This window comes from Pantoea sp. PNA 14-12 (assembly GCF_004364735.1).
GTDB classification, from domain to species: domain Bacteria; phylum Pseudomonadota; class Gammaproteobacteria; order Enterobacterales; family Enterobacteriaceae; genus Pantoea; species Pantoea stewartii.
In genome coordinates this window covers 518,514-576,184 of sequence record NZ_SOAJ01000002.1, presented here as the reverse complement: position 1 = coordinate 576,184, position 57,671 = coordinate 518,514, and the positions used below count along the sequence as shown (strand labels likewise).

The window sequence follows — 57,671 nt, the reverse complement described above, 5'->3', positions numbered from 1 at the left end:
GTGGTGGTCGGATTTTTAGTGGTGATGCTGGCGGGACGGCAGGGCGTGCTGGCGCAGATCAGTATGCAACTGGTTCATGAACGCTGGACGCTGGCCTACTCGCTTACGGGGCTGTTTATTGGCTATCTCTACTTTTCACTGCCCCGTGCCATTGTCACGCTGGTCGCCGCCAGTGAAAAACTGGATCGTTCGCTGGAGGAGGCCGCCCGCTCATTGGGCGCCAGCCAGTGGCGCATTATTTGTGACGTGATTGTGCCGGGTCTGAAACCGGCACTGCTCTCCAGCGGTGCGCTGTGTTTTGCCACCAGTATGGGCGCATTCGGCACCGCCTTTACGCTGGGCACCGACCTGAGCGTACTGCCACTCACGATTTACGGCGAGTTTACTAACTATGCCAACTTCGCCACGGCGGCGGCGCTGTCGGTGGTCATGGGCGCGGTGGCCTGGCTGGGATTGATGCTGGCACGTGTACTGACCCAATCCCGGGAGGAGAAGACCTCATGAAACGGCGTGGACTGTTCTGGCTGCAAATCGCGATCACGACGCTGACCGCCCTGTTCATGATTGTGCCGGTGGTGTTATCCATGCTGGCGGGCGTCACGCAAAACGACTTTGTCGGCCTGCGTAGCGGGCTGACGTTGAAGTGGGTTGAACAGGTGTGGGACATGTACAGCGACACGTTTTGGCTGTCGCTGATGATCGCGGTGAGCTGTTTGCTTGTCACGATGGTTGTCGGCGTGCCCGCCGCCTGGGGATTACTCAAGTCGCCGTCGCGCTGGTCGTCACGTATTGAAGAGTGCCTGATGCTGCCCGTGGCGCTACCGGGCCTGGCGACGGCGCTGGGGATTATCCTGCTGTACGGCCAGTTTTCCGGCCTGCGCGACAGTTGGGTCTTTATCCTGATTGGCCATGTGCTGTTTACGCTGCCGTTTATGATTCGCCCGGTTCTGGCCGTGATGCAGGCTATCCAGTTGCCCCGACTGGAAGAGGCAGCCGCCAGCCTGGGGGCAGGCTTCTGGCAGCGTTTTTTCACCGTGGTGGTTCCCAACTGCCGTAACGGCATTCTTGCCGGGGCTTTTATGGTGACGACGCTGTCGGTCGGCGAATTCAATATTACCTGGATGTTACATACACCGCTGACCAAAACGCTGCCTGTGGGCCTGGCCGACAGCTATGCCTCCATGCGGCTGGAAGTCGGCTCGGCGTACACCTTGATCTTCATTTTAATGATTTTACCCCTGCTGCTGATGCTTAACGCCTGTAATCACTGGCTTGAACGTCAGTCACGTCAGTCACGTCAGCCACTCAGCGAGGAAAAGGCATGAATAACGATGCTGTTAACGTTACGTTGCGCGGCTGCGCGCGCCGTTTTGCGCATCACCAGGCGCTGCATCCTCTGGATCTCAGCGTGCACGCTGGCGAAACCCTGGTGCTGCTGGGGCCATCGGGCTGTGGCAAAACCACGACGTTGCGCATTATCAGTGGCCTGGAGCGTACCGATGCGCCGGGTGAAGTCTGGTTTGACGATCGCAACGTGACCGATTTGCCGATTGAAAAACGTAACGTCGGGATGGTGTTCCAAAACTATGCGCTGTTTCCCAATCTCAACGTGGCGCAGAACGTGGCCTACGGCCTGAAAGTGCAGGGCATCCCGCGTGCCGAACGCGAGGCACGAGTCCAGGAGATGCTGGAACTGGTCGATCTGACTGCACTGGCCCAGCGCCATATCGATAAACTCTCTGGTGGTCAGAAGCAGCGCGTTGCGCTGGCAAGAGCCCTGGCGGCCCGGCCTAAAGTGTTGCTCTTTGATGAGCCGCTGGCGGCGCTGGACGCCAAACTGCGCGAACGCCTGCGCGCAGACATCGGCGATCTGCTGAAAAAGCTGGCGATTACCGCCGTCTATGTGACGCACGATCAGCAGGAAGCCATGGCACTGGGCGACCGTATTGCGGTCATGGAGCAGGGCCGCCTGGTCCAGATTGCGACGCCGCAGGCCATTTATCAGCGTCCGGCTTCGCGCTTTGTGGCGGACTTCGTGGGCGCGATTAACTGCATTGAAACCGATGAGCAGGGGCAGCCGGTGAGATTCTGTCGTCCAGAGGATGTCCTGCTGGCAGAAGCGGGGCGCTATGCCCGACACGGCTGTATCGTCGCCAGCACCTTTCTCGGTGCCTCTCAACGCCTGCAGATCGATATTGGCCTGGATAAGCCCATCCAGGTCGAGCGTCACGCGCGCGAAAACTGGCATGCCGGGCAGCGTATCAGCTGGTCACTGGTCGGGCAGGCCGCGCTGGAATTTACCGCTTAAGGAGTGAAAGAGTGTCCGCTAATCCTACGCTGATCGCACAGATCAGTGACTTACATATTAAAGCGCAGGGGCGTTTGTCTTATAAGAAAGTCGATACGCACACGGCGTTACTGCGGGCCATCGCCACGCTGAATGCACTGCAACCGCGTCCTGACGTGGTCGTGATTACCGGTGACCTGGTGGATTTCGGCACCGCCGCAGAGTACCAGACGCTGCGCCAGGCGCTGGAGGGGCTGGAACGGCCCTTTTACCTGATGGCAGGTAATCATGACGACCGCCAGGCCCTGCGGGCCGCGTTTCCCGATCACACTTATCTGCAACAGGGCCCGACGCTCAACTGGCGGCTTATCGTCAGGGGCGTCCAGCTACTGGCGCTGGATTCCAGCGTGCCGCACCAGCCATGGGGCGAACTTGATGATCGGCAGCTTCGCTGGCTGGATGACGCACTCACTGCGTCACCAGACATGCCCACATTGGTGATGCTGCACCATCCGCCGTTTGTCTGCGGTATTGATCATATGGACCGTCAGCGATTACGTCAGCCCGAAGCACTGGCGGCGATTATTGCCCGCCATCCCCAGGTTGAACGGGTACTGTGTGGGCATGTACATCGGGCTGTTCAGACGCGGTTTGCCGGCACGCTGGCCTGTATTGCGCCCGGCGTTTCTCACCAGGTTGCGCTGGATCTGCAACCGGATGGCCCGGCCAATTTTGTGCTGGAACCGGCGGGGTTTTTGCTGCATCGCTGGCAACGGGAGCAGGGCATGACCACCCACCAGTGCGCAATCGGCGACTACGACGGCCCCTGGCCCTTCTATGACGAAAACGGTTTAATCGATTAAATGCGCGTCAGGGCGATTTTTTGAACTGTACTGTGCTTAAGCCTGCTCAAAATGTCCTACAGCGTGTAGACTTACAGGCTGTAGAACCGCGATATGATAAAAACAACAGAGCCAGGCACAGCACAATGAATTTTCGCACTGTGGCGTCAACGCCATGTTAATGAATTTCCGTCCAAGAGCTGACTTACGCACGCTTATTGCGCTGCTGGTCATCATCAGCATCGTCATCACACTGGCCAATAATTTATATGCCACATGGCGCGTGCAGCGCATGGTGCTGATCGACAGTACGCTGGAAGCCAACCGCGCCTACGCGGCTAAGCTGGCCTCGACCAGTGAGGTTTTTTTTCGTCTGGCGCAGTCACAGTTGCACTTTAGTGCCAATGTACTGGGAAAGGATTTCGATAACGAAGAACTGTTAAAAACGGAAGTGAATCGCCTGCGCGAGCAGACGGACAGTTTTAACTCGGTGGCCGTCGTGGATGAAAACGGTACGGTGCGGGCCATCTCGCCGGAGTCGCTGACCCTGACCGGCATGCATCTGACCAGTGATGCGTCACGTGAAGCGCTGCAAACCCGGCAGCCCATGATCAGCAAGCCCACGGTTTCCGCCGCCAATAACCTGCTTATCTTTGTCTCATGGCCCATCTGGAACAGTCAGGGACACTATCTCGGTTATGTCGGCGGCACCATTTACCTGAAAAAGAAAAGCATTCTGAATGCCCTGCTGGGTGAACAGTTTTACCGGGACGGCACCAGCGTCTTTGTGCTCGACAGCAATAATCAGGTGCTCTATCACCAGAACCGGCAACTGGTTGGCAAAACCATACCGCCGCTGTTGAGCGACCGCGAACGGCAGGAAAAAGACAACGGTTCACTGGTGTTAACGGAAACCGACAAACCCACCCGGCTGGCGGGCTATGCCATCGTTCCGACCACGGGCTGGATGGTCGTGGCGCTAAAACCGGTAGACGCGACGTTGCAACCGCTGTCGGGTCTGATACTTAAAGTCCTGAAACACTCGGTTCCCTTCGCGCTTCTGACCTTGCTGGTGGCGGTGATTCTGGCCCGGATGATCGCTATGCCGCTCTGGCAACTGGCCCGCAAAGCCAGCAAGATTGATGGTCAGAGCGCCACCAACGATATCGGCGGCATTCATGCCTGGTATTTTGAGGCGGCGCAGGTGAAACGTGCCCTGCTGACCGGTATCGGGCTGGTGCAGGATAAGATTGGCCGTCTGAGTTCTGAGGCACAAACCGATCCGCTGACTCAGCTCCTCAACCGACGTGGCCTGAATGCCGTGCTCGATTATTTCCAGACGCTGCAACAGCCTTTTGCCGTGCTGGCACTGGATATCGATCATTTCAAAAACGTTAACGATAACTGGGGCCATGACGTCGGCGACCGGGTGATCCAGCAGGTGGCCAGAACGCTCCAGCAAAGCGCCAGAAAGCAGGATATTGTCAGCCGTAACGGCGGGGAAGAGTTCCTGATGCTGTTACCGGATACCAGTCTGGCCGACGCCGAGGCCATCGCTGAGCGCATACGTCTGAGCATCGCAGGCGAGGCGGTGGAAAATGTCGGCAATATCACGCTCTCAATTGGCGTGGCCGAATGGAGTGCACGCCGCGTGCCGCTGGAAACCAGTCTGAAGCGTGCCGACGATGCGCTCTATCAGGCCAAAAACGCAGGACGTAACTGCACTGTCGTCGCGAAATAGCGCGAAAGCGGCGCACCCCTTTCATCCTCTGAAGGCAGAAACGGTGCCCGATGCAGCAGGGCTGCGTTCAGGAATTGATATGTTCCCGGCAGTAGCGTCGCTTCCAGCTGGCGGGCGTTAAGCCCGTTAGCTTGCGAAAAATCTGGCGAAAGTATCCGACATCATTAAAGCCACACTGACGCGCCACATCGGTTAACGAGAGGGAATCCCCGGTCAGCAATTTTTCTGCCATGACGATACGCTGGCGGTGAATGGCTTCCGTCAGCGTTAAGCGGAAAACGCGCCGGTAAACCCGCCCAAGGTAATCAGCATTACAGTGCAGCGTTTTCGCCAGACCCGAGGTGGACAGGGGCAAATGATACTGCGTGCGAATCAGCTGATTCGCCTTCCAGGCCAGATCGGCACCGGGGCTGTCAACGGTGTTCTCTTGCATGGCCGGGACGGTAAGCTGCTGCAGGATAAGCAGTAAAATACACTCCAGCGCCACGCTACGGTGAATATTCTGCTGTTCACTGAGAAACTGCCGGAACAGGGCAATGACATAAGCCGGATCGCCTACGCGCGTATGTTGAGGAAGGTGCAGCAGGCTCTGGTGTAACGTTGTCTGCGGTACAGGATGTTTCAACCAGTCGAAATGCAGCCAGTAAAATTTCAGATCAGGCGGAAATACGCCTTCTCCCACATGCCAGTGCCCGGGCCTGAGCAGTAAACTTTCTCCCGCCGTCACGCGAAACAGCACGTCGTCCTCACGGATAGTGAGTTGCCCACGCTCAACGAAAATAATTTCCCAGGAGGTCAGTCTGCGCGCCGGATGTGACCCTGTCCCGCGCGAAATAAACAGACCGCCGTTTTGCACCCGAACCGGAAACGCGATGGTTAAGTCGAACATCATGATGCCTTTTCCCGCTGCTGATAGCGTTTTTTAGACTCTTCTCCCTGATTATTAACTAAAAATAGCCGCCATGTCTGATCCAGCTCACAGTTTAACGCTCAGGTCGGAATCCTCCCTTTTTTATACTTTTTCGTTCTCTTGTGGGTTAGCCGATTCCTGACAGAATACATCGGGTAAGGCGCCAAAACACCGATAAGCCCGTTATAAAGCGGGCAACCCTCTCTGTCCTGCATGAGGAAGACTTTATGACGTCTACGACACTTGAACAGAACACACTGGCGCAGTCGAACACACAGCAGATACTGTCCCTGCGTGAAAAAATCGGCTACGGACTGGGTGACGCCGGTGGCACCGTCATTACCTGCCTGATAACGAATTTTCTAACCTTTTTCTATACCGATGTGTTTGGCTTAACGCCAGCGCTGGTCGGTACGCTGTTTATGGTGCTGCGCATTTTTGATGCGATATCGGATCCGGTGATGGGCGTGATAGCGGACCGCACGCACAGCCGGTGGGGCCGCTTTCGTCCCTGGCAACTGTGGATAGCCCTGCCTGTCGGGATTATTGGCACGCTGACTTTCACCGCGCCCGCGCTTAGCATGGACATGAAACTGGTCTGGGCCTTTGCGACCTATCTGCTGCTCTCACTCAGCTATACCGCCATCAATGTGCCCTATTGCGCGCTGATTAACACCATGACGACGCGCCACTCGGAAGTGTTGTCCTGTCAGTCCTGGCGCTTTGTATTGTGTGGTGTGGCTGGCTTTCTGGTCTCAGTAGGGCTGCCGTGGCTGGTCGCTGAACTGGGAAAAGGAAACGCGGTGCTCGGCTATCGCGCAGGGGTCGGGATCCTGTGCGGACTGGCGGTGGTGATGTTTCTGTGCTGTTTCTTCTGGGTGCGTGAGCGCGTACCGCTGGATACGTTGGGCAAGTTCACCCTGCGGGAACATCTGGCCGGGTTACGCAAAAACGATCAGTTGTTACTGATGCTGCTGATTTCTTTTTTGCTGATTAACGTCTTCAACATCCGCGGCGGCGGCTACATGTACTTCATTACCTATGTCCTTCAGGGAAGCACGGCCTATACCTCCCTGTTTTTTACCATGGTGACCTTAGCCTCCATTTTGGGCTCGTTCATCGTGAATCCGCTTTCCAGACGCATTGATACCGTCCGGCTTTACTTCTGGACCAATATCGTGCTGGCGGCGGTGGCGCTGTGCATGTGGTTTCTGCCGGTTGGGCCGGCGTGGCAGAGTCTCTGGCTGGTGGTCATTCTGAGTAATGGTGTCATTCTTGGGTTTACCCTGCCGCTGCACTTCGCCCTGATGGCCTTTGCCGATGACTATGGCGAGTGGAAAAACGGCGTCCGGTCATCGGGCATGAATTTCGCCTTTAACCTGTTCTTTATCAAGCTGGCATGGGCATCCAGTGCCGTCATCATCAGCCTGCTGTTTATTGCGGTGGCCTATAAACCGGGCACAGGCAATCAAACCCCGGCTTCGCTGCATGCGATTACCGCCATGGAAACGCTGTTACCGGCCCTCTTTCACCTGCTGCTGGCCTTTGCCGTCCGTGCCTGCAAGCTGACTAACCCGATGATGACGCAGATTTCGCATGACCTGCGTATTCGCCATGTCCAGTCTTAAGGAGAGCATGATGTCTGTAAATGAAGTCGATCTGCATAAGCTCCAGATTCACGATCCGTTTCTTGGTCAGTATCAGCATCTGGTGCGGGACGTGGTGATCCCTTATCAATGGGCCGCGCTTAACAATCGTATTGACGACGCCGAACCGAGCCATGCCATAGCTAATTTCCGCATTGCGGCGGGCCAGCAGACGGGCGAATTCTATGGGATGGTGTTCCAGGACAGCGACGTGGCAAAGTGGCTGGAAGCCGTGGCCTGGTCACTGTGCCAGAAGCCGGATGCTGAGCTGGAGAAGACCGCCGATGAGGTCATAGAGCTGGTCGCGGCGGCGCAATGTGAGGATGGCTATCTCAACACCTACTTTACGGTAAAAGCCCCGCAGGATCGCTGGACGAATCTGGCCGAGTGTCATGAGCTCTACTGCGCCGGACATATGATTGAGGCGGGCGTAGCGTTTTTTCAGGCCACCGGCAAACGACGACTGCTGGCGGTGGTGTGCAAACTCGCCGATCACATCGACAGCGTGTTTGGCCCCGGCGAGCAGCAGCTGCACGGTTATCCTGGTCACCCGGAGATCGAACTGGCGCTGATGCGGCTGTATGACGTAACCCAGGAGCCGCGCTACATGGCGCTGGCCGACTATTTTGTCACGCAGCGGGGAACGCAGCCGCACTTCTATGATGATGAGTACCAGAAGCGTGGTCAGACGTCGTACTGGCACACCTATGGGCCCGCGTGGATGATCAAGGACAAGGCTTACAGCCAGGCGCACCAACCTCTTGCGGAACAGCAGCAGGCGGTGGGGCACGCCGTGCGCTTTGTCTATCTGATGACCGGTGTCGCGCACCTCGCACGGCTGAGCCAGGATGAATCGAAACGACAGGACTGTCTGCGTCTGTGGCACAACATGGCGCAGCGACAGCTCTATATTACCGGCGGCATCGGTTCGCAGAGCAGCGGTGAAGCGTTCAGTAGCGATTACGACTTACCGAACGATACGGTTTATGCCGAAAGCTGTGCCTCGATTGGGCTGATGATGTTTGCCCGTCGCATGCTGGAAATGGAAGCGGACAGCCAGTACGCCGATGTCATGGAGCGCGCCCTGTATAACACAGTACTGGGTGGTATGGCGCTGGACGGAAAACATTTCTTTTACGTCAATCCGCTGGAAGTCCATCCGAAAAGCCTGCCTTTTAATCATATTTACGATCATGTGAAACCGGTTCGTCAGCGCTGGTTCGGCTGTGCCTGCTGCCCACCCAATATCGCCCGTTTGCTGACCTCTCTCGGCCACTATATTTATACGCCGCGCGAGGATGCGCTGTTTATCAATCTCTATATTGGTAACCGGGTCGAGATCCCGGTTGGCAATCAAACGTTGGGCCTGCGGATCAGCGGTAATCTTCCCTGGCAGGAAACCGTCACAATCACCATCGATTCCACCCAGCCTGTGAACCATACGCTGGCCTTGCGCCTGCCCGACTGGTGTGCGTCGCCGCAGATTACCTGTAACGGGACGGACGTGAATGAGGCGGCGCGCAAAGGTTACCTGTATCTGACCCGTCACTGGCAGGAAGGCGATACGGTAACGTTAACCCTGCCCATGCCGGTGCGCCGGGTTTACGGCAATCCGCTGGTGCGCCATGTGGCGGGCAAAGTGGCCGTTCAGCGCGGGCCCTTGATCTATTGCCTGGAACAGGCGGATAACGGCGAGCAGTTACATAATCTGTGGCTGCCTGCGTCGGCGACATTCCGCACCTTTGAAGGTAAGGGGGTTTTTGCGCACAAGGTGCTGATTCAGGCGGAAGGGATCAGAAAAGCGGCGGGTGAACCTGAGCAACAGCTGCTGTGGCATTACGATCAGGCACCTGCGCTGGCGCAACCCCAGACCTTAACCTTTATTCCCTGGTTCTGTTGGGCCAATCGCGGAGAAGGGGAGATGCGTATCTGGGTGAATGAGGCCTAACGGCGTCATCTCTGCCAGCAGCCGGGCCCGGTGCCCGGTCTGAATTGCCGCAGGCGCGATCTGATTCGTAGCGTCTGCGGTGTTCAACGATCTGCCGCCAGCGGCGAGGATTTTTCGTCAGCGCGGTTTTCGCGCCTTTTCAGCCCCCAAATATCCGGTACAATCGTGGCCCCTTATGACGTCATGGACCCAACGGCATGCTGGCTTTATTGATTCAATGGTACAAACGCCGTTTTAGCGACCCACAGGCGATTGGCCTGCTGGTGATTCTGCTGGCGGGATTTTGCATTCTGTTCTTCCTGAGTGGCCTGCTGGCACCGTTGCTGGTGGCCGTGGTTCTTGCTTATCTGCTTGAGTGGCCAACCGTGCGCCTGCAACGTATTGGCTGCACGCGCAGCTGGGCCACCAGCATTGTGTTGGTGCTGTTTGCCGGCATCCTGCTGGTGTTAGTGCTGATCGTCGCGCCTGTAGCGTGGCAGCAGGGCATTAACCTGACGCGGGATCTGCCTAACATGCTCAACAAGCTCTATCTCTACGCGGCCGGTTTGCCCCGACGTTTCCCGGCGCTGGTCGATGCCGGCATTATTGATGTGATTGTCGAGAACCTGCGTGGTCGTCTGAGCGGCGTGGGTGACTCACTGGTGAAATACTCACTGGCCTCGCTGGTCGGGTTGATGACGCTGATGATTTATCTGGTGCTGGTGCCCCTGATGGTGTTCTTTCTGCTGAAAGACAAAGACCAGATGCTGAACGCCGTGCGACGTGTTCTGCCGCGAAACCGTGGTCTGGCCGCCGAGGTGTGGCAGGAAATGAATCAGCAAATCACCAACTATATTCGTGGCAAGGTGCTGGAGATGATCGTCGTCGGCATCGCCAGCTGGCTGGCGTTTCTGTATCTCGGTCTCAATTACTCTCTTCTGCTGGCGGTGCTGGTGGGCATATCGGTCCTGATTCCCTATATTGGCGCCATGCTGGTAACGATACCGGTCATTGGCGTCGCCCTGTTTCAGTGGGGGCTGGGCACGGAATTCTGGACATTGCTGACCGTCTACCTGGTCATCCAGGCGCTGGACGGCAATGTGTTAGTTCCGGTGTTGTTCTCCGAAGCGGTTAATTTGCATCCGCTGGTGATTATATTATCCGTGGTGATCTTTGGTGGGTTATGGGGCTTCTGGGGCGTATTTTTTGCGATTCCGCTCGCCACGCTGGTGAAGGCGGTGGTGCATGCCTGGCCGGATGCCACGCTTGACGAAACGCTGAGTCGGTAAACAATCAGGGCGCGGTTTTCACCGCGCCCTGAGAGGCTCATGCAGACTTAAGATAGTCCATCACGATGTCGTGGTGATTGGACGTTTTGAAATCGTCGAACACTTTTTCAATCTTGCCGTTGGCATCGACCAGGAAACTGATGCGGTGGATGCCGTCGTAGGTTTTACCCATAAAGGTTTTTTCACCCCAGACGCCAAACTGCTGGCATACCTGGTGATCTTCGTCCGACAGCAGCGTGAAGTTAAGCAGCTCTTTTTCTGCAAAACGTGACAGCTTTTCCGGTTTATCCGTACTGATTCCCAGGACTTCAACGCCCGCCTTTTTTAGCTCATCCATGTTGTCACGCAGACCACATGCCTGAACGGTACAGCCTGGCGTCATGGCTTTAGGGTAAAAGTAGACCAGAACGCGCTGACCCTGGAAATCGGCTAAATTCACTTGTTCGCCATCCTGATCGGGCAAGCTAAATTTCGGTGCGGTATCACCGGCTTTCAGTGGATTCATCACATCTCTCCATTTTTTCGGTTCATGCTGTGGTTAATACACCATGAGGCGAGAAACAGCCAAATGGAAAATTATCAATTTCAGACGGTTTCCTCACCTGACCGTACTTTTAACGTAGCAGAACAGTCTGCGAGGCGCTCGTCTTTACCTGCCGGGTACAACCAGTTCGTGGGTGTCCGCATCGCTCAGACTGTAAAGCCGTAACGAACCCTGTGCATTCAGTTCCTGACATAACGCATTAAACGCCAGTTCAAATGCCGGGCCGTCGCTGCGCGTCGGGCTGTGTGCCGTCATCTGAATATAGAGTGTGGCGGGCTTGCCGTGTTGAGCAGGCTGAATACGTGAAACCAGTTCCGCAATGTTCATCTGGTGCTTATCGGTGAGATCCGTAAAGCGCTCAATGATATGCGGTGAGTCAGCTACCTCGACCTGGATAAAGGCCGTGTCGGGCATCGGAGGGCGTGCGGTAGCGTGCGTACGCTTCATCACGATCAGCAGTTCCAGCTCTGCGCCTTTGAGCGGGAGCGTGGACTCAATCAGCGTGATCGCGTTCCAGCTGCCGGACAGCAGCATAATGAACGTGAATTCATCCCCAAGCATGGCAAGGCGACTGTCTTCGATGTTGCAACCGCAACTGCTGACGTGGCGAGTAATCGTATTAACGATACCCGGACGGTCAACACCCAGAGCGGTGATCACCAAGTGATGGGGTTGAGATTGCGACAAAATAGGATTCCCTGTGCATTTGCTAATAACCATAAGGTAAACATAAAAAAAACTGCTGACAAGCGCGGGAATAGCGGAGCTTGCTTGCTTTTCCCTAAGTGTAAACCGTACCATGAAGCACTTGTTTGTCGAGGGGATCGCCAATGTTTACGGGAAGTATTGTTGCACTCGTTACGCCGATGGATGACAAAGGTAATGTCTGCCGTGCGAGTTTGAAAAAACTGATTGATTACCATGTCGCCAGCGGTACTGCGGCGATCGTTTCCGTCGGCACCACCGGCGAATCAGCCACCCTGAGCCATGAAGAACATGGTGATGTGGTGCTGCAAACCCTGGATCTGGCGGATGGGCGTATTCCCGTGATTGCCGGCACCGGCGCCAATGCGACAGCGGAAGGCATCTCGCTGACCAAACGATTTGAAAATTCAGGCGTTGTTGGCTGCCTGACGGTCACACCTTACTATAATCGTCCTACCCAGGAAGGCTTATACCAGCACTTTAAAGCGATTGCCGAGAGCACCAGCCTGCCGCAGATGCTGTATAACGTCCCTTCCCGTACCGGTTGTGATATGTTGCCGGAAACCGTTGCCCGCCTCGCTGAAATCAAAAATATTATCGGAATCAAAGAGGCAACCGGGAACTTATCGCGTGTCAGCCAGATCCAAGAGCTGGTTGATGATGCGTTCATCCTGGTGAGTGGCGACGACGCCAGCGCACTGGACTTTATGCAACTGGGCGGTAACGGCGTCATTTCGGTGACGGCAAACGTAGCAGCACGCGAAATGGCCGAACTGTGCAAACTGGCACAGCAGGGCAATTTCGTTGAAGCTCGCCGTCTGAATCAGCGTCTGATGCACCTGCACCAGACGCTTTTCTGTGAACCTAATCCAATCCCGGTTAAATGGGCGGCAAAACAGCTAGGATTAATCGCTAATGACACGCTGCGTCTGCCAATGACGCCACTGACGGCGGTTGCACAGCCAAAAGTGGAGCAGGCGCTGGTGAAAGCGGGTTTGCGATAATTTAGGGAGTGTGAATGAATTACTCAGTAAAGCGGTCAACGATTGCAACGGTGGTGGGGCTTTCCACCCTGATGCTGTTGTCGGCCTGTTCGAACGATCAGCGTTATAAGCGCCAGGTCAGCGGTGATGAATCTTACCTGCAGGCCAGCGGGCTGCGTGAGTTAAAAGCGCCGCCGGGCATGATTCTGCCTGTTCAGAACGGCGAATACGATATCCCACCGTCAACCAGTCAGGCACCGGTTGGCAAGCAGTTGGATATCCGTCCACCGGCGCAGCCGCTGGCCTTGATGAACGGCTCACGCGCGCAGTTCAGCAATAACACCGGCGCACTGATTTTCGACAACAACCGTGGATCAATTTGGTCGCAGGTTGTGGGCGTTGTGCAGGCGAAAAACTTCCCGATTGCGTCGCGCAATGACGCCGGACAGCAGCTGACCACCGACTGGGTGCAGTGGAACCGCGCAGATGAAGACAAGCAATATCGCGGGCGTTACCAGATCAGTGTGAAATCACAGAGCTATCAGCAGGTGCTGACCGTGCGTCTGCTGGAACTGCAGCAGGAAGGCACTAACATCACCTCGCCAGAGCAGATCCAACGCTATACCGCGCAGATGCTGAATGAGATTGCGGCGGGCATGGACAAGGTTGCCACGGCGAATGAAAACGCCGCAGCGGGCCGCGTGAACGGTGCGATTGATGTGCAGAGTGCAGCGGATGATACCGGCCTGCCTATGCTGGTATTACGTACGCCGTTCAACGTCGCCTGGCAGCGCCTGCCTGCGGCAATGAAACGCGTCGGCATGGACGTCACGGACACGACCCGTTCAACCGGCAGCATGAAAGTGACCTACAAAGCGCCGGGCAGCAGCGCCTGGGACAGCCTTGGCGCCAAAGATCCTGAACTGCCAAACGGCGATTACAAGGTTCAGGTTGGCGATCTCGATAACCGAACCAGTCTGCAATTCATTGATCCTAAAGGCCATGTGCTGACGCAGGCGCAAAATGATGCGCTGGTGTCGGTGTTCCAGGCCGCAATGAACAAATAAAATTACCCCAGGCCGGAGATTCTCCGGCCTTTTTATTTTGTTTTTTGGCATAATAGCGCACGTCGAGGTAATCGATTGCGTCACGGCAATCGACCTGAATATGTTGCCTCAGAACCGGATCTTTCATGTTTGGAGTTAATAAGATGCAAAAGCGAGCTGAGTTGTATCGCGGTAAAGCGAAAACCGTATACAGCACCGATAACCCGGATCTGCTGATACTTGAGTTCCGCAACGATACATCAGCAGGCGATGGTGCCCGCATCGAGCAGTTTGATCGCAAAGGCATGGTCAACAATAAGTTCAACCATTTCATCATGACGAAGCTGCAGGAAGCGGGCATTCCGACGCAGATGGAAGCCCTGCTGTCGGATAACGAAGCGCTGGTGAAAAAGCTTGAGATGGTACCGGTAGAATGCGTCGTTCGTAACCGCGCAGCGGGTTCGCTGGTTAAGCGCCTGGGCGTTGAAGAGGGCATGGTACTGAATCCCCCGCTGTTCGACCTGTTCCTGAAGGATGACGAGAAGCATGACCCGATGGTCAACGAATCCTACTGCGAAACCTTTGGCTGGGTCAGTAAAGAAAACCTGGCGCGGATGCGAGAGCTGACGTACAAGGCGAACGACGTACTGAGCAAACTGTTTGATGATGCCGGGCTGATCCTGGTGGACTTCAAGCTGGAGTTTGGCCTGTTTAAAGGCGAGGTCGTGCTGGGTGATGAATTCTCCCCGGACGGTGCGCGCCTGTGGGACAAAGAAACGCTGGATAAAATGGACAAAGACCGCTTCCGTCAGAGCCTGGGTGGCCTGATTGAAGCTTACGAAGCGGTGGCCCGTCGCCTGGGCGTGAAGCTGGACTGAGTCTGCCCTTCGTCTGTCGACAAAAGGAGAGCGCGGGCTCTCCTTTTTCATTTTGGTGGAAAGCTGGTGATTGCGGCCTCACACAACTAAAATCATGCCATCTGCATAACAGGCCACAGGGAGCAAAACATGCGCTGGCAAGGACGTCGCGAAAGCGACAATGTTGAAGACCGCCGTAATCAGTCATCGGGCATGGGAGGAGGACGCATTCCTCTGCCACGCGGTAAAGCGGGCATTATCATGCTGATTCTGGTCGCCGTCGCGGGTTATTACGGTTATGACCTGACGCCGTTGCTGACGGGCGGCAAGGCGACGCCGGGTAGCCAACAGCAACAGCGCAGCGCCGATCCCCATCAGGATGAAGCGGCCAAATTTACCTCGGTCATTCTGGCGACGACCGAAGATACCTGGGACAAGCTGTTCAGACAAATGCATAAGCAGTACACGCCACCCAAACTGGTAATGTATCGCGGTGCCACGCGCACCGGCTGCGGAACCGGGCAGTCGGTTATGGGACCGTTTTATTGCCCGGCAGACCAGACCGTCTACATCGATCTTTCGTTCTATGACGAAATGAAACACAAACTGGGCGCAGGCGGTGATTTTGCGCAGGGTTATGTGATTGCACACGAAGTCGGCCACCATGTGCAGAAGCTGCTGGGCATTGAGCCCCGTGTACGCCAGATGCAGCAGGGCGCCAGTCAAAGCCAGATCAATCAGCTGTCCGTTAAAATGGAACTTCAGGCCGACTGCTTTGCCGGCGTCTGGGGCCACTATATGGAACAGGAGAAGATCCTTGAGGTGGGCGATTTGCAGGAAGCCCTGAATGCCGCCGAAGCTATTGGCGACGATCGCCTGCAGCAGAAAAGTCAGGGGCGCGTGGTGCCCGACAGCTTTACCCATGGTACATCGCAACAGCGCTATACCTGGTTTAAGCGTGGCTTTGACACCGGCAATCCTGGCCAGTGCGATACCTTCGCCGGTAAAGGATGACGCTGGCGGCCGCCAGCCGCGCGATGGCGTCGGCGGGCATACGGCGCGTAGCCGTTATCAGTGGTGATGCTGACTACAGCCTGACGATGGCTGCGCGCTGGTTCAACGCACTGGCGGGCGACTGGCTGTGCCTGAGTGACGTCCCTCTCGGCCCCGGCCCGCATTGTGTGCCAGCGGCGTTCCGTACCTTACTGGGGCGTGAGTTTCATCATGCCGTTTTCGATGCCCGATCGGGCTTTCATGCCGAGGCATTCGCCGCGCTGGCGGGCACGCTGACGGCTGGCAGCTGGCTGCTGCTGTTAGTGCCGCCGTGGCGACAGTGGCCACAGCAACCCGACGCGGACAGCCTGCGTTGGGCCGACGTCAGCGAACCCATTGCCACCCCCCATTTTATCCGCCATCTGCAACGCCTGATCGAACAGGATGCGCAGGGACTCTTACTGCGGCAGCCATCGCCACTTAACGTGCCTGACTGGCCAGCCTTACCGGAATGGCACAGCCAGGCAACCGTCCAGCAGCAGACAATCTTATGTCAGCTGAACGGCCTTTCTGCAGGCGTGGCGGTCCTGACGGCTGCACGCGGCAGAGGGAAATCGGCTCTGGCCGGGATGCTCGCCCGCCAGAACACACGTTGCCTTATTACCGCCCCGGCAAAAGTGGCTACGGGCGTCCTGTCTGCCTTCGCGGGTGAGCACTACCGCTTTATGGCGCCCGATGCCATTCTGGCTCTGGAAACCGTGCCAGACGTTGACTGGCTTATTGTCGATGAGGCGGCGGCGATTCCCGCACCGCTGCTGCATGCGCTGGTAGCGCGTTTTCGTCGCGTGTTGCTGGTAACGACCATTCAGGGTTATGAAGGCAGCGGACGTGGTTTTATGCTGAAGTTTTGTGCGGCGCTGGAGCAGGTGCGCCATTTTACGCTGGATGAACCGCTGCGCTGGGCGCGCAACGATCCGCTGGAAAACTGGCTGAATCAGGCGCTACTGTTTGAAGAAACGCCCGATATGCCCCCTGCGAGAGTGGGCGGTCCGCGTCGGGCGGAACGCACGGATATGCCCGCCTTACGGGCGGCTTATCAGCTGCTTACCAGCGCTCATTATCGCACCTCGCCGCTGGATTTACGCCGCCTGCTGGATGCGCCAGGTATGCACCTGTGGCTGGCGGGCACTGTCCCGGCATTGCAGGGCGCGCTCTGGCTGGTGGAAGAGGGCGGACTGAGCGAGGCGTTAGCTCAGGCAGTATGGGCGGGCCACAGACGGCCGCGCGGCAATCTGGTGGCACAGTCACTGGCGGCCCATGCCGGTTTCACCGACGCCGCCACGCTGCGGGCTTTACGTATCAGCCGGATTGCCGTGGCACCCCGCGGACGCCGTCAGGGAACCGGCAGGCAACTGGTCACGGCGGCCTGCGCGGCGGCGACCGGATACGACTATATCTCGGTGAGTTTCGGCTACACTGAAGCGTTGTGGGCGTTTTGGCGCGCCTGTGGCTTTACGTTAGCGCGCATTGGCAGCCAGCGCGAAGCCAGCAGTGGTTGCTATGCCGCGATGGCGCTGCTGGGACTGACGTCGTCCGGCAGGCAGTTGCAGCAGAAAGCGGCGCAGCAGCTGGCGCGGGACTGGTCATTTCTCAGCGCACATATACCACTGGCATTGCCCTTGTCCGCAGCCGATGACTACGCGTTTACCCCGTTTGATGCCCGGCTCGCAGCGGGGTTCGCCTGGGCACAACGCCCGTTTGAAGCAAGCCTGGCGGTGCTCCAGCGTCTGGTCATTGTCAGCCAGGCTCCGTTACGCCTTCTCAGGCAGGCCGTCAGGGCCGACACCAATCTGTCCCGGCTGGCGCAGACCGCGCAGCTAAACGGACGCAAGGCGTTAATCACCGCACTGCGCGCGGAAGCCGCAGAAGCACTTCTGGCGTTGCAAAGCATTGATGGCGAAGGGTTTCGTCAGCAATTGCAATAAATCCACCAACTCGTTCAAATATTCCCAATATGATCCTGCGCCAGGGCGCGTAGAGTAGTAGCAGGAGGTCGATATGACACTGAGATATGTAATTGTTCAGCAACCCCCAAAAGTTGCCCAGCTGTTTTTGCTTTACCATGCCGTGGGTGATAACCCTGACGCCATGGGGGAAATTGGCAGCTGGTTTGCGAAAACCTTCCCTGCGGCGCTGGTCGTGTCGGTGGGATCGCCAGGGCCTGGCGGTCAATGGTTTAGTGAGGCCGGACTTCATGATAAAAGCGAGCAGCAGTGCGTTAACGCCAGTATGCCGCAGTTTGTTGAGTCCGTTCGTCACTGGCAGCAGCAGAGCGGCATAAGTCCGGAAGCCACGGCGCTGGTCGGGTTTTCACAGGGCGGAAGCATGGTGCTGGAGGGCATCAAAGCGCACAACGATCTGGCGGGACGCGCAGTGGTGTTCAGCGGACGTTTTATTACCCTGCCGGAGAGCGCCAGCACCCGCACGACGGTGCATCTGATTCATGGCGATTATGATGACCGCGTGCCACTGGCACATGCTCATCAGGCCGAACAGCGTTTAACCGCACTCGGCGGTGACGTCACGCTGAATGTTGTGGACGATCTGGCCCACGCCATCGACCACCGCAGCATGAATTTTGCCCTGCATCATCTGCAGTACACGGTGCCGAAACGCTACTTTGACGAGGCGTTGGGCGGGGCTAAACCCGGCGATGATGATGTGATTATGACAATGTAACCGGGCACGCCCTCGCGACCGCGAGGGCGCAAACGCGTTATTTCTTCTTCGGCCAGTCTTCGTCGTCATCCCATTTGTCGTTGAAATCACGATGAGGCGGGAGATCGGGCTTGTTATCCATAAACTTTTTGTGATCGATGCGTTTCAAATCCTTATACACATTCATCAGCACACCGACCATCAGCAGGACCACCAGGATCCACCAGTAATCTTTAATAAACTCCACAGGCCCGCTCCTTTCCTCGCTGTCAGGCGATCAATTGTTCCATGATGCGTTGATACATCCGGCTCAGCATCTGCAAATCGGATGCTTTCACGCACTCGTTGATTTTGTGAATCGTGGCATTCACAGGCCCCAGTTCGACCACCTGCGACCCCATGCGGGCAATAAAACGCCCATCAGAGGTGCCACCAGACGTCTGCAACTGCGGCTTAATTTCATTATAGTGCGTAACGGCGTTGACTACGGCATCCACCAGTTTACCGCGTGACGTCAGGAAGGGCTGACCGGACAGCTTCCATTCAATGGTGTAGCGCAACTGATGGCGATCCAGCAGTTCTGCCACACGTTGCTGGATCAGGCTGTCGGTGAGTTCGGTACTGAAGCGGAAATTGAACTGCACGAACAGTTCACCGGGGATCACGTTATTGCTGCCGGTGCCTGCCTGGATATTGGCGATCTGCATACTGGTGGCCGGGAAGAACGCGTTGCCCTGATCCCATTCGGTCGCCACCAGTTCATTCAGCGCGGGCATCGCGCGGTGTACCGGATTATCGGCCAGCTGTGGGTAGGCCACATGGCCCTGTACCCCATGTACCGTCAGGTTAGCCGTAATCGAGCCACGGCGGCCGTTTTTCACGACGTCGCCCACGATTTCGCTGCTGGAGGGTTCGCCGACCAGGCAATAATCGAGACGTTCGTTACGCGCCATCAGCCGCTCGACCACTTTGACCGTGCCGTTGGTGCCGCTGGCTTCTTCGTCAGAAGTAATCAGAAACGCCAGTCGCCCTTTGTGGTGAGGATTGACTGCGACAAAACGTTCTGCGGCAACCACCATGGCGGCCAGCGAGCCTTTCATGTCGGCAGCACCACGACCAAACAACATGCCGTCGCGAATGGTCGGCTCAAATGGCGGATTGATCCAGCGGCTGGCGTCACCCGGTGGCACCACATCGGTATGACCAGCAAAGGCCAGGGTTTCCCCTTCACCGCGCGTAGCCCAGAAGTTCAGCGTGTCGTCGATGTTCATGGTTTCGGTGTGGAAGCCGATTGCCTGCAGGCGGGCAATCAGCAGCGCCTGGCATCCGGCGTCATCGGGGCTGAGAGAGGGACGACGAATAAGCTGCTGCGTCAGCTCAATGACCGGACAAAACATATTATGACTTCTCCTGAAGAAGATTCTGGTAAAGGGTTTCACTGAAACCCAGCAGCAAGGTGCCATCGGCGGTGCGCAGCACAGGGCGCTTAATGATCGCGGGCTGCGCCAGCATCAACGCTTTGGCGCTGGCGGCATCCGTAATGCTGTCACGCTCGGATTCGGGCAGCTTGCGCCAGGTGGTACCGCGCGTATTCAGCAGGTCCTGATAACCGAGGACATCGATAAACTGCTGGAGCTGTTCGTCGGTCAGGCCGTCAGCCCGGTAATCATGAAAGCGATAATCTACGCCGGCCGCCTCTAAAAAACGCCGTGCTTTTTTGATTGTGTCGCAATTTTTAATGCCAAACATGACCCATTGCCCGCTCATCGCCTACTCCTGTCCCGTAAAAATGCGCTGAGCAGTTTACCATAGTGTGATCTTATGCAGCATCCGCCAGCGGCGCTCCGCATCGAATAAAATACGTAAACAGACAGCCCTGAGGTGTACGTAAACGGTTTCAGTTTGAGCGCTAATGATTTCCTGGTTTATCACTTCTCCTTTAAGAATTTCCTTAAATGCCATTTTTAGGCTACGTCCTGGTTAAGCACCCCGCGAAACCTGTCAGGCTAAGGCTTTGCTGAAATGTGCGTCAGCCAGCAAATCAGAAAAGACTCAGCTTTTTTGCGTCTTTGCCGATAGTACTAACAGGTGTAAACGTATTCACCAGGCGAAAAAAAAGGCGTAATATTGCCACTACAATAAGAGAGGGTTCTATGATTGACACCGAAATGGGGAACTGGAAAGAATTTATCGAAGCGATGTTACGTAACAAGTAACACGTGACGAGAAAAGCAGGGCACTTTCCCCTCTGCTGTAGTTCTTACCACACACAGAAATAAAACGGCCGCTGTTTCCAGAGGCCGTTTTTTTTGCCTGTCTGGTTCGCCAGACAGGCGGGCAGGTTAGTCGGGATGTTTCTCTTTCAGCGGGAAACGACGACGCACCAGCACAAAGAACAGCGGTACAAACAGGATGGCTAACAGCGTGGCGGAAATCATTCCCCCCATCACGCCGGTGCCCACGGAGTGCTGACTGCCTGATCCTGCGCCGCTACTGATCGCCATTGGCAGGACGCCGAAGATAAAGGCCAGTGAAGTCATCAGGATCGGGCGCAGACGCTGGCGTGAAGCCGCAAGCGTGGATTCAATCAGCTCGCCGCCCTTGCTGTTAAGCTCGTTGGCGAACTCGACAATCAGGATGGCGTTCTTCGCCGAAAGCCCGACAACGGTCAGCAGGCCGACCTGGAAATAGACGTCGTTTTCCAGCCCGCGCGTCCAGGTGGCGATCAGGGCGCCGACCACACCGAGCGGCACAACCAGCATCACAGAGAACGGAATCGACCAGCTCTCATACAGGGCCGCCAGACAGAGGAACACGACCAGCAGCGAAACGGCGTACAGCGCCGGAGCCTGAGAGCCGGACAACCGCTCCTGATACGACGCACCCGTCCACTGGAAGCCCACACCGAGCGGCAGGGATTCAACCAGCTTCTCCATTTCGTTCATCGCGGTACCGCTACTCACGCCCTCTGCGGCTTCTCCCACGATCTCCAGTGAGGAGTAACCGTTATAGCGTTCCAGACGCGGCGAGCCCGTTTCCCAGCGGCTGGTGGCAAAGGCCGAGAAGGGCACCATGGTGCCACTGCTGTTACGCACGTACCATTTGTCGATATCATCGGGCAGCATGCGATAGGGCGCATCAGCCTGCACATACACTTTTTTTACCCGCCCCCGATCCAGAAAGTCGTTCACGTAGCTTGAGCCCCAGGCGGTGGCGAGCGTGTCGTTAATGGTATCCAGCGACACGCCCAGCGCCTGCGCTTTACGCTCATCAATATCAATTTGCAACTGTGGGCTGTCATCAAGGCCGTTATGACGGACACGGGACAGAAGCGTATCTTTGCTGGCTTTGTCCAGTAGCATGTCGCGCATGGCCATGAGCTTGTCATGCCCGATGCCGCCATGATCCTGTATCTCCAGGTCGAAGCCCGATGAACTACCCAACCCGGTAATGGCCGGCGGGCTGCTCGCAATGACCATGGCCTCATTGATGTGTTTAAAGGCTTTACCCGCGCGCTTAATGATGGCGAACGAGGTACGATCGGCACCCGGTCTGTCACCCCAGTCTTTCAAACGGATAAACAGACGCGCGACGTTTTGTCCATTCCCGCCGGGACCTGAACCGATCGTTGAGAAGACCGACAGCACGTTATCTTTCTCTTTCGTCAGGTAGTATTTTTCCACTTTGGCCACCACCGCCGAGGTCTGATCCATGCTGGAACCGGCGGGCAACTGGACCTGCGTCAAAATCATGCCGCGATCTTCCTGTGGCAAAAACGACGAAGGCAGGTGAAGAAACAGAAACGCCATGACGCCAATTATCCCCACATAAAGCAGCAGCCAGCGGCCGCCTGTGTGCAGGATGCGGGCAACGCCACGCTCATAGCGATCGGCATTGCGGTTGAAATGATAGTTAAACCAGCGGAAGAAGCCGCGCTCGCCGTGGTGTTCACCTTTGGCGATGGGTTTGAGCAGCGTGGCACACAGGGCTGGCGTCAGGATCATTGCGACCAGCACGGACAGGATCATGGCGGAGACAATCGTCACCGAAAACTGGCGGTAGATGGCGCCGACGGTGCCGCCAAAAAAGGCCATGGGAATAAAGACGGCGGACAGCACCAGCGCAATCCCCACCAGCGCGCCCTGAATTTGCCCCATTGATTTTCGGGTGGCTGCGCGCGGCGAGATCCCTTCCTCGCTCATGATACGTTCGACGTTTTCGACGACCACAATGGCATCGTCCACCAGCAGGCCTATCGCCAGCACCATGGCGAACATGGTCAGGGTGTTGATGCTGTAGCCGAAGGCAAAGATCACACAGAAAGTGCCAAGCAGCACCACCGGCACGGCGATGGTAGGTATTAACGTGGCCCGGAAGTTCTGCATAAACAGATACATCACGCCAAATACCAGCAGAATGGCTTCCAGCAGGGTTTTGACCACATCGGTGATTGAGGCTTTGACAAAAGGCGTGGTTTCATAAGCGATCTTCGCTTCCAGCCCATGCGGAAAATAGTGTGATAACTCATCCAGACGTGCCCGCACCAGCTTATCCGTGTTCATCTCGTTGGCACCGGAGGCCAGTTTGATACCCAGTCCGGAGGCGGCCTGGCCATTGTAGCGGCTGAGGGAATCGTATTTTTCAGCGCCGAGTGCCACCGTTGCGACATCGCCCAGCGTGACCACGGAGCCATCGGGATTATTCTTCAGGGTAATCGCTTTAAACTGGTCGGGCGTTTGCAGCATCGACTGCGCGTTCACCGTGGCGTTCAGCGCCTGATTATTGACTGCCGGCAAACCGCCCACCTGGCCGACGGCCACCTGAGTGTTCTGGGATTTGATGGCATTCACCACATCATCGGTGGTCAGGGCATAGGCGGTCAGCTTGTAGGGATCGAGCCAGATGCGCATGGCATATTGTGTGCCGTAGGCATCCACTTCACCGACACCATCAATTCGGCTTATGGGATCCTGAATATTACTGGCGACATAATCAGCAATATCTTGTTTGTTCATGCTGCCGTCAGTGGAGACAAATGCCACCATCAAAATATTGCTGTCACCGGTTTTATTGACGGTCACACCTTGTGACTGCACCGGTTGAGGTAACTGGCGCAGGGCTGCCTGTAACTGATTCTGGACCTGCTGACGGGCTTCGTCGGGATTGGTGCCGGCAGTAAAGGTGAGGGTGATTTGCGCCTGGCCGGTATTGCTGCTGTTCGAGGACATATACATCAGATTATCGATACCGGTCATATTCTGTTCGATAACCTGGGTAACGGTATTTTCCAGCGTTTGCGCCGAGGCACCAGGATAGGTCGCGGTTATACGCACGTTGGGCGGCGCTAAGTCGGGATATTGCTCAACGGGAAGCGAAATAATGGCGAGCGTGCCGCAAAGACACAATAAAATTGCCAAAACCCAGGCAAAAATAGGGCGGTCGATAAAGAAATTCGACATGGAATCGGCACTCCTCACTGCTTTTATTATTAATATGACCGATGCAGCGCGTAACGTACGAAAGTATTCCATGACATCACGCACGACCAGGCGACTACTTTACGTGCGGGCAGGGTTTGAAAAGTGGAGAAATTATAAAGAATGTGTAAATTGGCGCGCTTTTTCTCAACGATGTCGACGTTCAAGCCACAGGATGGTCGCCGCAACGCGTGAGCGAACCTCAAGTTTGCGCAGGATATTACGAAGATGTACCTTCACCGTCTCTTCTGAAATTTGTAAGGTATCAGCAACGGCTTTGTTGGACAGGCCTCGCGCCACTTCCTGAAGCACGTCGCGTTCGCGTTCGGTCAGCAAACGGAACGGATCGTCGCTGTTGTGACGCGTCGCGAGCGAATGCCGGACCGCCTCGCTAAAGACATTTTCGCCCTGTGTGGCCTGTACGATCTGGTTTAGCAGGATTTCCGGTTCACTGTCTTTCAGCAAATACCCATCGGCTCCCGCATCCACCATGGCGAAGATATCACTGCGCGCATCCGACACCGTCAGCACCAGAATCCGCGAGTGGATGCCTTCATGACGAAGCGCTTTCAGCGTGTCCAGGCCCGACATCCCTTTCATATTCAGGTCGAGCAGGATGACGTCCGGTGCCAGGCGACGGGCCTCAGCCAGTGCTTCGGTGCCGTTGCTGGCTTCCGCGACGACCTGAAGCGTCGGGTCAAGCGCCAGTAACTGCCGAATACCGCGACGCATAAGCGGATGGTCGTCCACAATCATGATTGTTAAAGTCGGTTGTTCCATGTTTTCTCCCTGTCACCTGACGCTGCAGGTTGTCGCATGGGCAATGCGGTTCGTCAAGCGGCGGCTGCAGCGACCCTCTGTGGTGCTGTCATTGTAATGATTAACCCGATGGCCTGCCGTTGATCTGCCACATGCCCTGTGATGCGAGATGCAATAAAAGTAAAGCCGTGTTACGTGCGGCTAGTCAATCTCTGATGCCGGACGCGGTGGAAAGCGCAACACAATCTGTGTTCCACACGGCTGCGAACGAATGTCTAACTGGCCAGACAAGCATGCTGCGCGCTCGGTCATGGTGATGAAACCATAATGCCCCGGAGGTTCTTCTGTGCTGATCATGCCCGTGCCGTCATCAGTGATTGTCAGTGAATGCTCACCTGTATCCGTGATCTGGTAGTCGACGGTAATCAAACGGGCATTCGCATGGCGAATGGCATTCAGGACGGCTTCCCGGGCAATTTGCAGGACGTGGACCTGTTGCCGGGCATCCAGTTGCTGCAGGCCTGGCTGGCAGGTCAACCGGATATCAGCGACAGTCTGAGACTGAAGCGGCGCAATCATCACGTGCAGAGCAGCCTCCAGATCGGCCTTTTCGATCGTCAGACGAAAGGTCGCCAGCAGTTCGCGTAGCTGGCGGTAAGCCTCTGCCAGTTCGCGATCAAAATCTGCAATGATCGCCTGTGCCGACTGATCGGAGGCGGACAGGCTGCGCCGAAGCTGCATCAGCTGTATCCGTAGGTAAGTCAGTGACTGCGCCAGCGAGTCGTGCAGTTCACGTGCAATCGTGGCGCGCTCCTCAATCAGCAGCATTTGCTGGTACTGCTTCTGGGTTTGCCAGATCCAGATCGACCGTCCCAGCATCGCGGCCAGGCTGCCCATTAACGCGGCGGAAGGGGCCATGCCGCCGGTTTGCCAGCGCAGCGTGCCAACACGTTGATCGTCCTGTTTCAGCGGTAAATGCTGCCAGGCCAGCGCGGGATCGTGCTGGCCCGCCTCACAGGTAAACTGCTCGCCCTGAAGCTGAATGAAGGCAATATTCTCTTTGCCGACGATGCGGTTCAGCACATCATCGAAAAGCGCCGGTTGCAGCGAACGGCTGGTCAGGATTTGTGAGCTTTCATAGAGTAAGGAGAGCGTATGATTCGCCTGGGTTAAGTCCCGGGTTTTGTCGCGGACCCGTTGTTCCAGTTGCTGATAATGGCACTGTAATTGTGCAGCCATGCTGCTGAAAGTCTGTGACAGGACTTTCAGCTCGTTCTGCTGCTGCACATGCAGGGGCGGAAAGGCAAAATTGCCGCTTTCCACATAGCGGCTGGCTCTGACCAGTGCATTGAGGGGTTTAACGACCTGCTGGCGGGTAAAGCGGATCGTCATCAGAGCGAGCGCAACAATGGCGATCACGCCCGTCAGGCTGCTGATGGCCACGACGCGCATTTTCAGTTCGGCGTAGCGCTGTAGCGCCAGTACGAAGCGGTTAATTTCGTCAACGTAGTTGGGCATTTGTTGCCGCCAGGCATCTGACGCGTTCGCCTGCAGATGCTGTGCCAGACCGGGCCAGCCTTCGCGTAAACGCTGATAGTGATTATTAACCTTGCGCGGCACCCAGGGGCGATCGAGTTCCTGTAACACGGCGGCATCAAGCGTTTGTTGATACTGCGCCAGGTGCGCCGTCAGCAGCTGCGGATCTGCTCTGGCATCCCAGGCCAGGCGGTAACTTTGCATTCGCAGCGATCCGGCCAGATTAATGGCTTCCGCATCGCGCAGGCTACTGGAAAGCGTCAGCAGCGCCAGGCCGGTCGTCAGTAACGCCAGCAAGACAATCCACGTTAACGACAGCGCGATACTTCTGGTAACAGAGCGTTTAACAATCACGACAATAACACCTTTACTGACAGGGAATCATAAGAGCGGTGCCAGAGACACCCGACGACTTATTACAAAATGCCCGAAAACAGCGGCGCTGTGTACGCAAACTCACCCCCGTTGACGTTTCCCGGGAATGTCCACTTACGGATGAACATTACTGCCATAGCTTTACACCTTGCCCATGTTGGCTTTCATTGCCTCGCTAATACTCAACACCATGTTTTACTCAGTGACCCACGCAAGTTCAGGAGGAAGTATGAAACGATTACCTGTGTACCTTAGCGCTGCTCTGTTGGCCACTGCTTCATTCTCTACTCTTGCTGCCACGGCAGTGGACCGGCAGGAAGCCCAGGGGCTGCAACGTATCGGCAGCGTCTCGGTGACAAATGTGAACGGCTCTCTGGATGATGTCACCCGCCAGCTTTCGCAGGAGGCCAAATCAGAAGGTGCCCGCCATTTCCGTGTCATCGGGGTTGATAACCCCGGCGACTCCAGCCTGTGGACCGGCACTGCCGAAATTTACCGCTAAACCCCTCTGTTACCTTCCCTGTAGCCCTTACCGGTCGCCTGTCGGCCGGTTTTTTTGTGATCTCAGAAAAGTTTTTTACAAATCGTCCGGCTTATCTCCTCGGTATATTTTGCTTCGATGTTGCATAACGGTTAGGATTCATCGCCGTAAATTCCCGCGCTGCTTTTCGTTAACTCACAGGCAAACGCACAGAGGAAGAAAACCCATTTCGCACTGCTAAACGCAATCGTTTGGATGCGCGATGACTTATGGTCAGGACAAACAGGAAGGCTATGAAATCTACGAAGAAAACCGCAGCAGACATGCGCGCTGCGAAACGACGCTGGCTCAATTCCCACGACTCCGGCTATAAGAAAGCCATGGGTAATCGTCACGTACAGATGATCGCTATCGGTGGCGCAATTGGTACAGGTCTGTTCCTGGGCGCAGGTGCCCGCTTACAGGCTGCGGGTCCCGCTCTGGCGGTAATCTATCTGGTCTGTGGCATTTTCTCCTTCTTCATTCTGCGCGCGCTGGGCGAACTGGTTTTACACCGTCCCAGCAGTGGAAGCTTTGTTTCCTATGCACGCGAGTTTATGGGTGAAAAAGCCTCCTATGTGGCAGGCTGGATGTATTTTGTTAACTGGGCCATGACCGGGATTGTCGATATCACCGCCGTGGCACTGTATATGCACTACTGGGGCGCGTTTGGCGATGTCCCACAATGGGTGTTTGCCCTGGGCGCGCTGGCGATTGTCGGTACCATGAACATGATCGGCGTAAAGTGGTTTGCCGAAATGGAGTTCTGGTTCGCGTTAGTCAAGGTGCTGGCGATAGTGATATTTCTGGTGGTCGGCGTGGTGTTCCTGGGCAGCGGTAAACCGCTGGACGGCAATGCAACAGGTTTCCACCTGGTCACGGATAACGGCGGCCTGTTCCCGCACGGCCTGTTACCGGCGCTGGTGCTGGTGCAGGGGGTGGTCTTTGCCTTCGCTTCGATCGAACTGGTGGGCACGGCCGCAGGTGAGTGTAAAGATCCGGAAACCATGCTGCCGAAAGCGATCAACAGCGTAATCTGGCGTATCGGTTTGTTCTATGTCGGTTCCGTGGTGCTGCTGGTGCTGTTACTGCCGTGGAATGCCTATCAGGCCGGGCAAAGTCCGTTTGTGACCTTCTTCTCTAAACTGGGCGTGCCGTATATCGGCAGCATCATGAATATCGTGGTCCTCAGCGCCGCGCTGTCCAGTCTGAACTCCGGTCTGTACTCGACAGGCCGTATTCTGCGCTCCATGTCGATGGGCGGCTCAGCACCGAAATTCATGTCAAAAATGAGCAGCCAGCAGGTGCCTTATGCCGGGATTCTGGTTACCGTTTGCGTCTATGTTGTCGGCGTAATACTCAACTACTATGTGCCGTCACAGGTATTCGAGATTGTCCTGAACGTCGCGTCACTGGGGATCATTTCGTCCTGGGGCTTTATCGTGCTGTGCCAGCTGCGTCTGCGCAAAGCTATTAAAGAAGGCAAGGCCGACGACGTCAGCTTTAAGCTGCCGGGCGCGCCTTTCACTTCCTGGCTGACGCTGCTGTTCCTGTTCAGCGTGCTGGTCTTAATGGCGTTTGACTATCCAAACGGCACGTACACTATTGCCTCTATTCCGCTGATTGCGGTGATTCTGGTTCTGGGCTGGTTTGGTGTGCGTAAGCGCGTTAACGAAATTGCCGCCACGGAGCACGAGCATCACGAGCACGATGGCAAATCATCCTGACGGTGATCTTGCCTGAGATATCAATGCCAGCCTGCGTGCTGGCATTTTTTTTCGGTGTTTCGGGCGGTATTGATAATTGCGTGCGCAGACACGTAATTCAGATAGTTTTCTTGCATCTCACGACCTATCATCATTGGCTCCCTTCTCACTTGCGGAGCGCCTATGTCGTCCAGAATCACTATCATCAAAGATAAGCTGCTGTCTGAGAACTGGTTTGTGTTGCGTAACATCACCTATGAGCTAACCGACAGCCATGGCGATGTCGTGCGTCACAAACGCGAGGTGTACGATCGCGGCAACGGTGCGACAATTCTGCTCTATAACCGTGAAAAAAACAGTGTGGTGCTGACGCGCCAGTTTCGCGTGGCGACCTACGTGAACGGTAATGAAGACGGAATGTTAATTGAGGCCTGCGCGGGCTTACTGGATGACGACTCGCCAGAGGATTGCATCCGTAAAGAGGCCATTGAAGAGACCGGCTATGCGGTAGGCGAGGTCGAAAAACTGTATTCGGTCTATATGTCACCGGGCGGCGTCACTGAACTGATTCACTTCTTTGCGGCGGAATATCATGAATCACTGCGCGAGAACGCTGGTGGCGGTGTTGAAGATGAGGCCATTGATGTGCTGGAAATGCCTTTTCCTCAGGCCATGGCGTGGGTGAAAGACGGACGCATTCGTGATGGTAAAACCATCATGTTATTGCAGCACGCCCTGATCGCAGGCTGGCTAACGCTGTAATCCTGCACGAAGCCGATGCGCAAACCATCGCATCGGCTTTGCGCTTTATACGCACGTCATCACGCTGTCGGCGACGCACTCCGGGTGCGCCTGCAGACGCGCCAGTGCCTCGGCATACGAAGGCATCGAATGGGCCGCACCCGGTCGCTCCACACATAATGAGGCAAACGCGGCCGCATACAGCGCCGCCTGATCCAGCGCAACGCCCGCCGCGAGCCTGGCCGCCAGCGCGCCGTTAAACGCATCGCCCGCGCCGGTCGTATCCAGCGGGGTGGCAGGAAACACGGGAATATGCCGTTGCTGCTGGCCGTCAGACAGTAACGCACCCGCCGTCCCCAGTGTAATAATGATCTGGCGCGCCCCTTTGCGATGCAGAATTTCTGCCGCCTGCCGGGCACTGCGGATATCGTTGACGTTGATGCCGGTCAGCAGCCTCGCTTCCGTACTGTTCGGGGTCAGCAGATCGACTTTTGCCAGCAACGTATCGCTGATTTTTTGAAACGGCGCGGGATTAAGGATCACAAAGGTATTGGCGGCCCGCGCATTATCAATCATGCGCTGTATCGCGCTCAGGTTGTTCTCGAGCTGGACCAGCAGGATGTCCGCCGCCGCGACGGTGGGTTTGCAGCGCGTGACTTCCGCCGCCGTCACGGTAAGGTTGGCGCCCGGATAGACGGAAATCATGTTTTCGGCGTCGTTTCCGGCAACGTAGATCAACGCATTGCCGGTGGGTTTCTCCTTACAGGTGAACAGTGTAATCGCATCAAACCCGGTTTTTTCCAGATGGCGGCGGGCAAACACACCAAAGTCGTCCTTGCCCACTTTGCCAATGTAGTGCACCCGGGCGCCCGCGCGCAGTGCGGCGGTGGCCTGATTCGCACCTTTACCGCCCGGTCCCATCATGCTGTGCTGAGCAATCAGCGATTCGCCCGGCAGGGGAAAGCGGCGCATACCGGCGACAATATCCAGATTGAATGAACCAAACACACAGACTTTGCCTTTCATTTTCGCTCCCCAAAGTGGCGTTCGGCAGCCAGGCAGGCACCACGGCAGCCCGTGTAATCGGTGGCATGACTGAACACGATCCGTAAACCGTGGCGCGTGACGGGCGGCCGCAAACTGCGCTGAATGTGGTGTTGTAACTGCGCCAGCGGAAAACCGGCCATCGCCAGCACGCCACCGCCCAGAATCAGGTATTCCGGATCGAGGATGTTCATTTCACTGGCGATCAGGTGCGCCAGCCGCTGGACGAAGGCCTGCAGATCGGGATGATCCCCGTGTCGCGCAAACAGTTGTGACAGGGCGGTGTCCGGCTGATGCGTCGCCGCCCACTGGCTCAGCCAGTGACCGGAGATCAGCGTTTCCGCACAGCCGCGATTGCCGCACGGGCAGGGCAGGTCATTGCCGGGCAGGGGAATATGCCCCAGTTCACCCGCGCCGCCATGATGACCATGATAAAAGCGGCCTTCCAGCCACAGGCTGTTGCCTAAACCGGTGCCGGGATACAATCCCACCGCGTTGTCGGGCAGGGCATCAAGCTGTAGCAGATCCCATAACATCAGGTGGTTGACGTCTTTATCCATGGCGACCGGCACGCCCAGTCGCTTGCTCAACTGGGCTGCCACAGGTTGCCCATCCAGTGCCTGAATAAAGGGTAACGAGATAACCTGCTGACGATCGCGGCTGAGAATACCGGGGAGCCCGAGCATTACGCCGCTAATCGCTTGTGACGCCAGCGTGTCAATAATCACATCGCCCAGGGCGTGGAGCGCATCCGTTTGCTGTGCCCAACTGGCGGTCGCTATTTTACGGAATCCGCACCAGTGCTGGCCGTCTTCCATCAGTTGCAGTCGGGTGCTGGTGCCACCGATATCCATTCCAAGCCAGCGTTGTTTCATGCAGACTCCTGTGCCAGTCCCTGTGCGGCATCAATGCTGCTGCGCATCATGTCCCAGGCGGTGCTGAGATCGTCATGCACGTTGAACAGGCCTGAGGTGCCGACAATCAGCACGTCTGCGCCGGCCTCCAGTAGCGTGCGGTAGGTTCGTTGATTACAGGAGCCGTCAATTTCGATGAGGAAGTCATAGCCCTGTGCCTGTTTCAGGGCCTTAAGCTGCTGGATCTTCTGCACCATCTCGGGAATAAATGGCTGCCCGGCATAACCCGGATCGACCGTCATTACGGTGATCTTCTCCAGCAGATGAATATAGTGATGAATAAACGACACGGGCGTAGCGGGATTTAAAACCACGCCCGGCTTTTTCCCCAGACTGCGGATCAGGTTGATCACCCGGAAGGCATCGCGGTTGATGGTCTCCGCATGCGGACAGATATAGTCTGCTCCCGCTTTCGCGACGGCCTCGATAAAATCGGTCGGCTGTTCCACCATCAGGTGAACGTCTATCGCTACGGGCGTATGCGGACGAATTTGCTCAATAAAGAACGGCGACAGCGTGATGTTTTTGACGTAATGCCCGTCCATGATATCAACGTGCAGGAAATCAGCGCGGGTGTTCAGGACCGCCAGCTGCTGTTTAATCTCCATCAGATTCATGCACATTAATGACGGCGAGATTTGAATACGCATTATGCTTCCTTTTTCTCAGTCAAGGGATTCAGGGCCGCGCTTAAACGTTTGCTGCGCGTTACGGCCCGGCTTTCATTTAGTCGGGCTTTGCCCTGTTTAACGGCCAGCACCACAATCAATACCGCGCCCCACATTGCCAGGCTGACGTGCGGACTGATGTTCATCAGACTGAACCCGGTGGAAAGAATTTGTAGCGCGATCAGCGCCAGCACGACGCCGGTGACCCGGCCAAAGCCGCCATTGGGATCGGTGCCGCCAAGGATGATGGCCAGCACGGTGAGTAAGAGATAGGCATCGCCATAACCCATGCGGGCGGAGTTAAAGCGCGCCATCATCACCAGCCCCGCCAGTACGCACAACAGGCTGGAAAGGATATATACCAGCATCACCATGCGGTGCGTGTTGATGCCGCTAAACCAGGTCGCGTTGATGTTGCTGCCGCCCATATAGATGCACTTACCGGCGCGGGTTTTGCCCAGAAACAGGGCCAGCAGGGCGGCCGCCAGCAGAAAGAGCCACAGCGGCAACGGCACACCCAGTAAGGTATCGGCACCCAGAGCCCTTACAACGGGAGGCATACCGCTTACCGCCGCGCCTTTGGTCAGCCAGATACCGATGCCGTTAATCGTGATCATGGTTGCCAGCGTCACCAGGATGGGATGTGCGCCAATGCGCGTTACCATGACGCCGGTAATCAGGCCAATGAGTGCAGCAATCAGCATCGCACCCAGTACTGCCAGCAGTAACCACATGAGTTGCTGAGCGGTTCCGGCCCCGTCCGGCACCCTGTTTAGTAAGACCCAGGCGATAAACAGGCTGGTCAGATTGGCGGTGGTGATAATCGCCAGATTGAGTCCGCCACTCAGGATGGCAATAAACATCGCCAGGGTGAGTAAGCCCAGTTCCGGCAGTTGGAACGCCATGCTGAGGAAAGTGGCGTCGGTAAAAAAGCGGCCGGGTAACAGAATGCCGAACAGCGCCAGCGAGAAGGCAATCAGAAGCAGCAGGCCAACATTGGTGCCATCCGGTTTTAACGCAGCGAATCTTTTCATATCTGTTTCTCTCCTCAGACAAAGCTGACGTCAGTTTCTTTGCGCTTCTTAAAGTGGGTGACAGCAATGGCGGCCATAATGACGGTACCGACCACGATGTTCATGAAGTAGTTGGATACGCCGATCAGGTTGAGTCCGTTCTTCAGAACCGCGATCAGGAAAACCCCCATCAAGGTGCCACTGACGGTGCCCTTGCCGCCCATCAGACTGGCTCCGCCCAGTACGGTTGCCGCCAGCACATCCAGCTCACCGCCCACCAGGGCGTTGGGGACGACTTCACCCATGCGGTAGACCTGAACCAGTCCGCCAATCGCGGCCATGGCCCCCAGCCAGCCATAGGCAAAGAGGGAGAGCAGGCCAACGCGAATCCCGATACGCCGTGCGGATTCCGCATCGCCGCCCACGGCATAGAGTTGACGACCTAAATGTGTTTTGTTGAGGAGCACCGCTGTCAGCGCCGCAATGAGCAACAGGATGAGCAGCGGCAGGCCGAGCTGAAAGGCTTGTCCCTCCCATTCGAACGGCAGCACGTTACGCAGCGTGATCCACCAGTCCGGAAGCTGATACAGGCTGCGTCCACCGGTCACCCACATCAGCAGGCCAAACAGCAGCGACTGCATACTAATGGTGATGATGATGGAGACGACCCGGAGCCAGGTGATCAGCCAGGCGTTAATGACACCAAACAGCGTGCCGCAGGCTATCGCCAGTGCAATACTCAGCGGCGCGTTAGCAAACTGGTAATGCACAAACAGCGAGGCGATCAGGTACTGCACCACAGAGGCGACGGCCGCAAAGGAAATATCAATGCCGCCGGTCACCAGCACGACAAACAGTCCGAGGGCGAAAATGCCGGTAACCGCGTAACTCTCGGCCAGATCCAGCAGGTTTTGCACGGTCAGAAACTGGTCGCTGGCGAAGGAGAAAATCACAATGAACAGCAACAATACCCACGTCAGCCAGCCCTGACTGGAATGAGGACGTAAACGGGAAAAATCAGGCATTGATCACCTCCGCCAGTTGCTGTTGCGCTATGCGGTCTGGTTGATATTCGGCCTGGATGGTGCCCTCGCGGAAATGCAAAATGCGGTCGCAGTTGTACCAGACCTCGGGGACTTCATCGGAAATCAAAATGATCGACAGGCCTTCGCGTGCCAGTTCGTGAATAAGTTGATAGATACTCGCTTTTGCCCCCACATCCACGCCGACAGTGGGCGAATCGAGGATGAGCAGGCGCGGCTGCGTCAGGACCCATTTCGCCAGCACAATCTTTTGCTGATTGCCGCCGGACAGCGTTGAGATGGCTAACTGTGGATCGGCAACGCGCACGCCCAGTTGCTGAATCCACTGAAGAATCAGCTTGTTCTTGCGGTATTCATCAATCAGGTGGAAGCGGTTTTGCAGCTGGTTAAGAATGGGCAGCACCATATTGTCGGCCACCGATTGTTGCTGAATCAGCCCCAGCGTCAGGCGATCCTCAGATACATAGCCAATCCCGGCTTTGATGGCATCTTCATGACTGCGAAAGCGCACGGGTTTACTGTCCAGCCAGATCCTGCCGCGGTCAGGCCGGGTCATGCCGAACAGGGAAAGAGCCAGCTCAGTACGTCCCGATCCCAGCAGGCCACACAGCCCCAGCACCTCACCTTCGTACAGCCGAAAATTAACATCGTGGTACTGACCTGCACGGTGCAGGTTTTCCACTTCCAGAATGACCCGATCACCGTTGCGCGTAGAAGTTTTTAACTGATAATCAAGTTTTTGCCCGGTCATCAGCTCGGTGAGATGGTGCGGCGTCATAGCCTGCGCTGGCCAGCAGCCAACCTTGCGGCCATCGCGAATGACGGTTACGCGATCTGATATTTCCAGCACCTCGTCCAGGCGATGGCTGACAAAGACCACACAAATCTTTTTCTGTTTGAGATAGCGTACCGTGCGCAGCAGTTGATTGACTTCGGTACGGGTGAGGGAAGCGGTGGGCTCATCCATGATCACCAGCCGCGCATCCGCCACCAGCGCGCGGCAAATGGCGACCTGTTGTCGCTGAGCGATGGATAGGTGCGCGACACTCTCGTCAAGATTGAGGTCAAACTGCAGTTCCTCAACAATACGCCGGGCACTGTCAACCAGGGTTTTGCGCTGATGCCAGCCAAATAACCCGCGCAGATTGTGTTCAAATGCGATGTTTTCGGCCACGCTCAGGTTCGGGAACAGGGACAGATCCTGATAGATGACCTGAATACCAAAGTCTCTGGCCTGCTGAGTCGAGAGACGGGGCAAGCAGTCTCCGTCACCTAAACGAATTTCGCTGCCACGATCCGGCGCATGTACGCCGGATATCACTTTAATGAGCGTACTTTTGCCACAACCATTGGTACCGGCAAGGCAGTGCACTTCGCCCGCCAGCAAGGTCAGCGAGATATCGCTCAGAGCACGATTCCCCCCAAAGGTTTTCGACAGTTTTTCCAGGGTGATAAGCCTTTGCGGCGCGACCGATTGCATCATTACAGCCCCAGCTTGATCAGGTTAGGCAGGTTAGCTTTATCCAGACTTTCCGTGTTGTTGCCCAGAATGGTGTGCGTTGTCTGATCGACTTTCACCTTGCCCAGGCCGTCAATTGTCATACCGTCCGTAATCGGTTCGTTCTTCTCCACCTTCTCGGCAATACGGATAAACACTTCACCGGCGGTATGTGGATTCCAGATATAGCCGCCCTTGATCGCCCCGCGGTTAACCAGTTGCGCGCCCTGACCCGGACTGAACGCCCCAATGACACAGACCTGATTGGTTTTATTGCGGTTCATAACGGCGCGACCGGCACCAATAGGGCCCTGCGAACCGAAGGCTAAAATGCCTTTCAGATCGGGATACTTAGACATCAGTTCATTGGTGGTACGGATGGACTCGTCCAGGGATTCGCCTACGCCAAATTTGTCCGTAACCAACTGCATGTTGGGATAGTGCTGCTTTTGATAATCCAGCGCGGCATCGGTCCACTGCTGATGAAGCGGCACCGTCAGGCTCCCCACGTATATGGCGTATTTCCCTTCGTCATGCATACATTGCGCCAGCGCTTTCATATGATTGATGCCGTGCGTTGCGGCATTCACTAATTCAAAATCCCAGTTTGCAAACTTCTGGCCTGGCGATTCGTGGGTAATGACTTTGATGCCGGCTTCACGGGCGCGCTGCAAGACGGGCTCAAGCACTTTGGGGTCGTTGGGGACGACGCCGATAATGTCCACTTTCTGGGCAATCAAATCTTCAATGGCACGCACCTGCAGGGCAGGATCGGCTGCGGTCGGCCCCACCATCCAGGCGTCAATGCCGCGTTTGGCCGCTTCGCTTTTAATTCCGGCTTCCATAGCGTTGAACCACGGAATACCACCGATTTTCACCACGATGCCCATGCGTATTTTGTCCGCCGCATGGGACTGAAAAGCCAGTAATGCGAACAACGAACAGGCGATAAGCTGTTTTTTCATAAAGGCTCCATTTAATTATTTATAAGCTGCACAGACTGGGGGCGCTGCGAGCAGTCAATAATATTGACGCCGTTCCAGGCCAGTTCCTGTTCCAGCTCTTTATCTTTCAACTGGTCAGTAATGAGAAAATCCACATCACGGTAATGGCAAATACGCGCGAATGAGGGCCGAAGAAACTTAGAGCTATCCAGTAATAAATGTTTTCGTTCTGCTGCCAGAATCAGCTGTTGTTTTAAATGTGCATGACGTTCATTTCCTTCGCGTAAATAACCGTCATTGCCCAGACTGCTGCATGAAAAAAAGATCTTATTTATTTGAAACTCTTTTAACGGCTGCTCGGTAACAATGCCGTGAAAATCTTCATAACGATCTGAATATTCTCCGCCCAGACAAATGGTGCGAATACTGCCGCGCGCTGCCAGCGTCTGGACAATGCGTAACGAATTGGTTAATACCGTTAATTCAATATCCGGTAATTGCCGTGCCAGATAAAAACACGTGGTACTACTGTCGAGTAATAAGCAGTCGCCCACACTAATAAAATCCAGCGCGCGTTTCGCGATTGCCATTTTGGCGTCAACATGCTCGTTTACGCGTTGACGAAAAGACGATTCAGATTCATTAATCTCGCGATTATTAACCTGTAGCGTTGCACTGTGTCGTTTAGCCGGAACCGCACCACCATGGCTTCGCTGTAAAATACCTTTCTTTTCCAGTTGTGCTAAATCGCGGCGAATCGTTTCCTGAGAAACCCGACATAACGCGGTGAGTTCAGCGACAATAACCCGTCCGTTACACATTAATTCATCGATAATTCTCTGCTGGCGTTCAATCGGCAACATAATGGCCTCCGATGGCTATAAAGTACTGGAAGGCACGCGGCAAAAATGTGGCCTGAGCGTGGGTACGCAGGACCTGTTTTTGCAACGCGCATAAAGAGATCAGTGTTGGGTTTTAATGAAACGAAATGAAAGCAATAATATTGTTTAGTGATTTGTCTCACTAAATAAGGGTTATTTAGCGGTCTCAGGATCCGCTGTGAACATTTTATCCTGCATTCTGCAGCGACTCTATCATGCCCGCTTTTGCCCGTTTATGTGTATTTGACCGCTTTGCCTGTCCGGATAGTCCGACGAATCCGATTGAGAGAACGCTGACGAATACGCATGATGACCGCATTGCGCACGACAGGGCGCTACGGCTGTTGCAAAATGGATGTTTTTTAGGCAGTTAGCTGCGCTTGCTGGGCACTTCACAGAATGCGAACGTCGTGACGTGCGCGATTGCGCTATCATCTTCCACTCAGAGAAGTTGGGGCTCGATTTTCTTAATGTGGTACAGGATGAAATCGCTGTTTGCGTTGCCTTTATTCATGGTCGCCGCCGTCCAGGCTGATCCGGTGCAGAAACTGTTTTCTGACTGGCAGTTAACCTGCAATAACGCGGCCTTTTGCGTTGCGCGCAGCACGCAGGGTGACCGTGGTTTGGTGATGACCCTGTCGCGACATGCCGGGGCGGATGACCAGCCCCTGTTACGTATTGATTACGGCAGTGCCTATAGTGGTGCGCTGCCGGGGCCGGCGCTCAAAGATAATCTGCTGGTGGATCAGCGTCGTCTTCGTCCTGATTTCAAGCACTGGGACGTAGAGCCGCATCATCTTGCCACCCGCAACCCGATTGCCATTAACGAATTTCTTGAACTCACCATGGATGCAAAAAATCTGCAGCTGACGTTCAGCGCCAGCCCACAGGTTTCATTGCGTGGCATGAAAGCGGCCCTGTTGTACATGGACGACGTGCAGGGGCGGGTGAATAGCATGAGCGCCTGGGTTCGACGGGGCGAACGCAACGGCGTGCCTGCTGCTCCGGCGATTCCGCAACTGCCACCTCCCATGGCCGCGCCTGCACCGCTGACGCGGGAAGAAACCAGTGGCCTGATCGATTACGGCACCTGGCGGGTTAATTCAGACACCTGTTCGCTCGATCCACTGCGACGCGAAGTCAGCGTCTCGCCGCTGACGGACAAAAAAGCCTTGCTGCTGGTGAGCTGTGAGATGGGGGCGTATAACGTGATCGATCGGGCGTTTGAAGTGACGCGCGCGCCGCCCTATGTGGCACGCGGTGTCAGCCTGACTTTACCCTTTACGCCGCCCGAGGGAGGAGAGCGCCAGCTGGAGCTGATTAATGCGGATTACGATGCGGCTACCGGCCAGCTTTACACCTTTGGTAAAGGGCGGGGACTGGGCGACTGCGGTACAGCGTCCCGCTGGCAGTTTAACGGTGAGCACTTTGTGTTAGCGGAATATGCCGAAGAATCAACCTGCGATGCCTGGCACAGCAGCGATGACTGGCCCACGCTCTGGGTAAGCCAGTCAGCCTCTGCGGATGGCAGCCGTTAAGGAATCGCCTGCACCATCATGGGGGAACCGGTCTGATTGCCCACCAACTCCGCCAGCAGGTTATTTACACCGTCACTCATTGGCGTGAAGCGGGTCAGGGGAGATCGGGTCACCACCACAAAAACGCCCACATTATTCTGCGGCACCATCGCTATATAGGTGATGAAACCCCCGCCACCGCCGGTTTTCTGAATGATGCCCGGACGCCCCTTTGACGGTCCCATATAAACCCAACCCATGCCGAGAGCGTCGGCTTTACCTGGCACGTCCATTCCATCCACTTTGTGAAGCTGATCGCGACGGTAGATTAATGTCTGCAGGCGGTCGATCTGTGGCGTGCGGCGATTCACGGAGGAGTTCAGAAACTGCTGCATCCAGCGTCCCATATCATCCGGCGTTGAATAGACGCCACCGCTGCCGATAGCCGCCAGCGTGTTATTACACGGACTGGCTCCTTTTTCCGCCACCATTAAACGGGCGCACTGTTCGGGTGACGGGGTAAACGTGGTGTCCTTCATGCCCAGCGGGCGGGTGATCAGCTGCTGAAACAGGGCCGGATAGGGTTTACCCGCCGCACGTGACAGCGCATCACCCAACAGATCGTAACCCAGGTTGGAATAGGCCGCATTGGTGCCGGGGGCCGCTTTCAGGCTGGCGGTGTTCAGCCAGTTCCAGCGCTCACTTTGCGTAGGCCAGACAAAAACCGGACGATGCGGCTTACCGCCGGGCTGCTCGCGCGGCAGGCCACTGGTGTGAGTGGCGAGGTTAATCAACCGAATCGGTTGACCGTCGAAACCAGGGACCCGTTTTCCCGGAGGCGCATACTTACTCAGCGGATCGTCCAGACGAATCTCGCCGCGCTCGGCCATTTTTACCATCACCTCACTGGTCATTAATTTACTGAGCGAGGCAATACGAATTAACGAATCCTTTTGCGGACGAATATTGTTGCCGGGCCGAGTATCACCAAAGCTGGTAAAGACGCGCTGATTACCGTCTATTGCCACCAGGGCCATGCCGGTGGCACCACTGGCATAAAAGATATGCTCTGCATAGCGATCGACAATCTGGGAGGCCAGTAAGGGATCGGGCGCAACCTGCGCCGTGCTTTTAAGGGGAAGCAAAGAAACCAGTAAAGCCAGTAAATAAGGAGTGCGCATTTTCAACGGAGAGGGCTTCGCTATAGGAGTCGGGTGAAAACCTATAGTAATCAGTTTAAGGATGACGGGAAGAGCAAAGCACAGTTTTTTTTATTTCAGATTACAGTCAGCTGGCGATGGTGGCCATGGACATCAGCGGGCGGGGGATATGTTTTGCCCCGCAGAGGCCGCCGGACCGAGCCGCTGCACTGGCGGCGTGGCGCGCCGCAGTTCATGGCCGTTTGTACATGCGCCTGGGATGGCCCACTTTGCCATACAGCATTTCTACCGTCAGAAAGCCGGTTTCCACGCAGTGCTCCAGATAGCGACGGGCGGTTGTTTTACTGAGCCCGGTTTCGGTCATCACCTCATCAACCGAAAAAAGCCGCGTGGTGGCTGGCGTAAAAAGTGTCTGGACCCGCGCGAGAGTCGTTTCCTCAATACCTTTGCTGCCGTTATCGTGCGGGTAGTTCTTCGCCTGTAGCTGATAAAGGACATCGACATTTTTCTGATCGACAATCTTCCATGTGCGCTGCTGGTCTGCGAAAGCGATAAAGTTGGCAAGCGAGCGGTTAAGCCGTTTCCAGGACACAGGTTTTAGGACGTAATCGAAGGCACCGTTGCGGATGGCCTGGCTACAGGTATCCATATCACTGGCCGCCGTAATAAAAATAATGGAACAGTTTGCGTGGGCCAGCAACGGATCGCCAATCAGGGTGATGCCTTTGCCATCGGGCAGATAATTATCCAGCAATAGCAGCTGTGGCGCACTGATGGCAAGCTGCTGTCTGGCTTCTGCGAGTGACCCGGCGATACCGATCAGCCTGAGTTCAGGGTGTTTACCAATCAGTTCGGCATGAAGCTGAGCCAGTTCAGGCTCATCTTCCACAATCAGGACAGTCACAGGCTCATGTTGCATCGCGGACCTTCTCCGTTTCCGTTACGGGACAGCGGTGGGTTTGCGCGCAGGGGATAAACAGCGAGAAAATGGCGCCACGTGGCACATTGTCGCTGACCTCAATGGTGCCCCCTGCGCGGGTAATATAGCTTTCTGTTAAATACAGCCCGATGCCGTGATCGCCCCGGGTTTTCGTGGTGACGCCACGTTCAAACATGTGTTCGCGGATGGCAGGTGCAATGCCCACGCCGTGATCCGCCACTTCGATGATCAGCTCACGGGCGCTGAGCTTAATCAGCACTTCAACAGGTTCATGAGGCATCGGGGCGCGTTGCGTGGCTTCAATCGCGTTGTCCAGCAAATTGCCAATGACCGAGATCAGTTCAGCCTCTGACAGTGGGGGAAAGGGCTTGTCCATCAGGCATGCGGGATCAAAGTGGAGGATAACGCCTTTTTCTCTGGCGCGTGCCGCTTTGCCCAGTAACAAGCCGCACAGCAGTGGCGAGCTGAAGCGTGCGGAGACAAAGTCCAGCCACTCCTGCTCGTGTTCTGACTGCGCCTCAATGTAGTCAATCGCGTCTTCAAAACGCCCCATGTGCAACAGCCCGGAAAGCGTGTTCATTCGGTTAAGCTGCTCATGCCGCATAATGCGCAGATTATCGACATAACGTTTCACCTGGCTGAGCTGGGCGCTAAGGGAGTCGATGTCGTTAAAATCGCGGAAGGAGATTACCCAGCCCATCAGCGCGTCCTCCAGCATGATACGTACCCGGCTGGCGATGACGGTGAGCGCGTTAAACTGGCTAATCTCATCGTGGGTATCTTTCTCCAGCATCACGGGCTGCGATAAAAAGGGGACGGGCGAAATGATCTGGCTGACAGACTGCCCTCGCAGCGCCTCGGCGGACTGTGAAAGGCCTAACAGCGTTCGGGCGGCCTGGTTGATCACTTCGATCTGCAGGTGTTCATTGATGACAATCACGCCTTCATAGATCGATTCCATCATGGCGTTTTGCTGACGGACCATCAGGCCGATCTCGCGCGGTTCCAGCGAGAAAATCTGTATTTTAATATTGCAGGTGAAAAACCAGGAGAAAATAAACAGGGCGATAAGCACCAGGGCCGCCACGATCAGCAGGTTGATCATGTTGCTGAACGTGATGGCATCCAGATAGCGGGCGAGATAACCAACGGACACGATACCGACCACCTGCCCGCGATCGTTCAGGATAGGCGATTTGCTGCGCAGGGAGATTCCCAGTCCGCCTGTCCGGATGGTGGTGATACTTTTCCCTGCCAGCACTGCCGCGTTGTCTCCGCCGACCAAGGGTTTGCCAACCCGGTCCGCCGTCACCGAGTGAAAAAGGTGCAGGCCACGGTTATCGCCAATCACCATAAAACTGGCATCGCTTTTCCGGGCAATAGCCCTCATCAGCATATTAATGGCCGGGATATCCCGATCCGCCACCGCTTTTCTCAGTTCCGGAATCAGCGCGATTTCGTCTGCCTGCACCTTCGCGCGCATGCTCATCGCCTGATAAAGCTGCCGGGTGATGCTGACGTAGTAATAGCTTCCCAGTAACACGAACAGGACAGACGAAAAAACAACGAGCGAAAGAAACAGCTTCGTTTGAAATGACAATTTCATGACTGTCACGCGCATTTTGGAATAATAACTTCAATGTATCATCTTTTTAACAACAGACACTACATGCGTTTATCTGTTTGATATTAATGGGATTAAATCGTTTTCAGAGGGCAGGGAAGCGTCAGCAAAGGACAAACAACGGCTGCGGGGAATAAAAACCATAAACACCACGACGATTACCAGGATGCGGATCACGCTCTGGAAATAACACCATTAAAACTTTATGCCAGATACCTTCTCCTTCACGTAATTCCGCTTTTTTTCACGGCATTCTGAAAAAAAACGATGATGCAAAGAGGTTAATAATGCGCTCACCTGATAATTCTTTTCTGTCTGATACACTGGCCCGTTCACCGCGCAGGAAAACCCTGAAGGAGCAGTGGTGGCATATTATGGATAACTGGAAAGTCGGGATTATCCCTCTTCCCTTGTTTGTGCTGGCCGGTGTGCTCATTGCACTGGACTGCCTGAGCGGGAAACTGGCCAGCGATATCGTCGTCATGGTCGCCACGCTGGCCTTTTTTGGTTTTGCCTGCGGTGAATTTGGTAAACGTCTGCCGGTGGTGGGCCGTCTGGGCGCCGCAGCTATCTGCGCAACCTTTATTCCCTCTGCGCTGGTCTATTACGGGTTACTTCCCGATATCGTGGTGACCTCAACAACGCAGTTCTATAAATCGACCAATATTCTCTATCTCTATATTTGCTGCATCATCGTCGGCAGCATCATGAGCATGAACCGTACGGTGCTGATTCAGGGCTTTCTGCGCATCTTTTTCCCCATGCTGTGCGGTGAAATCGTGGGCATGATTGTCGGCATGGGCGTCGGATTAGCGTTGGGGCTGGAGCCGTTCCAGATTTTCTTTTTTATCATTCTGCCCATTATGGCGGGTGGCGTCGGCGAAGGGGCCATTCCGCTCTCCATCGGCTATGCGGCGTTGCTCCATATGGATCAGGGCGTGGCGCTGGGCCGCATCCTGCCGATGGTGATGCTGGGGGGCGTGACCGCCATTATTATTTCCGGCTGCCTGAACCAACTGGGTAAACGTTATCCGCACCTCACCGGGGAAGGCCAGCTGATGCCGAATGTCACGAATGTTGAGCCCGAGCCGCTGCAGTCCGTTTTTTCCGGTAAAGTTGACGTAACGGCCATTGCCTCCGGGGCGCTGCTTGCGGTGCTGCTCTATATGGTGGGGATGCTGGGGCAGAAGCTGACAGGGTTGCCTGCGCCGGTAGGGATGTTGTTCCTGGCCGTGCTGGTGAAACTGGTCAATGGCGTTTCGCCCCGTATTCTGGCCGGTTCTCAGGTGGTCTATCGCTTTTTCCGCACCGCAGTGACCTATCCCGTCCTGTTCGCTGTCGGTGTGGCCATTACGCCGTGGCATGTGCTGGTCACCGCGTTTACGCTCACCAATCTGCTGGTCATTATCAGCACGGTCAGTGCGCTGGTCGCAACGGGCTTCTTTGTCGGGAAAAAGATTGGCATGCATCCCATTGATGTCGCCATTGTTTCCTGCTGCCAGAGTGGGCAGGGCGGGACGGGCGATGTAGCCATTCTCACTGCCGGTAACCGCATGGGCCTGATGCCGTTTGCTCAGATCGCGACGCGTATCGGTGGAGCCATCAACGTTTCGCTCTCTTTGTTGCTGCTGAGCCACTTTTTAAAGTAACGGTTGTTAAGGTCAGCAAGGCGGCAGGATTAACCACAGCATGCAGGGGCACGGCGAAAAACGTGGTTACCGAAGAAGGTGGGTTTTCAGAAAGCAGCACGCCAGCGTCAGGCTGGCGTGCTGAGAGCAAAACCGCGATCCGGCTGAGGAAGCCGGATCGCGTGAGTGCGAGGATTATGCCGGTTTCAGCAGGGCTTCGGCATGGCTGACGATGTTTTCTATCGTGAAGCCAAACTCCGCGAACAGCTTTTCTGCTGGCGCAGATTCACCGAACGTAGTCATCCCGACAATGGCACCGTCCAGCCCGACATACTTATACCAGTAATCTGCAATGCCTGCTTCCACGGCCACGCGTGCTTTCACAGCGGAAGGCAGCACGGATTCGCGATAAGCCGCATCCTGCGCGTCGAACAGATCCGTTGAAGGCAGTGAAACGACCCGCACCTTGTGGCCGCCGGTCGTCAGCTTCGTTGCTGCACCCAGCGTGATCTCCACTTCAGAGCCGGTGGCAATCAGAATGACGTCTGGCGTGCCCTCACAGTCTTTCAGGACGTAACCGCCGCGTTTGATATTCGCCACCTGTTCCGCCGTACGCTCCGGCTGTGCCAGATTCTGACGCGACAGGATCAGGGCGGTAGGCCCATGATGACGCTCAATCGCAGCCTGCCAGGCCACAGCGGTTTCCACCTGGTCGCACGGACGCCAGACGCTCATATTCGGCGTAACGCGCAGGCTGGCAATCTGCTCTACCGGCTGGTGGGTTGGACCATCTTCACCCAGACCGATTGAGTCATGGGTATAAACCAGAATCTGGCGGGCCTTCATCAGGGCCGCCATGCGCGCGGCATTACGGGCGTACTCGACGAACATCAGGAAGGTCGCGGTATAGGGCACAAAACCACCGTGGTGGGCAATACCGTTACCAATGGCTGTCATACCAAATTCACGCACACCGTAGTGGATATAGTTCCCGGCCGGATCTTCTTTGATGGATTTCGAACCTGACCAGATGGTGAGGTTACTGGGGGCGAGGTCGGCAGAGCCGCCCAGGAATTCAGGTAGCATTTTGCCGTAGGCTTCCAGTGAATTTTGCGAGGCCTTGCGGCTGGCGATTTTTTGCGGATTCGCCTGCAGATCGGCAATGAATCGGGCAGTTTCCGCTTCCCAGTTTGCGGGCATTTCGCCGTTCATACGCCGCGTATATTCTGCGGCCAGTTCAGGATAAGCCTGCTGATACGCGGCAAACTTATCGTTCCAGGCTTTTTCGCGTGCCGCGCCAGCTTCTTTAGCATCCCACTGCTGGTAAATCTCTTGCGGGATCTCAAACGCCGGATAATTCCAGCCCAGTTGCTTGCGCGTCAGGGCGACTTCTTCTTCACCCAGCGCGGCCCCGTGTGCCTCTTCTTTACCGGCTTTATTCGGTGAACCAAAGCCAATAACCGTGCGGCAGATAATCAGTGACGGCTTATCGGTGACGCTTTGCGCTTCTTTAATTGCGGCTTTAACGGCCTCGGCATCGTGACCATCAATTTCACCGACCACGTGCCAGTTATAGGCTTCGAAACGTTTGTGCGTGTCATCCGTAAACCAGCCTTCGGTCTCTCCGTCGATGGAAATGCCGTTGTGGTCATAGAAGCCGATCAGTTTGCCCAGACCAAGCGTTCCGGCCAGTGAGCAGACTTCGTGGGAAATCCCCTCCATCAGACAGCCGTCGCCCATAAACACATAGGTGAAGTGGTCAACGATATCGTGTTGTGGACGGTTAAACTGCGCAGCCAGCGTCCGTTCCGCAATGGCCAGACCCACGGCGTTTGCCAGACCCTGACCCAGCGGACCGGTCGTGGTTTCCACGCCCGGCGTGTAGCCAATTTCCGGGTGGCCCGGTGTTTTGGAGTGCAGCTGGCGGAAGTTTTTCAGCTCTTCAATCGGTAAATCGTACCCGGTCAGGTGCAGCAAACTGTAAAGCAGCATTGAGCCGTGACCGTTAGACAGGATAAAGCGGTCGCGATCCAGCCAGGCGGGGTTGGTCGGATTATGCTTGAGGAAATCGCGCCACAGCACTTCGGCGATATCTGCCATGCCCATTGGCGCACCAGGATGACCGGATTTTGCTTTTTGTACCGCATCCATACTTAATGCGCGAATCGCATTCGCCAACTCTCTGCGTGAGGACATAAAGGGTCTCCCTTGTTAAGCATCAGGGCGGGAGTGAGCCCGCCCGGTAAAAGAGGGGAAAAACTACAGGCGCGCCGCCAGCACATCTTCCAGTTTTTGCTGGTCAACGGCGAACTGGCGAATACCGTCTGCCAGTTTTTCGACCGCCATAGGGTCCTGATTATGTTCCCAGCGGAACTCCGCTTCGGACAGCGGCGACGGCTGATGGAAACATTCAGTGGAAGGCTCAAGCTTACGCTCTACGGGCGCCTCGCTGTTCTGCAACTCCTCCAGCAGGTTAGGTGACAGCGTCAGCCGATCACACCCGGCCAGCGCCAGTACCTGTTCGACCTTACGGAAGCTGGCACCCATAATGATGGTGTCATAGCGATGCTTCTTATAATAATCGTAAATACGGCGCACCGATTTCACGCCCGGATCTTCGTCGACGTTATACGGGTCCATGGGCTTGCGGCTGTTGTACCAGTCATAGATACGGCCGACAAACGGCGAAATCAGATAAACCCCGGCTTCGGCGCAGGCGCGCGCCTGGGCAAAGGAGAACAGCAGCGTCAGGTTGCACTGGATACCATTCTTTTCCAGCTCTTCTGCGGCTTTAATGCCTTCCCATGTAGAGGCCAGTTTGATCAGGATGCGAGAGCGATCAATGCCGTGCTCTTCATACATGCGGACCAGCTTTTCCGCTTTCGTGACGCACATGCCACGATCGAAGGAGAGGCGCGCATCCACTTCGGTCGAAACACGGCCTGGTATGCTTTTCAGAATTTCCATACCGAGGTTAATGGCCACTTTATCGCTGGCGTTAATAATCTGCGTTTCTTTGCTGCCACCCTGTTTTTTCGCGTAGTCGATGGCGTCATCAATCAGATGTTTGTAAGGCTGGAGAGCAGATGCTTTCAGAATAAGCGAAGGGTTAGTCGTCGCATCTTGTGGGTGATAATTACGGATGGACTCAATATCGCCACTGTCAGCCACCACGGTCGTGAACTGTTTAAGGGCTTCAAGCTGGTTCATTTCTACACTCCTTGAAAAATACGTTGTAACAAAAGGGAACACCTCTGGCCTCGTGCCCTAATCAGTGCAGACATTACCCGTCGTAGTAACGCCGACTCACCACATTGCAACAGACCAGGTGCAGTGAAAATGCGTTTTCTCTGAATGTTGTGCGATGAGGGTTGTGCGCAACCACCCGAGATGACATTTCTGCGGATAACGACTGTCCAGCCATTAAGGATAGCAGCCATGAAAAATGACGCAGGGTAGACTGTGGCAATCTGTGCGTTAAGAAAGAAGGTTCTTTGAACCGCCTCACCGCTTTGTAATGGTGTGCTTTCTATACTGAACATCCACTTACCTGGCGAAGAAGGATGTCAAATGGATGACCAACTGAAGCAGAGTGCGCTTGATTTTCATCAGTATCCCACTCCCGGAAAAATTCAGGTTTCCCCCACCAAACCTCTTGCCACCCAGCGGGATTTGGCGCTGGCCTATTCTCCTGGCGTGGCGGCGCCCTGTTTAGAAATCGCCGCCGATCCGCTGGCGGCGCACAAGTACACCGCGCGCGGCAATCTGGTGGCGGTGATTTCAAACGGTACGGCGGTACTGGGGCTGGGGAACATCGGCGCACTGGCCGGGAAACCGGTGATGGAAGGCAAGGGCGTTCTGTTTAAGAAATTCGCGGGCATTGACGTTTTTGATATTGAGGTCGACGAACAGGATCCCGATAAGCTGATCGAGGTGATTGCCGCGCTGGAACCCACGTTTGGCGGAATCAATCTTGAAGATATCAAAGCGCCCGAGTGTTTTTATATCGAACAGCAACTGCGGCAACGCATGAAAATTCCGGTGTTTCACGATGACCAGCATGGCACGGCCATCATCTGTACGGCGGCGGTGCTGAACGGACTACGCATCGTCAACAAGGCTATCGCTGATGTACGGCTGGTGGTGTCAGGCGCGGGCGCATCGGCCATTGCCTGTATGAACCTGCTGGTCGCGCTGGGCTTGCAGAAAGACCATATTCAGGTGTGCGATTCGAAAGGGCTGATTTACCGTGACCGCGAACCCAATATGGCGGCCACCAAAGCCGATTATGCCGTGGAGGATCACGGCAAGCGCACGCTGGCCGACGTGATCCAGGGCGCAGATATTTTCCTGGGCTGTTCCGGACCGGATGTCCTGACGCAGGATATGGTGAAAAGCATGGCGAAAGATCCGCTGATTCTGGCGCTGGCAAATCCCCATCCCGAAATTCTGCCGCCGTTGGCGAAAGCCGTACGGCCGGATGCGATTATCTGCACCGGACGTTCTGATTTTCCTAATCAGGTGAACAACGTGCTCTGCTTCCCGTTTATCTTTCGTGGCGCGCTGGATGTGGGGGCCACCGCCATCAATGAAGAGATGAAGCTGGCGGCCGTACACGCCATTGCCGAACTGGCACAGGCGGAACAAAGCGACGTAGTGGCTTCGGCCTATAGCGATCAGGACCTGCGCTTCGGACCGGACTATCTGATTCCCAAACCCTTTGATCCACGTTTAATCGTGCAGATAGCCCCTGCCGTGGCGAAAGCGGCGATGGCGTCCGGCGTGGCAACCCGGCCTGTGGCTGACTTTGATGCCTACCGGGAGCAACTCACGGAGTTTGTGTATAAGACCAACCTGTTTATGAAGCCGATCTTTTCCCAGGCGCGTAAAGCCCCGAAACGGGTGGTGATGGCGGAGGGCGAAGAGGTGCGGGTGCTGCATGCTACGCAGGAGCTGGTCTCGCTGGGGCTGGCGAAACCCATCCTGATAGGTCGCCCCAACGTGATCGCCATGCGGTTAGAAAAACAGGGGCTCAAAATTGAGGCCGGAAAGGATTTTGAAATCGTGAATAACGAATCCGATCCCCGCTTTAAAGCGTACTGGAATGAGTATTACCAGATGATGAAGCGGCGCGGTGTCACCCCCGAGCAGGCGCAGCGCGCCGTTATTGGCAATCCGACCCTCATCGGTGCCATCATGGTCTACCGTGGTGAGGCCGATGCGCTGATCTGCGGCACCATCGGCGATTATAACGAGCACTACGAAATTGTGGAGCGCGTGCTGGGCCTGCGGAGTGATGTGAAGGTGGCCGGTGCCATGAATGCGCTGTTACTGCCGAATGGCAACACGTTTATTGCGGATACTTACGTCAACGCCGATCCTACACCGGAACAGCTGGCGGATATTACGTTGATGGCGGCGGAAACCGTGCGTCGCTTTGGGATTGAGCCGCGCGTGGCGTTGCTGTCGCACTCCAGCTTTGGCACCTCCAGTGCGCCTGGTGCGCAGAAAATGCGCGATGTACTGACGCTGGTGCAACAGCGCGCGCCTGAGCTGGAAATCGACGGGGAGATGCACGGCGATGCGGCGCTGGTGGAAAGCATCCGGCGGGAAATCATGCCCGACAGCCCGCTGAAAGGCAGCGCAAACCTGCTGATCATGCCCAACGTGGAAGCGGCGCGCATCAGCTACAATCTGCTGCGCGTGTCCTGTTCGGAAGGCGTAACGGTCGGGCCGGTGCTGATGGGCATGACCCGGCCGGTGCACGTGCTGACGCGCATCGCGTCCGTGCGCCGGATCGTCAATATGGTGGCGCTGGCGGTGGTGGAAGCGCAGACGCAGCCGCTGTAATCAACCGGGGCGGCGACCCGGGTTGCCGCCCCGGCACGTTCCTGAGCCGGCAGCGTGGATTACTCAGGCAGGTTGAGCCAGTTTTTCACCGGCAGGAAGTCACGGTAGAGCGCGGCCTCGGGTGAGTCAGGTTCAGGATGATAGTTATATTCCCAGCGCACCATGGGCGGCAGGGACATCAAAATGGATTCCGTTCTGCCTCCGGTTTGCAGGCCAAACAGCGTGCCCCGATCCCACACCAGATTGAACTCTACATAGCGACCCCGGCGGTAAAGCTGGAACTGCCGCTCGCGGTCGCCATAAGGCATGTGCTTGCGGCGCGCCACAATCGGCTGGTAAGCGTCCAGAAAGCCCCGGCCGACGGCCTGAATAAGGGCAAAACTTTGTTCAAAGCCCGGCTCGTGGATATCGTCAAAAAACAGCCCACCAATACCGCGTTGCTCGTCGCGGTGTTTCAGATAGAAATAGTCGTCGCACCACTTTTTAAACCGGGGATAGACATCCTCGCCAAAAGGCTGGCAGATATCGAAGGCGGTCTGATGCCAGTGCAGCGCATCTTCTTCAAACCCGTAAAACGGCGTCATATCAAAGCCGCCGCCAAACCACCAGATCGGCTCGGCACCGGGTTTTTCGGCAATGAAAAAGCGCACATTCGCATGACTGGTCGGTACATACGGGTTGTTGGGATGGATAACCAGCGAAACGCCCATGGCTTCGAAACTGCATCCGGCCAGCTCAGGACGATGTGCCGTCGCGGAGGCTGGCATCTGGTCGCCATGAACATGGGAGAAATTCACGCCAGCCTGTTCAAACACGGCACCATTACGCAGCACACGGCTTCGTCCACCGCCACCGCCGGGGCGTTCCCAGCGGTCTTCAGTGAACTGCGCGCCACCGTCTTCGGCAGTCAGCTTGCGACAAATCTCATCCTGCAAATCCAGCAGGAACGTTTTTACGCGGGAGATATCAGGCATGGGATAGGCTTCTCTTAGTAAAAATTGGCCGTGATTATAGCTGATCTACTATGACATTCGACGATCATACTCATCAAAGTAGTTAATGATACCTGTGGCGATAGCCGAGGCAATCTTCTGCCGAAAGGCGGTCGTGCCCAGCAACTGCTCTTCGCGCGGATTGGTAATAAAAGACGTTTCCACCAGCACCGAGGGAATGGACGGCGACTTCAGCACGGCAAAGGCGGCCTGTTCGGTATGCTGGCTGTGAAGGTGATGCACCGGGCGAATCTGGTCCAGAACGTGTTTGCCCAGGGTCAGGCTGTTTCTGATGGTGTCCGTTTGCACCAGATCAAACAGAATCTGCTGTAAATACTGGTCCTGCTGTTCCACGTTGGCTCCGCCGACCTTGTCCGCGTCATTTTCACGTTTCGACAGGTAACGCGCCATGCTGCTGCTGGCACCCCGATTAGATAACGCGAACACAGAGGCACCGCTGGCATCCGGGCTGGTATAGCCATCCGCATGGATTGACATAAAGAGGTTCGCACCGTGCTGATGCGCAATCTCCACCCGCTGGTAGAGCGGAATGAAATGGTCGCTGTCACGCGTCAGGCGGACCTCGATACGCGGATGTGACTGCAGCAGACTGCGCACATTACTGGCGATGTCTAAAACAATGTGTTTTTCTTCGGAACCCTCTTCGCCGACCGCACCCGAATCGATACCGCCGTGGCCCGGATCGAGCATCACGATGCGCTTGCCGTTGTTAACCCGCGGCCTGGGCGACGAGGGTCGGGTAGAGAGCGAAGCCTGCTGTTCCTTCGCCTGCACCGCGCGCGGGGACAATATGGCGAGCGCCAGCCCGGACAGCAGCAGCTGGCGACGATGAATTAAACGTTTGAGTAAGTGCATGTGCATGTCCCTGAGCAGTCATAATGCACCGTGTTATAGCGTAACATTATGCCCGGTGCGATCTTTCAACCATTTCAGGTTATTACTTTGTTTTTCAGCCTGGTAACCGGCAATTTCTTTTTTTTTAACGTTGCCGTCAGCAGTCAGGGTTGCACCCGCCGAAGAAAGCGTGATAATCAGCAAATTGAGGTGAACTGCAGGTACAGAAGATGGAAATCCGCACCTTCCGCCAGGAAGATTTTGAAGAAGTGATCACGCTCTGGGAACGCTGCGATTTGTTACGGCCATGGAACGATCCGGAGCTGGACATCGAACGCAAAATGCATCATGACGCCGACCTGTTTCTGGTGGCGGAAGTTGGGGGCGAAGTCGTCGGTACCGTAATGGGCGGTTACGATGGTCACCGTGGCGCGGCTTACTATCTGGCGGTGCATCCGGATTATCAGGGCCGCGGCTTTGCCAATGCCCTGATGAATCGCCTGGAGAAAAAACTCATTGCGCGCGGTTGCCCTAAAATTCACCTGATGGTGCGGGAAGAGAACGACCAGGTCGTTGCCTTCTATGAAAAGCTGGATTATGAAACGGTCGATGTGGTGTTGCTGGGCAAACGTTTAATCGAAGATCGTGAATATTAATTCGGTCTGGCCGCCTGAGGAGTACGACGACAAAGGGCAACTGCGCCTGCCGTTTCTTTTCTGGCTGATTCTGCTATTGCAGTCGCGCACCTGGTGGCTCCTGGTGATGGCCGGCGCGTCACGCCAGCAGGGAAACGATCTTCTGGCCCTTTTCTATCCGGATCGCCAGGCGTTCTGGTCAGGACTGGTGTTGGGTCTGCCAGCGCTGTCGGGGCTGTTGCTCACGGGCTACCGGTCGCGTTTACCCCGAGTGTGGCGCAGCTGGCGCCTGGTGCTGGTGGTCTCGTTAGGGGCGAATTTGCTCTGGCAAAGCGTACAACTCGTCCAGACCGATCTGCTCAGCTCACCGTTGCCGCTGCTGTTTACGCTGTTTGATCTGCTGGCACTGCTGTGGTTACTGATCAGTGTCCGGCTTCGCGCCTGCTTTTTGCCGCCACACGATCCCGAATAAACTTTTTGCCGCTTTGCGACTCCAATCCGTTTTGCCCAGATCTATTTATTAACAGGAGTTTTCATGAAAGCTGTTCGTTACACGATACTGACGGTGACCATGCTGGTCAGTGGGTGTGCCAGTTCCTCCGGCCCTGACGCCAACAGCAGCCAGCAGGTACGCTGGTGGAATCCATTGAGTTACCACTGGTCTTCTGCGCTGCCATGGAACTGGTTTGGTCCTTCACTGACGATCAGCGATCAGGGCGTTGGTGGGATCAACAGTGCCACGGCGATGAACGAATCGGCCATCAAAGACGGGCTTAAGGGCAACTACGATCTGCGTCAGGGCATGCGTGGCCAGAACGGTCAGGTGGTGTCCTTCTGGCAGGCGATGAAGGACGGTCAGGTTAAGCTGGTCATTTATGGTCAGTCACAGGTTGACCGCATTGAGGTGACGGACAACGACATTGCCAGTGCCGACGGCAGCAAAATTGGCGATGCGTTTAGCGCCAGATATGACAAAGCCTTTAATAACTGCATTGTGGCTGCCGGGTTAGACAATCATGACGTCGAATGCCGTGTGCCTGGCAGCCCGCATCTGCGCTACGTTTACAGCGGGACCTGGCACGGTCCGGAAGGATTACTGCCCGCCGATGACACGCTGAAAAGCTGGAAACTCAGCAAGTTCGTCTGGCAGCGTTAAGCCCCGTAATTTTGCCTCCCGCAGGGCGTTCAGTGCGCCCTGCCAACCCAATTCTGTTTTTGCGCATTCTTTTCCCGCCGCCTTATGCCTTTTTCGACTTTGAAATCAACAAACGATATATAAAACCGTTACGGGTTTACGCTGAGTTATAAATAAACTGCTGTATCTGCGGATGAGATCTGCATCAAATTTCTTCAGGGTGAACCATGACCTTCAAAGCGATGAAAAAAATCGTGAGCGGAATCGCGCTGTCGCTGGGCCTTGCTGGCGCCGCGCACGCCACAGAGCTGTTAAACAGCTCTTATGACGTTTCACGTGAACTGTTCGTCGCCCTGAACGCGCCTTTTGTCAGCCAGTGGGATGCGCAACATCCGGACGATAAACTCACCATCAAAATGTCGCATGCGGGTTCTTCTAAACAGGCGCTGGCCATCCTGCAAGGGCTGCGTGCCGATGTGGTGACCTATAATCAGGTGACGGATGTACAGGTGCTGCATGACAAAGGCAAACTCATCCCGGCCGACTGGCAAACGCGCCTGCCGAATTACAGTTCACCGTTTTATTCCACCATGGCGTTTCTGGTTCGCAAGGGTAACCCTAAGCAGATTCATGACTGGTCCGATTTAACCCGTGACGACGTGAAGCTGATTTTCCCGAATCCGAAGACCTCGGGTAACGGGCGTTATACCTATCTTGCCGCCTGGGGTGCCGCAGAGAAAGCGGACGGCGGCGACCAGGCAAAAACGCGCGCCTGGATGACACAGTTTCTGAAAAACGTCGAGGTTTTCGACACAGGCGGACGCGGCGCCACCACCACCTTTGCTGAACGCGGCTTAGGGGATGTGCTGATCAGCTTCGAATCGGAGGTCAACACCATTCGTAATCAGTACGGCAAAGAGGATTACGAAGTCGTGGTGCCAAAAACCGATATCCTGGCGGAGTTCCCCGTCGCCTGGGTCGATAAAAACGTTGAACACAATAAAACAGCCGACGCGGCGAAGGCTTATCTGACCTGGCTGTATTCGCCCGAGGCACAGAAAATCATTACGGACTTTTATTATCGCGTGAACAATCCGCAGCTGATGGAGCAGCAAAAAGATCGCTTTCCAGCCACACAGCTGTTTCGGGTTGAAGACGTATTTGGTAGCTGGAATAACGTTATGAAAACCCATTTCGAAAGTGGCGGTGAACTGGATCAACTGTTAGCGGCGGGGCGTGGATAATGTTTGCAGCCAGCCAAAAACGTGTTTTGCCCGGTTTCGGCCTGAGCCTGGGCACCAGTCTGCTGTTTACCTGCCTGATTCTGCTGCTGCCCATCAGTGCCCTCATCATGCAGTTGTCGCAGATGACATTGCAGCAATACTGGGACGTGGTGACCAATCCCCAACTGATTGCAGCCTATAAAGTGACGCTGCTGTCGGCCGGCGTTGCCTCATTGTTCAATGCCCTGTTTGGCATGCTGATGGCCTGGGTTTTAACGCGTTATCGCTTCCCGGGTCGCACGTTGCTGGATGGTTTAATGGATTTGCCCTTTGCATTGCCAACCGCCGTCGCAGGGTTAACCCTGGCCGGTCTGTTTTCGGTAAACGGCTGGTACGGTCAATGGTTTGCTCATTTCGACATTAAGATTTCCTACACCTGGATTGGTATCGCGCTGGCGATGGCCTTCACCAGTATCCCGTTTGTTGTCCGGACGGTGCAGCCGGTGCTGGAAGAGTTAGGTCCGGAATACGAAGAGGCGGCGCAGACTCTGGGCGCAACGCCCTGGCAAAGTTTCCGTCGCGTTGTGCTGCCGGAAGTGGCTCCGGCGTTGCTGGCGGGCACTGCGCTGTCGTTTACCCGCAGCCTGGGCGAGTTTGGCGCGGTGATCTTTATCGCGGGCAATATTGCCTGGAAAACAGAAGTGACCTCACTGATGATTTTCGTCCGTCTGCAGGAGTTTGATTATCCGGCCGCCAGCGCCATCGCGTCGGTCATTCTGGCGGCGTCGTTGCTGCTGCTGTTTGCCATTAATACCTTACAGAGCCGCTTTGGCCGTCGTCTGGGAGGTCACTGATGGCCGATATTTCGCAACTCAATCATGCCGATCGCCAGCCCGTAAACTGGGGTAAATGGCTGCTTATCGGCACGGGTGTGCTGATCTCGGTGCTGCTGCTGGTGGTGCCGATGGTCTCCATCTTCTGGGAAGCGCTGCACAGCGGGCTTGGCCTGACTCTGCGTAACCTGACCGACAGCGATATGCTGCACGCGATTTGGCTGACCGTACTGGTGGCGCTGATTACCGTGCCGGTCAATCTGGTCTTCGGCACCTTGCTGGCCTGGCTGGTCACCCGCTTTACGTTTCCTGGTCGCCAGCTGTTGTTAACCCTGTTTGATATTCCGTTCGCGGTCTCGCCGGTTGTGGCTGGCCTGATGTACCTGCTGTTCTGGGGCATTAACGGTCCGGCAGGCGGCTGGCTGGATGCCCACAATATTCAGGTGATGTTCACCTGGCCGGGTATGGTGCTGGTCACCGTCTTCGTGACCTGTCCGTTCGTGGTTCGCGAACTGGTGCCGGTCATGCTGAGCCAGGGCAGTCATGAAGATGAGGCTGCGGTGCTGTTGGGCGCGTCGGGCTGGCAGATGTTTCGCCGTGTGACGTTACCGAATATTCGCTGGGCAATGCTGTACGGTGTGGTGCTGACCAATGCCCGCGCCATTGGCGAGTTCGGTGCGGTATCTGTGGTATCCGGCTCCATTCGCGGCGAAACCTACACTTTGCCGCTTCAGGTCGAATTACTGCATCAGGATTACAACACGGTGGGTGCCTTCACTGCCGCCGCGTTGCTGACCGTCATGGCCATCCTGACCCTGTTTTTGAAAAGCATTGTGCAGTGGCGCTTAGAGCAGCAGCACAAACGCCTGCAACTGGAGGAAAATCATGAGCATTGAGATTAAACAAATCAACAAATCCTTTGGTCGCACAGCGGTGCTGAACGATATTTCACTGGATATCCCGTCGGGCCAGATGGTGGCGTTGCTGGGGCCTTCCGGTTCCGGTAAAACGACCCTGCTGCGAATTATCGCCGGGCTGGAGCATCAGAACAGCGGCCAGATTCGTTTTCATGAGCATGACGTCAGTCGCCTGCATGCCCGAGATCGTAAAGTCGGGTTTGTTTTTCAACACTATGCGCTGTTCCGCCATATGACCGTGTTTGACAACATTGCCTTTGGCCTGACCGTGCTGCCGCGTCGTGAGCGGCCATCCAGTGCCGAAATCAAAAATCGTGTAACACGTCTGCTGGAGATGGTGCAGCTGTCGCATCTGGCAAACCGCTTTCCGGCTCAGCTCTCGGGTGGTCAGAAGCAGCGCGTGGCGCTGGCAAGAGCACTGGCCGTCGAGCCGCAAATTCTGCTGCTGGATGAGCCTTTTGGTGCGCTGGATGCCCAGGTGCGTAAAGAGCTGCGCCGCTGGTTACGCCAGCTTCATGAAGAATTAAAATTCACCAGCGTATTTGTCACGCACGATCAGGAAGAGGCAATGGAAGTTGCCGACCGCGTCGTGGTGATGAGTCAGGGCAGCATCGAGCAGGTGGGCACGCCGGATGAGGTCTGGCGCGATCCGGCGACGCGCTTCGTGCTGGAATTCCTGGGCGAAGTTAACCGCTTTGATGGTGAGGTTCATGGTTCCCAGTTCCATGTCGGGGCGCATCACTGGCCGTTAGGCT

The 57,671-nt window shown here is 55.8% G+C and carries 51 protein-coding genes (2 of these 51 cut by a window edge); 27 read left to right on the top strand and 24 right to left on the bottom strand.

All coding sequences use genetic code 11. From position 1 onward, the window contains the following. The 5 genes from C7434_RS10270 to C7434_RS10250 all read left to right on the top strand — a co-directional run. Positions 1-504, top strand: partial view of an ABC transporter permease gene (locus tag C7434_RS10270; protein ID WP_133745429.1) — the 3' portion only. 378 nt of this gene lie to the left of the window's left edge; 504 of the gene's 882 nt are visible here — the last part of the coding sequence; its start codon lies beyond the left edge, outside the window; it ends in the stop codon at positions 502-504. Beyond that, positions 501-1,325, top strand: a complete 825-nt coding sequence (locus C7434_RS10265; protein WP_133745428.1) for an ABC transporter permease — start codon at positions 501-503, stop codon at positions 1,323-1,325. Before C7434_RS10270 ends, C7434_RS10265 begins: the two co-directional genes overlap by 4 nt. Then, positions 1,322-2,308 (top strand): ABC transporter ATP-binding protein, encoded by a 987-nt coding sequence (locus C7434_RS10260; RefSeq protein WP_133745427.1) that lies wholly within the window; start codon positions 1,322-1,324, stop codon positions 2,306-2,308. Before C7434_RS10265 ends, C7434_RS10260 begins: the two co-directional genes overlap by 4 nt. Before the next feature lie 11 nt (positions 2,309-2,319). After that, entirely contained in the window at positions 2,320-3,150 is an 831-nt protein-coding gene (locus C7434_RS10255) for a phosphodiesterase (protein WP_133745426.1), read from the top strand. A 154-nt stretch (positions 3,151-3,304) separates the two neighbouring features. Next, a complete protein-coding gene (locus tag C7434_RS10250) occupies positions 3,305-4,870 on the top strand; it encodes a sensor domain-containing diguanylate cyclase (RefSeq protein ID WP_033740847.1) in 1,566 nt (521 codons plus the stop codon). Positions 4,871-4,937: 67 nt separating this feature from the next. On the opposite strand, the gene C7434_RS10245 is transcribed toward C7434_RS10250, so the two are convergent. After that, positions 4,938-5,759: an AraC family transcriptional regulator gene (locus tag C7434_RS10245; RefSeq protein WP_058701222.1), complete on the bottom strand. Its 822-nt coding sequence runs from the start codon at positions 5,757-5,759 to the stop codon at positions 4,938-4,940. A gap of 248 nt (positions 5,760-6,007) precedes the next feature. Between C7434_RS10245 and C7434_RS10235 the strand changes: the two genes are divergently transcribed. The 3 genes from C7434_RS10235 to C7434_RS10225 all read left to right on the top strand — a co-directional run bounded on the left by C7434_RS10235 (position 6,008) and on the right by C7434_RS10225 (position 10,642). Then, positions 6,008-7,408, top strand: a complete 1,401-nt coding sequence (locus C7434_RS10235) for an MFS transporter (protein WP_133745425.1) — start codon at positions 6,008-6,010, stop codon at positions 7,406-7,408. A 10-nt stretch (positions 7,409-7,418) separates the two neighbouring features. Then, a complete protein-coding gene (locus tag C7434_RS10230; protein ID WP_133745473.1) occupies positions 7,419-9,374 on the top strand; it encodes a glycoside hydrolase family 127 protein in 1,956 nt (651 codons plus the stop codon). Between the two features lie 197 nt (positions 9,375-9,571). Then, positions 9,572-10,642: an AI-2E family transporter gene (locus C7434_RS10225; RefSeq protein WP_006120437.1), complete on the top strand. Its 1,071-nt coding sequence runs from the start codon at positions 9,572-9,574 to the stop codon at positions 10,640-10,642. Positions 10,643-10,679: 37 nt separating this feature from the next. Here the strand turns inward: C7434_RS10225 and bcp are convergent, their stop codons facing one another. Continuing rightward, a complete protein-coding gene (bcp, locus tag C7434_RS10220) occupies positions 10,680-11,147 on the bottom strand; it encodes a thioredoxin-dependent thiol peroxidase (RefSeq protein WP_006120436.1) in 468 nt (155 codons plus the stop codon). 144 nt (positions 11,148-11,291) lie between these two features. After that, positions 11,292-11,873 (bottom strand): glycine cleavage system transcriptional repressor, encoded by a 582-nt coding sequence (locus tag C7434_RS10215; RefSeq protein ID WP_006120435.1) that lies wholly within the window; start codon positions 11,871-11,873, stop codon positions 11,292-11,294. 143 nt (positions 11,874-12,016) lie between these two features. Between C7434_RS10215 and dapA the strand changes: the two genes are divergently transcribed. The 6 genes from dapA (at position 12,017) to ypfH (ending at position 18,509) form a co-directional block, all read left to right on the top strand. After that, positions 12,017-12,895 carry a 4-hydroxy-tetrahydrodipicolinate synthase gene (dapA, locus tag C7434_RS10210; protein ID WP_033740842.1) on the top strand — a complete coding sequence of 293 codons (879 nt, stop codon included), beginning with the start codon at positions 12,017-12,019 and terminating at the stop codon, positions 12,893-12,895. 14 nt (positions 12,896-12,909) lie between these two features. Then, positions 12,910-13,941, top strand: a complete 1,032-nt coding sequence (gene bamC / locus C7434_RS10205; protein ID WP_133745424.1) for an outer membrane protein assembly factor BamC — start codon at positions 12,910-12,912, stop codon at positions 13,939-13,941. Between the two features lie 143 nt (positions 13,942-14,084). After that, the gene (gene purC, locus C7434_RS10200; RefSeq protein WP_033740988.1) at positions 14,085-14,798 is read left to right on the top strand and encodes a phosphoribosylaminoimidazolesuccinocarboxamide synthase; all 714 of its coding nucleotides are present in this window, start codon (positions 14,085-14,087) and stop codon (positions 14,796-14,798) included. 129 nt (positions 14,799-14,927) lie between these two features. Beyond that, positions 14,928-15,791 (top strand): neutral zinc metallopeptidase, encoded by an 864-nt coding sequence (locus C7434_RS10195; protein WP_133745423.1) that lies wholly within the window; start codon positions 14,928-14,930, stop codon positions 15,789-15,791. Next, positions 15,788-17,755 (top strand): GNAT family N-acetyltransferase, encoded by a 1,968-nt coding sequence (locus C7434_RS10190; RefSeq protein ID WP_133745422.1) that lies wholly within the window; start codon positions 15,788-15,790, stop codon positions 17,753-17,755. Before C7434_RS10195 ends, C7434_RS10190 begins: the two co-directional genes overlap by 4 nt. Positions 17,756-17,828: 73 nt before the next feature. After that, positions 17,829-18,509 carry an esterase gene (ypfH, locus tag C7434_RS10185; protein ID WP_006120422.1) on the top strand — a complete coding sequence of 227 codons (681 nt, stop codon included), beginning with the start codon at positions 17,829-17,831 and terminating at the stop codon, positions 18,507-18,509. A 37-nt stretch (positions 18,510-18,546) separates the two neighbouring features. Here ypfH and C7434_RS10180 read toward each other — a convergent pair whose 3' ends face one another. The 6 genes from C7434_RS10180 to narQ all read right to left on the bottom strand — a co-directional run bounded on the left by C7434_RS10180 (position 18,547) and on the right by narQ (position 26,614). Next, entirely contained in the window at positions 18,547-18,735 is a 189-nt protein-coding gene (locus C7434_RS10180; protein ID WP_006120420.1) for a YpfN family protein, read from the bottom strand. Positions 18,736-18,757: 22 nt separating this feature from the next. Further along, complete coding sequence (gene dapE / locus C7434_RS10175) at positions 18,758-19,885, bottom strand: succinyl-diaminopimelate desuccinylase (protein WP_133745421.1); 1,128 nt, start codon at positions 19,883-19,885, stop codon at positions 18,758-18,760. Between the two features lies 1 nt (position 19,886). Then, the gene (locus C7434_RS10170) at positions 19,887-20,255 is read right to left on the bottom strand and encodes an ArsC family reductase (RefSeq protein WP_133745420.1); all 369 of its coding nucleotides are present in this window, start codon (positions 20,253-20,255) and stop codon (positions 19,887-19,889) included. 575 nt (positions 20,256-20,830) lie between these two features. Then, positions 20,831-23,947, bottom strand: a complete 3,117-nt coding sequence (gene acrD / locus C7434_RS10160) for a multidrug efflux RND transporter permease AcrD (protein ID WP_033740838.1) — start codon at positions 23,945-23,947, stop codon at positions 20,831-20,833. Between the two features lie 165 nt (positions 23,948-24,112). Continuing rightward, positions 24,113-24,745: a response regulator gene (locus C7434_RS10155; protein WP_006120610.1), complete on the bottom strand. Its 633-nt coding sequence runs from the start codon at positions 24,743-24,745 to the stop codon at positions 24,113-24,115. Positions 24,746-24,925: 180 nt separating this feature from the next. Further along, positions 24,926-26,614: a nitrate/nitrite two-component system sensor histidine kinase NarQ gene (narQ, locus tag C7434_RS10150; RefSeq protein WP_133745419.1), complete on the bottom strand. Its 1,689-nt coding sequence runs from the start codon at positions 26,612-26,614 to the stop codon at positions 24,926-24,928. 250 nt (positions 26,615-26,864) lie between these two features. On the opposite strand from narQ, the gene C7434_RS10145 reads away from it, so the two are divergent. From C7434_RS10145 to nudK, 3 genes are all read left to right on the top strand, one after another. After that, positions 26,865-27,137 carry a DUF1471 domain-containing protein gene (locus C7434_RS10145; protein ID WP_006118378.1) on the top strand — a complete coding sequence of 91 codons (273 nt, stop codon included), beginning with the start codon at positions 26,865-26,867 and terminating at the stop codon, positions 27,135-27,137. A 272-nt stretch (positions 27,138-27,409) separates the two neighbouring features. Next, positions 27,410-28,882 carry an L-asparagine permease gene (gene ansP / locus C7434_RS10140; RefSeq protein WP_033740834.1) on the top strand — a complete coding sequence of 491 codons (1,473 nt, stop codon included), beginning with the start codon at positions 27,410-27,412 and terminating at the stop codon, positions 28,880-28,882. 162 nt (positions 28,883-29,044) lie between these two features. Beyond that, positions 29,045-29,623: a GDP-mannose pyrophosphatase NudK gene (gene nudK / locus C7434_RS10135; RefSeq protein ID WP_033740833.1), complete on the top strand. Its 579-nt coding sequence runs from the start codon at positions 29,045-29,047 to the stop codon at positions 29,621-29,623. A gap of 45 nt (positions 29,624-29,668) precedes the next feature. Here the strand turns inward: nudK and C7434_RS10130 are convergent, their stop codons facing one another. Genes C7434_RS10130 through C7434_RS10095 form a run of 8 tightly spaced genes read right to left on the bottom strand, consistent with a single transcriptional unit; the run spans position 29,669 to position 37,589 of the window. After that, a complete protein-coding gene (locus tag C7434_RS10130) occupies positions 29,669-30,628 on the bottom strand; it encodes a ribokinase (RefSeq protein WP_033740832.1) in 960 nt (319 codons plus the stop codon). Continuing rightward, positions 30,625-31,521: an allose kinase gene (alsK, locus tag C7434_RS10125; RefSeq protein ID WP_039339900.1), complete on the bottom strand. Its 897-nt coding sequence runs from the start codon at positions 31,519-31,521 to the stop codon at positions 30,625-30,627. Before alsK ends, C7434_RS10130 begins: the two co-directional genes overlap by 4 nt. Next, positions 31,518-32,210 (bottom strand): D-allulose 6-phosphate 3-epimerase, encoded by a 693-nt coding sequence (gene alsE, locus C7434_RS10120; protein WP_006118382.1) that lies wholly within the window; start codon positions 32,208-32,210, stop codon positions 31,518-31,520. Before alsE ends, alsK begins: the two co-directional genes overlap by 4 nt. Continuing rightward, positions 32,210-33,262, bottom strand: a complete 1,053-nt coding sequence (locus C7434_RS10115) for an ABC transporter permease (RefSeq protein WP_133745418.1) — start codon at positions 33,260-33,262, stop codon at positions 32,210-32,212. The genes alsE and C7434_RS10115 overlap by 1 nt, the downstream gene beginning before the upstream one ends. A gap of 14 nt (positions 33,263-33,276) precedes the next feature. Beyond that, positions 33,277-34,266: an ABC transporter permease gene (locus C7434_RS10110; protein ID WP_133745417.1), complete on the bottom strand. Its 990-nt coding sequence runs from the start codon at positions 34,264-34,266 to the stop codon at positions 33,277-33,279. Beyond that, complete coding sequence (locus tag C7434_RS10105; protein WP_133745472.1) at positions 34,259-35,764, bottom strand: sugar ABC transporter ATP-binding protein; 1,506 nt, start codon at positions 35,762-35,764, stop codon at positions 34,259-34,261. The genes C7434_RS10110 and C7434_RS10105 overlap by 8 nt, the downstream gene beginning before the upstream one ends. Positions 35,765-35,766: 2 nt before the next feature. Beyond that, on the bottom strand, positions 35,767-36,747 hold the full coding sequence (locus tag C7434_RS10100) for a substrate-binding domain-containing protein (protein WP_033740827.1): 981 nt from the start codon (positions 36,745-36,747) through the stop codon (positions 35,767-35,769). Between the two features lie 11 nt (positions 36,748-36,758). Continuing rightward, positions 36,759-37,589: a DeoR/GlpR family DNA-binding transcription regulator gene (locus C7434_RS10095; protein WP_006118387.1), complete on the bottom strand. Its 831-nt coding sequence runs from the start codon at positions 37,587-37,589 to the stop codon at positions 36,759-36,761. Between the two features lie 488 nt (positions 37,590-38,077). Here C7434_RS10095 and C7434_RS10090 point away from each other — a divergent pair, with 488 nt between their 5' ends. Further along, positions 38,078-39,145, top strand: a complete 1,068-nt coding sequence (locus C7434_RS10090) for a DUF1176 domain-containing protein (RefSeq protein WP_033740825.1) — start codon at positions 38,078-38,080, stop codon at positions 39,143-39,145. Here the strand turns inward: C7434_RS10090 and ampH are convergent. The 3 genes from ampH to C7434_RS10075 form a co-directional block, all read right to left on the bottom strand. Next, positions 39,142-40,305: a D-alanyl-D-alanine-carboxypeptidase/endopeptidase AmpH gene (ampH, locus tag C7434_RS10085; protein WP_170317965.1), complete on the bottom strand. Its 1,164-nt coding sequence runs from the start codon at positions 40,303-40,305 to the stop codon at positions 39,142-39,144. The two genes, C7434_RS10090 and ampH, sit on opposite strands and share 4 nt — an antisense overlap. A 211-nt stretch (positions 40,306-40,516) precedes the next feature. Further along, complete coding sequence (locus tag C7434_RS10080) at positions 40,517-41,203, bottom strand: response regulator (protein WP_033740823.1); 687 nt, start codon at positions 41,201-41,203, stop codon at positions 40,517-40,519. Then, on the bottom strand, positions 41,193-42,830 hold the full coding sequence (locus C7434_RS10075; protein WP_133745416.1) for a sensor histidine kinase: 1,638 nt from the start codon (positions 42,828-42,830) through the stop codon (positions 41,193-41,195). Before C7434_RS10075 ends, C7434_RS10080 begins: the two co-directional genes overlap by 11 nt. 305 nt (positions 42,831-43,135) lie before the next feature. On the opposite strand from C7434_RS10075, the gene C7434_RS10070 reads away from it, so the two are divergent. Continuing rightward, positions 43,136-44,497, top strand: coding sequence for a 2-hydroxycarboxylate transporter family protein (locus C7434_RS10070; RefSeq protein ID WP_033740821.1), 1,362 nt, complete (start codon positions 43,136-43,138; stop codon positions 44,495-44,497). A 174-nt stretch (positions 44,498-44,671) separates the two neighbouring features. Here C7434_RS10070 and tkt read toward each other — a convergent pair whose 3' ends face one another. Both tkt and tal read right to left on the bottom strand, forming a co-directional pair. Beyond that, positions 44,672-46,672, bottom strand: coding sequence for a transketolase (tkt, locus tag C7434_RS10065; protein ID WP_033740817.1), 2,001 nt, complete (start codon positions 46,670-46,672; stop codon positions 44,672-44,674). Positions 46,673-46,735: 63 nt separating this feature from the next. After that, positions 46,736-47,686 carry a transaldolase gene (tal, locus tag C7434_RS10060; protein ID WP_033740815.1) on the bottom strand — a complete coding sequence of 317 codons (951 nt, stop codon included), beginning with the start codon at positions 47,684-47,686 and terminating at the stop codon, positions 46,736-46,738. Positions 47,687-48,046: 360 nt separating this feature from the next. On the opposite strand from tal, the gene maeB reads away from it, so the two are divergent. Then, a complete protein-coding gene (gene maeB / locus C7434_RS10055) occupies positions 48,047-50,326 on the top strand; it encodes an NADP-dependent oxaloacetate-decarboxylating malate dehydrogenase (protein ID WP_133745415.1) in 2,280 nt (759 codons plus the stop codon). 59 nt (positions 50,327-50,385) lie between these two features. On the opposite strand, the gene hemF is transcribed toward maeB, so the two are convergent. Beyond that, complete coding sequence (gene hemF / locus C7434_RS10050) at positions 50,386-51,300, bottom strand: oxygen-dependent coproporphyrinogen oxidase (protein ID WP_033740812.1); 915 nt, start codon at positions 51,298-51,300, stop codon at positions 50,386-50,388. 48 nt (positions 51,301-51,348) lie between these two features. Beyond that, positions 51,349-52,194, bottom strand: coding sequence for an N-acetylmuramoyl-L-alanine amidase AmiA (amiA, locus tag C7434_RS10045; RefSeq protein ID WP_033740810.1), 846 nt, complete (start codon positions 52,192-52,194; stop codon positions 51,349-51,351). Between the two features lie 209 nt (positions 52,195-52,403). On the opposite strand from amiA, the gene C7434_RS10040 reads away from it, so the two are divergent. From C7434_RS10040 to cysA, 7 genes are all read left to right on the top strand, one after another. Further along, the gene (locus tag C7434_RS10040; protein ID WP_006117810.1) at positions 52,404-52,829 is read left to right on the top strand and encodes a GNAT family acetyltransferase; all 426 of its coding nucleotides are present in this window, start codon (positions 52,404-52,406) and stop codon (positions 52,827-52,829) included. After that, entirely contained in the window at positions 52,819-53,280 is a 462-nt protein-coding gene (locus tag C7434_RS10035) for a DUF2919 domain-containing protein (protein WP_033740808.1), read from the top strand. Before C7434_RS10040 ends, C7434_RS10035 begins: the two co-directional genes overlap by 11 nt. A gap of 63 nt (positions 53,281-53,343) precedes the next feature. Beyond that, positions 53,344-53,964 carry an RpoE-regulated lipoprotein gene (locus C7434_RS10030; RefSeq protein WP_133745414.1) on the top strand — a complete coding sequence of 207 codons (621 nt, stop codon included), beginning with the start codon at positions 53,344-53,346 and terminating at the stop codon, positions 53,962-53,964. Positions 53,965-54,170: 206 nt separating this feature from the next. Further along, complete coding sequence (locus tag C7434_RS10025; protein ID WP_033740805.1) at positions 54,171-55,187, top strand: sulfate ABC transporter substrate-binding protein; 1,017 nt, start codon at positions 54,171-54,173, stop codon at positions 55,185-55,187. Further along, on the top strand, positions 55,187-56,020 hold the full coding sequence (gene cysT, locus C7434_RS10020) for a sulfate/thiosulfate ABC transporter permease CysT (RefSeq protein ID WP_006117806.1): 834 nt from the start codon (positions 55,187-55,189) through the stop codon (positions 56,018-56,020). Before C7434_RS10025 ends, cysT begins: the two co-directional genes overlap by 1 nt. Then, entirely contained in the window at positions 56,020-56,895 is an 876-nt protein-coding gene (cysW, locus tag C7434_RS10015; RefSeq protein WP_006117805.1) for a sulfate/thiosulfate ABC transporter permease CysW, read from the top strand. The genes cysT and cysW overlap by 1 nt, the downstream gene beginning before the upstream one ends. After that, on the top strand, positions 56,885-57,671 hold the 5' portion of the coding sequence (gene cysA, locus C7434_RS10010) for a sulfate/thiosulfate ABC transporter ATP-binding protein CysA (RefSeq protein ID WP_006117804.1). It continues 302 nt past the right edge of the window; only the first 787 of its 1,089 coding nucleotides appear in the window; the start codon lies at positions 56,885-56,887; its stop codon lies beyond the right edge, outside the window. The genes cysW and cysA overlap by 11 nt, the downstream gene beginning before the upstream one ends.

Excerpts from the sequence above, each read along its gene's own strand:
- maeB (WP_133745415.1), top strand. The coding sequence starts at position 48,047 with ATGGATGACCAACTGAAGCAGAGTGCGCTTGATTTTCATCAGTATCCC.
- C7434_RS10090 (WP_033740825.1), top strand. The coding sequence starts at position 38,078 with ATGTGGTACAGGATGAAATCGCTGTTTGCGTTGCCTTTATTCATGGTC.
- hemF (WP_033740812.1), bottom strand. The coding sequence starts at position 51,300 with ATGCCTGATATCTCCCGCGTAAAAACGTTCCTGCTGGATTTGCAGGAT.
- bcp (WP_006120436.1), bottom strand. The coding sequence starts at position 11,147 with ATGAATCCACTGAAAGCCGGTGATACCGCACCGAAATTTAGCTTGCCC.
- C7434_RS10195 (WP_133745423.1), top strand. The coding sequence starts at position 14,928 with ATGCGCTGGCAAGGACGTCGCGAAAGCGACAATGTTGAAGACCGCCGT.
- C7434_RS10145 (WP_006118378.1), top strand. The coding sequence starts at position 26,865 with ATGAAACGATTACCTGTGTACCTTAGCGCTGCTCTGTTGGCCACTGCT.
- amiA (WP_033740810.1), bottom strand. The coding sequence starts at position 52,194 with ATGCACTTACTCAAACGTTTAATTCATCGTCGCCAGCTGCTGCTGTCC.
- C7434_RS10265 (WP_133745428.1), top strand. The coding sequence starts at position 501 with ATGAAACGGCGTGGACTGTTCTGGCTGCAAATCGCGATCACGACGCTG.
- C7434_RS10075 (WP_133745416.1), bottom strand. The coding sequence starts at position 42,830 with ATGAAATTGTCATTTCAAACGAAGCTGTTTCTTTCGCTCGTTGTTTTT.
- C7434_RS10115 (WP_133745418.1), bottom strand. The coding sequence starts at position 33,262 with ATGAAAAGATTCGCTGCGTTAAAACCGGATGGCACCAATGTTGGCCTG.
- C7434_RS10105 (WP_133745472.1), bottom strand. The coding sequence starts at position 35,764 with ATGCAATCGGTCGCGCCGCAAAGGCTTATCACCCTGGAAAAACTGTCG.
- nudK (WP_033740833.1), top strand. The coding sequence starts at position 29,045 with ATGTCGTCCAGAATCACTATCATCAAAGATAAGCTGCTGTCTGAGAAC.
- C7434_RS10080 (WP_033740823.1), bottom strand. The coding sequence starts at position 41,203 with ATGCAACATGAGCCTGTGACTGTCCTGATTGTGGAAGATGAGCCTGAA.
- acrD (WP_033740838.1), bottom strand. The coding sequence starts at position 23,947 with ATGTCGAATTTCTTTATCGACCGCCCTATTTTTGCCTGGGTTTTGGCA.
- C7434_RS10100 (WP_033740827.1), bottom strand. The coding sequence starts at position 36,747 with ATGAAAAAACAGCTTATCGCCTGTTCGTTGTTCGCATTACTGGCTTTT.
- dapE (WP_133745421.1), bottom strand. The coding sequence starts at position 19,885 with ATGTTTTGTCCGGTCATTGAGCTGACGCAGCAGCTTATTCGTCGTCCC.
- C7434_RS10225 (WP_006120437.1), top strand. The coding sequence starts at position 9,572 with ATGCTGGCTTTATTGATTCAATGGTACAAACGCCGTTTTAGCGACCCA.
- C7434_RS10170 (WP_133745420.1), bottom strand. The coding sequence starts at position 20,255 with ATGAGCGGGCAATGGGTCATGTTTGGCATTAAAAATTGCGACACAATC.
- C7434_RS10235 (WP_133745425.1), top strand. The coding sequence starts at position 6,008 with ATGACGTCTACGACACTTGAACAGAACACACTGGCGCAGTCGAACACA.
- ansP (WP_033740834.1), top strand. The coding sequence starts at position 27,410 with ATGAAATCTACGAAGAAAACCGCAGCAGACATGCGCGCTGCGAAACGA.
- C7434_RS10070 (WP_033740821.1), top strand. The coding sequence starts at position 43,136 with ATGCGCTCACCTGATAATTCTTTTCTGTCTGATACACTGGCCCGTTCA.
- C7434_RS10155 (WP_006120610.1), bottom strand. The coding sequence starts at position 24,745 with ATGGAACAACCGACTTTAACAATCATGATTGTGGACGACCATCCGCTT.
- C7434_RS10230 (WP_133745473.1), top strand. The coding sequence starts at position 7,419 with ATGTCTGTAAATGAAGTCGATCTGCATAAGCTCCAGATTCACGATCCG.
- C7434_RS10190 (WP_133745422.1), top strand. The coding sequence starts at position 15,788 with ATGACGCTGGCGGCCGCCAGCCGCGCGATGGCGTCGGCGGGCATACGG.
- C7434_RS10095 (WP_006118387.1), bottom strand. The coding sequence starts at position 37,589 with ATGTTGCCGATTGAACGCCAGCAGAGAATTATCGATGAATTAATGTGT.
- C7434_RS10030 (WP_133745414.1), top strand. The coding sequence starts at position 53,344 with ATGAAAGCTGTTCGTTACACGATACTGACGGTGACCATGCTGGTCAGT.
- ampH (WP_170317965.1), bottom strand. The coding sequence starts at position 40,305 with ATGCGCACTCCTTATTTACTGGCTTTACTGGTTTCTTTGCTTCCCCTT.
- purC (WP_033740988.1), top strand. The coding sequence starts at position 14,085 with ATGCAAAAGCGAGCTGAGTTGTATCGCGGTAAAGCGAAAACCGTATAC.
- dapA (WP_033740842.1), top strand. The coding sequence starts at position 12,017 with ATGTTTACGGGAAGTATTGTTGCACTCGTTACGCCGATGGATGACAAA.
- tal (WP_033740815.1), bottom strand. The coding sequence starts at position 47,686 with ATGAACCAGCTTGAAGCCCTTAAACAGTTCACGACCGTGGTGGCTGAC.
- cysW (WP_006117805.1), top strand. The coding sequence starts at position 56,020 with ATGGCCGATATTTCGCAACTCAATCATGCCGATCGCCAGCCCGTAAAC.
- alsK (WP_039339900.1), bottom strand. The coding sequence starts at position 31,521 with ATGAAACAACGCTGGCTTGGAATGGATATCGGTGGCACCAGCACCCGA.
- C7434_RS10025 (WP_033740805.1), top strand. The coding sequence starts at position 54,171 with ATGACCTTCAAAGCGATGAAAAAAATCGTGAGCGGAATCGCGCTGTCG.
- bamC (WP_133745424.1), top strand. The coding sequence starts at position 12,910 with ATGAATTACTCAGTAAAGCGGTCAACGATTGCAACGGTGGTGGGGCTT.
- C7434_RS10245 (WP_058701222.1), bottom strand. The coding sequence starts at position 5,759 with ATGTTCGACTTAACCATCGCGTTTCCGGTTCGGGTGCAAAACGGCGGT.
- C7434_RS10110 (WP_133745417.1), bottom strand. The coding sequence starts at position 34,266 with ATGCCTGATTTTTCCCGTTTACGTCCTCATTCCAGTCAGGGCTGGCTG.
- C7434_RS10250 (WP_033740847.1), top strand. The coding sequence starts at position 3,305 with ATGTTAATGAATTTCCGTCCAAGAGCTGACTTACGCACGCTTATTGCG.
- C7434_RS10260 (WP_133745427.1), top strand. The coding sequence starts at position 1,322 with ATGAATAACGATGCTGTTAACGTTACGTTGCGCGGCTGCGCGCGCCGT.
- C7434_RS10040 (WP_006117810.1), top strand. The coding sequence starts at position 52,404 with ATGGAAATCCGCACCTTCCGCCAGGAAGATTTTGAAGAAGTGATCACG.
- cysT (WP_006117806.1), top strand. The coding sequence starts at position 55,187 with ATGTTTGCAGCCAGCCAAAAACGTGTTTTGCCCGGTTTCGGCCTGAGC.
- alsE (WP_006118382.1), bottom strand. The coding sequence starts at position 32,210 with ATGCGTATTCAAATCTCGCCGTCATTAATGTGCATGAATCTGATGGAG.
- tkt (WP_033740817.1), bottom strand. The coding sequence starts at position 46,672 with ATGTCCTCACGCAGAGAGTTGGCGAATGCGATTCGCGCATTAAGTATG.
- ypfH (WP_006120422.1), top strand. The coding sequence starts at position 17,829 with ATGACACTGAGATATGTAATTGTTCAGCAACCCCCAAAAGTTGCCCAG.
- C7434_RS10130 (WP_033740832.1), bottom strand. The coding sequence starts at position 30,628 with ATGAAAGGCAAAGTCTGTGTGTTTGGTTCATTCAATCTGGATATTGTC.